The following is a 57,671-nucleotide window of genomic DNA, read 5'->3' as shown; positions in this document are numbered from 1 at the left end:
AGACTCCCATATTTGCATATTTTTCCATTCGCTTTTCAACCAATTCTTCTGGTGATAAGTTTTTTAATTCTTCAAAAGATGCTAATATTTTATCCCGTACTGTTTTAAAGGTTGTTTCTCGATCACTATGTGCACCACCAAGTGGTTCTTTAACGATTTCATCAACCACCTTAAGTTTAACACTATCTTTGGCTGTAAGCTTTAATGCTTCTGCAGCTTGTTCTTTCTGATCCCAGCTTCTCCATAAAATAGAAGAGCAATTTTCTGGAGAAATTACAGAGTACCATGCGTTTTCGAGCATCAATACTTTATTTCCCACTCCTATTCCTAATGCTCCTCCACTGGCTCCTTCTCCTATAATCACTACAATAACTGGTACTTTAAGACGAGTCATTTCTAGTATATTACGAGCAATTGCTTCTCCTTGGCCACGTTCTTCTGCTTCTAATCCAGGATAAGCACCAGGAGTATCAATAAAAGTAACCACCGGAATATTAAATTTTTCTGCACTTTTCATTAAGCGTAGTGCTTTACGATACCCTTCTGGGTTTGCCATTCCAAAATTACGGTATTGTCGGGTCTTGGTATTGTATCCTTTTTGTTGACCAACAAACATAAAACTCTGGTCTCCAATTTTTCCTAAACCACCAATCATGGCCTTATCATCCTTTACATTTCGATCACCATGTAGTTCTAAAAAGGATTCACCACAGATGGCATCTATATAATCTAATGTATATGGCCTAGAAGGGTGCCTTGACAGCTGAACTCGTTGCCATGGCGTAAGGTTTTTATATATTTCTTTTTTAGTTTCTTTTAGCTTTTTTTCAATTTGCTTACACGTATCAGTAACATCAACTTCGCTCTCTTCACCGATAGCGCAAGCCTTCTCAAATTGTTCTTCGAGTTCCTTAATGGGGAGTTCAAATTCTAAATATTCCATATCAAGAATATATTTTATATTAACTAGGGTTAGCCGACAAATATAAAAACTTTACTTCGTAATGTTATGCAAAGTTCCCTCTCTTTTTCTTTTTTTAGCATTTTTAAATATTCCATTTAAAACAACTGTACCCAGAATAATCGCCGCACCGTAGTAGAATTGGGGATTCATCTTTTCTGCTTCTCCAAAAATTAAAAACGCTAATAGTATCCCATATACAGGTTCTAAGTTCGTTGTTAACATTACTGTATACGGAGTTAAATATTTCATTACCTGTACAGAACCTATAAAAGCATAAGCTGTACACACCGACGCTAATAACAACATAAACATCCAATCCGAGGTTGATAATTGAAAAAACGAAACTGTAAATCCTTCGGTTGTTGTACCAAATATTGTTATTGCTAATAAATATATAGTTACAACCCCCACACCACTTAATAATTCATAAAAAGAAATTACCGACGGGTTGTATTGCTGTGCTACTTTTCCATTTATTAAAGAAAAAACCGAAGATAAAAAAGCAGAACACAATGCATAAACAATGCCTATAAAGTAATCTCCTTCAACTTTAAAAATAATATACAATCCTGTAATGACTAAAAGTCCGAAAAGAATTTCATACCATATTACCTTTCTTTTATAAAAAATAGGTTCTAAAATTGAAGTAAAGAAAGCTCCTGTAGACAACATCGATAGGGTTATAGATATATTAGAAACTTTGATTGCTGCAAAAAAAGTAATCCAGTGTAATGCTATGACAATTCCTGCTAAAAAAAGTGTGAAAAATAATTTTCTAGAAACCGCTAATGGTAATTTTTTGAAATAAATGTATACATAAATAAACATCGAAGCCAAAAGCATTCTATACCAAACTAGTGGTAGTGCTTCGATAGATATCAATTCTCCAAGAATAGCTGTAAACCCCCATATAAATACTATAAAATGTAAATGAAGGTAATTAAAAAGTTTAGCGTTTGGCATTATATAAAAGATAAATGGCTAAGATTCCAAAAGATATATTAGGAAACCATACAGCAACAATTGGTGGAAAATCAGATTGATTGGCCAATGTACCTAATACTTTATCAAAAAAGATAAAAACAAATGCTAATGAAATACCAACAGCCAGATTAACTCCCATCCCTCCTCTTCTTTTCATAGAAGAAACGGCTACACCAATAATGGTAAGAATAAATGCAGATACTGGTATACTCCACCTTTTATAAGCTACAACTTTATATCTATTGATATCAGATGACCCTCTTTTACTTTCTTTTTCGATAAACTTACTTAATTCTGTATAATTAAGAGTTTCTGCCACATACGTAACCGGGGTAAATTCATCAATATTAAAAGGTAAGACAGTATCCTTAGTTTTAGCTTTTTCGATAATATCCTTATTTTCTAATACAGTTCGTTTTACATAATCTCTCAATTCATAAATACTGTCTTTAAATACAATTCTCCTTGCAGATATTTTTGTCTTTAATCTATTACCGTCAAAATATTCTATTGTAAAATTAGTAGCAGATTTCTCTAAAGGTTTAAAGTTATTGGCATATAAAAACATACTATCATTAAGTTGTCGATATACGTTTTTAGTTTCCTGTACTTTTTTACCTTTTTTAAGGTAAGAATATTTAAATTCATTAAACCCTTGGCTAGCTTTCGGAGCCAAAAATAACCCCATAGCTAATGCGCCGAAACAAATAATAATCGCGCCTATCATATAGGGTCTAAGAAATCTCCAGAATGAAACTCCGGAGCTTAAAAAAGCTATAATTTCTGTTTTATTAGCAAGCTTAGAAGTAAACCAAATTACAGATAAGAATACAAAGAGAGGAAATAGTAAATTGGCAAAATAAACGGTAAAGTCAAGGTAATATCCTACAACAGCATCAAGAGGAACCTGATGTTCTAGCATATTATCAATTTTTTCTGAAAGATCTACTATTATTCCTATAGGTATAAAAAGCAGAATCATTGTAAAAAATGTCCCCAGATATCTTTTAAGTATGTACCAGTCTAGTATTTTCAATCTATAATCTTTTATCCATTTGTTTAACCATCATGTTTTTCCAGGAATTAAAATCACCGGCTAAGATATGTTTTCTCGCTTCGCGAACCAACCACAAATAAAAACCTAAATTATGTATTGTTGCTATTTGTTTTCCTAATAATTCATTTACCGAAAAAAGATGTCTTAAATACGCCTTAGAATACTCGGTATCTACAAAAGTGATAGCCATTTCATCTATTGGTGAAAAATCATCTTCCCATTTCTTATTTTTTATATTAATAGTTCCATGTGCTGTAAACAACATCCCATTACGTGCATTACGTGTAGGCATTACACAATCAAACATATCTACACCAAGGGCAATATTTTCTAAAATATTAATAGGTGTTCCAACCCCCATTAAATATCTTGGTTTATCTTCTGGCAAAATATCTGTTACTACTTCTGTCATTGCATACATTTCTTCTGCCGGTTCTCCTACAGATAATCCTCCAATTGCATTACCAACAGCTCCAGCATTTGCAATATATTCTGCCGATTGTTTTCTAAGATCCTTATATGTACTTCCTTGCACTATTGGGAAAAAAGCCTGATCATATCCATATTTAACAGGAATTTTTTCTAAATGTTGCATACAACGGTCTAACCACCTATGAGTCATATGCATACTTCTTTTCGCATATCGATAATCACAAGGATAAGGTGTACACTCATCAAATGCCATTATGATATCGGCACCAATAGTTCGTTGGATCTCCATCACATTCTCTGGAGTAAACACATGATATGATCCATCGATATGAGATTTAAACTTTACGCCTTCCTCTTTTATTTTACGATTAGCAGATAAAGAATATACTTGGTAACCTCCACTATCGGTAAGGATATTTCGGTCCCAGTTCATAAATTTATGTAACCCCCCAGCTTTTTCTAAAATAGGAGTTTGAGGTCTTAGATATAAATGGTAGGTATTTCCTAAAATAATATCGGGATTAATATCATTTTTCAATTCTCTTTGGTGTACTCCTTTTACGGTAGCAACTGTTCCTACCGGCATAAAAATCGGAGTTTCTATACTACCGTGATCTGTACTTATTTTTCCTGCTCTCGCTTTACTTAGAGAGTCTTTGGACAAAAGGTCAAATTGCATAATTCCTGTTTGGTGGAGCGCAAAGATAACTAACTAAAATCACATTGATCAATTTAGGTTTTCTAAAACTTTTTGTTATTAACATCAGTTTCTTAATTAAAAGCAGTCTATACATTTTGTCACCGTATACAAAACCTGTACTTTTGAAGCTTTATTATCAAGAAATCAGCAATATAATGCCAAAAACAAAACAATTAGAGGATTTTGCAACACAAGTACGTAGAGATATTTTACGACAAGTACACAAAGTAAATTCTGGTCATCCAGGAGGATCTTTGGGCTGTACAGAATTTTTTGTTGCCCTGTTTCAAGAAGTTTTAGATCGAAAAGATGATTTTGATATGGATGGTATCGATGAAGATATCTTTTTCTTATCTAATGGTCATATTTCGCCAGTCTATTATAGTGTATTAGCGCGAAGTGGGTATTTCCCTGTAGAAGAGTTAAACACGTTTAGGCTAATTAACAGTAGATTACAAGGACATCCAACAACTCATGAAGGGCTTCCTGGTATTCGTATTGCTTCTGGATCATTGGGACAAGGGATGTCTGTAGCCTTGGGTGCTGCACAAGCAAAAAAATTAAATAATGATTCTCACCTGGTATACAGTCTTCATGGTGATGGAGAGCTTCAGGAAGGACAAATTTGGGAAGCAGCTATGTATGCTTCCGGAAAAAAAGTAGATAATCTTATTGCTACCATAGATTATAATGGTAAACAAATAGATGGTGCTACCGATGATGTTCTTCCACTAGGAGATCTAAAAGCAAAATTTGAAGCTTTTGGCTGGGATGTTATGGAAATTAAGGAAGGTAACAATATTTCTGCAGTTATTGAAGGCTTAAAAGAAGCCAAAAGCAGAACTGGTAAAGGAAAACCTGTTTGTATACTAATGCATACTGTAATGGGTAATGGAGTCGATTTTATGATGCATACTCATGCATGGCATGGTAAAGCTCCTAACGATGAACAACTAGAAATTGGATTAGCACAAAATCCTGAAACTCTGGGAGATTATTAAAGATCATAAAATGAAAATAGTTAAACTAGCATTCTTTGTATTCTTTGTATTAACATCTGTTTCTTCCTTTAGTCAAAAAATAGTAATCGATTATTTTGTTGATTATGAAATTGAAACTAAAAATAAGAAAGATACTATCACTATAGGATTTAGTAAAAATGGTGATTATTTGTACACCGACTCTGATGCTTTGGTAAAAAGTTTTCAAAGATCAGTATTTAAAAGACGAAATACCGATATTAAAAATTCTGAAATGCATATTGTTTTTGATATCAAAAAACAGTTTGTCTATTTTCTAATGACTTTTGATAAAAATGAGTTCTTTATGAAAATGAATGTTAATGATTTTATCCCTTCTCCAAAAAATAAATCTCCATTTGATGGTATAACACAATTTATTTTTGAAAAAACGGAAGATAACATTCAAATTGAAAATAAAGATTACAACATTCACCAATTATATCCTGATAGTGAACCGGAAGAAAAAATTAAAATTGCTTATTCTAAAGAGATGAAATTTAACAATTCTATACTTTTGAATTCAATTTACAAAATGATGTCGGGTTCTAATACATCAGAAGATATTAAAATACCAAAAATGAATGGGGTTATATTATATCTTGCCAGTAAAAATAAAACTTTAATCAAGGCAGTAAAAACAGATAGTAATCCCAAAACTTTAGATATTAACTTTAGTTATAAAATAACAGAATGAAAAAATATATAGACACAGGAAAAAAAGATACTCGTTCTGGTTTTGGAGCCGGTTTAGAAGAATTAGGTAAAACTAATGAAAATGTAGTGGCATTATGTGCTGATTTGATCGGTTCTTTAAAAATGGATGCTTTTATTGCGAATCATCCAGAGCGTTTTTTCCAGATTGGTATTGCTGAAGCAAATATGATGGGAATTGCTGCAGGATTAACTATCGGCGGTAAAATTCCTTTTACAGGAACGTTTGCGAATTTCTCTACAGGACGTGTTTATGATCAAATTCGTCAATCTATAGCCTATAGTGATAAAAATGTGAAAATTTGTGCTTCGCATGCTGGTTTAACACTAGGAGAAGATGGAGCAACTCACCAAATTCTGGAAGATATTGGTCTTATGAAAATGCTACCAGGAATGACAGTAATCAATACATGTGATTACAATCAGACTAAAGCTGCCACCATAGCAATAGCAGATTACCAAGGTCCTGTTTATTTAAGATTTGGAAGACCAAAAGTTGCCAATTTCACACCAGAAGATCAAAACTTCGAAATCGGAAAAGCAGTATTATTACAAGAAGGAACCGATGTTACTATAGTTGCTACTGGCCATTTGGTATGGGAAGCTTTACAAGCAGCAGAGTCTTTACACGAACAAGGAATAAGTGCAGAAGTTATTAATATACATACTATAAAACCACTTGATGATGAAGCAATTCTAAATTCGGTAAAGAAAACCGGATGTATTGTTACTGCAGAAGAGCATAACTTTTTAGGAGGTTTAGGAGAAAGCGTTTCAAGAGTTTTAGCGCAGCACAATCCTGTCCCTCAAGAATTTATTGCTACAAATGATACTTTTGGAGAAAGCGGAACACCAGATCAGTTAATGGAAAAATATGGCTTAAACGCAGAAGCTATAAATAAAGCCGTGTTAAAAGTCGTAAAAAGAAAATAATAGTATTTTTAAAATATTAAGAAAACCTTCTGATTTATTTCAGAAGGTTTTTTGTTTCTACAAAAAATAAAAGATAAAGATATTCGTTCTTTATAGACTAGCCTTTATACCAAAATCACTCAAATTATTTATTAATCTTTAAATCTGGATTACATAATAGATAATCTATTACAGTTTGAAGTAGCTTCAAACCTTGATGATGTTACACTATATTTTTTGGTGTAGACGTAGTGAGCGCCTTGCAAAAACTAAAAAAACATTAGGTTGTATTGCTTTTTGAACCTTCGTAATAAAACTCTATTAGATAATCCTGGTTGAAGCAAAAATTATTTTATAATGAAAAATGTGTTTATTTTTTTTATGCTACTTACTTCTTGCGCCATACTTGCCCAGGAAAAAAGAGTAACTTTTGGAGTAAAAGGAGGGCTTAATTATGGAGATAATGGTAAAATTGAAATTACTGATGTTACAAGAACAACAGCAGATGATCGGGTTGGGTATCACCTAGGGGTGTTTTTAAGAGGAAAACTAACCGATAACATTTATCTCAAACCAGAATTACAATACACAGTAAACAATAGTTCCTACAAACTTGTAAATACAGAGCTCGATTACACGATAAAAAAGTTAGATTTACCCATTCTTTTAGGGGTTTCTGTTCTGGGACCAATACATGTTTTTGGAGGTCCGGCATTACAGTATATTGTCGAAACAGACCTGGAGGATGTACGACTTGGTGATGTTAAAAACGAGTTTACCGTTGGGTTACAATTTGGGGCAGGCGTACAATTTGGTAGATTTAATGCAGATATACGTTATGAGCGCGGACTTAGTAAAAATACAGCAAAATCAATAGACGAAAGTATACGAGTAGATTCTAGACCAAATCAACTCATTATAGGTCTTTCTCTAGACTTATAGGTTTAAAATTTGTTATAAAAAAACTCCGATTTTTCAATCGGAGTTTTTTTTTATTCGTTTTTTAAATCCCTATCATCGGCATCCAGATGATTTTTTATGCCATCACCATCATCATCATAAAATGTAATTTCATCCGGAGTAATAATTCCATCATTATTAGCATCATTAACCGTTATTTCATCTTTGGTTAGTGTACCATCTCTATCATCATCATTATCTACATAATCTGGAGCAGAATCTTTATCTGTATCATCATCTACATCCCTTAATAACAAACGATCCCCATCTATATCTTCTAAATAAGACGGCAAACCATCTCTATCATGATCAGCTTGATTTACCTTATACAATTGAATATTAAAAATTAAAGGAGAATATGCAGGGATACTTGGACGAGCTTCATTAAAATAAGCTAAACCAGAAGGCATAAACACAACCAAATTTCCTTGACCTGTATGCGTAACTGTACCATCACTATTCTCAACAAAGCTTGAGGCTCCTTTAAAATCTACCAATGATTCTCTAAAACCCTCTACAACAGATACCAAATCAAACCACACAGGATTTACAGCACTATCAAATATTTTATTAGAACTCTTTGGCTTATACAGCAATTCTCCCTGATACGTCACTAGAGTAGAATCTGCAAAAGTAGGTTGATGTGCACCCCCGCCTTGATTCAAATTTAGGATATACAACGTATATTCAACATCACTCCTTGTAATCTTTTTAGTTGTTAAAAGAGGAGAATCCAAAATTGATTGTTCTCCTATATTAGCATCAGCTATTGTATCTAACTTTGCAATCTGGTATTCTGCAGTGGCATCATTATTTACAAACACGTCTTCTAGAGTATAAAAATGTGTTCTTAAATAGTCCTGAAGCGCTGCATCATCGGTTATTTGTTGTTCTCCTCTATCTCTTGGAGGAACGGCAGTTGCACCACCATCATCATCATCTTTTTTACAAGCATATAAAACCACCAAAGCTAGCACAATGGCACAGCTATATTTTATTACATTCATGTATTTACTTTTTTGAAGGCGCAAGATACGATTTTCTTGTACTTTTGTTTCACAATTATTTAATATAAAAACGCATTTTAATTATTTTTTATGCGAGTTGACAAATATTTATGGTGTATTCGATACTTTAAAACTCGAAGTATTGCTACAAAAGCGTGTAAAGATGGTAAAATTCGTGTTAACGGAGATATCATCAAACCTTCTAGAGATATCTATCCTATGGATAAAATCACTGTTCGTAAAAATCAAATTAATTATGAACTTGTGGTACTCGATACACCCGATAGTCGAATTGGAGCTAAACTCGTCGACATCTATCGTAAAGACACCACTCCAAAGGAAGCGTTGCAAAAATTAGATCTTTTAAGATATTCTAAAGATTATTACCGAAAAAAAGGTACCGGAAGACCTACTAAAAAAGATCGAAGAGATATCGATAATTGGTATTCTGATGGTGAAGTAAATGATAGCGAAGAATGATCCCAGATAAAGAATATTGGAAATATCGCTATCAAAATAAACAAACGGGATGGGATATTGGTTTTGCGTCTCCTCCTATCATCAATTATTTTGATCAGTTAACCGATCGTGATCTTAAAATCCTTATTCCTGGTTGTGGTAATGCCTACGAAGCAGAATACTTATTTAATCAAGGGTTTAAAAACATTTATATATTAGATCTTGTTGAAGATGTATTACAAAGTTTTAAACGACGATTACCCGAGTTTCCTTCAGAAAAATTAATATGTGACGATTTTTTCGGTTATCAGAACAAATTTGATTTGATTATAGAACAAACTTTTTTTTGTGCATTACCGCCTAAACGACGCCAAGATTATATTAATAAGGCTTCAAGCCTTCTTTCTAAAAAAGGAAAACTTGTAGGGCTCCTATTTGATAAAGAATTTGAACATGATGGACCTCCTTTCGGAGGGAATAAAAAAGAGTATGAGCTCCTGTTTTCTCAATCTTTTACTATAAAAACATTAGAAAACTGTTATAATTCTATAGAACCACGCATAGGTAACGAACTCTTTTTTATATTTGAAAACCCATTATAAATTTTTATAAAACTCTATTTATAATTAAGAAAATCATTAGTAATAGTTTATTTATACCATTATAAATAGCAATCAACAATTCTGAAGTATGCAAACCGACAACAATATAATTCTTACTCACGAACAAATACAACACAAAATAAAACGTATTGCTTATCAGATTTATGAAACTAATGTTGATGAAAAAGAGATTGTAATTGCTGGGATAGCAGAAAACGGATATATATTTGCCCAACGGTTAAAAGTTATATTAGAAAGCATCTCTAATCTAAAAGTGACATTATGTGAGGTTACTATGAATAAAAAGTCCCCTCACAATACCGTTAAAACTTCAATAGAAGCGGCTGAGTATCAAAACAAGCCTATAATTCTTGCAGATGATGTACTTAATTCGGGCACTGCTCTTATTTATGGTGTAAAACACTTTCTTGATGTTCCTCTTACCAGGTTTAAAACTGCGGTTTTGGTTAATCGAAATCATAAGAAATACCCAATTAAGGCTGATTTTAAAGGAATTTCTTTATCTACCTCTTTACATGAACATATCATTGTTAAGTTTGGGGATGAGGATCTCGCTATTCTAAAATAAAAAGGTTTTAATTTCTTTACTTATTTGATCCTCACTTTTTTGATCAGTGATTACTTTGTAATCAGCTTGATTATAGTAAAACGATCGCTCAAACAAATGTTTACGAACAAAATCTTTAAGTTCGTTTGATGTAGTAATATGAGAAATCAATGGTCGTTTATCTTTTTCTACAAATAACCTTTTTGTTAATTCATCTAATGAAGTTTGTAGATATATACTTTTTGCATTTTCATTATTCGTTATAGTTTCCAGATTACCCGCAAAACAAGGTGTACCTCCTCCTAGAGAAATAATGGTGTTTTTATAAGTCTCTAACACCTCTTTAAGGTATAAAGATTCTTTTTTTCTAAAATATATTTCGCCCTGATCGTCAAAAATCTTTCTAATTGATTTTTTTTCTTGATTTTCTATAAAATCATCCAAATCCAGATAATTCAATTTCATTTTAGCAGCCAAATCCCTGCCTACCAGGGATTTTCCGCTTCCCATGTACCCCATTAAAACTATATTCATACTATAAAAATTAAATAGATATTGCTCAAAAAAAACATCATTTTAAATAAAACGCAAATTTATATGAATTTCTTCTTGAAAAATAAATTAATGATAGTATATTTGCACCCGCATTCAAGGAAAAAAAGAATGTATGACCGGGTAGCTCAGTTGGTAGAGCATCTCCCTTTTAAGGAGAGGGTCCTGGGTTCGAGCCCCAGCCCGGTCACAGTAAATAAATAGTAAATTATTATTTATTCAGTTCTTAAAAATATTTGATAATAAAATTATCAATGACCTGGTAGCTCAGTTGGTAGAGCATCTCCCTTTTAAGGAGAGGGTCCTGGGTTCGAGCCCCAGCCCGGTCACTAAAAAGTATCGTAATCTTTACGATACTTTTTTAGTTTTATGTTATATTGTAGTATGCATACTGCCCAGGTGCTGGAACTGGTAGACAGGCATGGTTGAGGGCCATGTGTCCATTAGGGCGTGCGGGTTCGACTCCCGCTCTGGGCACAATTAATTGTATAATGTGTGTTTGTAAAGATGATACACACACAATATTATTCATTTCTTAGAAAATTACATTCTTCAAAATTACCAATACCCTTTTTTCAATTGATCAAAACACCCAATCGCAAGAAAATCTTTCTTTTTGGTTTACATACTTCAATAAAAAATTACGTATTTCCACGTATTTGGAAAAACAACAACTCTAACTACCTTTGATTCATAAGGTTATAATTTAAACTCATAACTATAACCAATTAGATATTCAACACTAAAAAAAATATTATGAATCCTTTTAAAACCAAAATCAGATTTAACATCAGAGTAGTTCTTAATTTTTTATCAAGCCTTCCCGGAGCTTGTAGTCATGCTATTCACAGATAAAGATGTTACACTTATAAAAAATAGTTTTTCCATATTTCATTTGTACAACCCTTAAAACCTATCAACCATGAGAACTAACATAAAGATCAATGATTATTTTTTTGCAAAACTCTGTTTATTATTTAGTGCGGCCTCACTTATTGCAGTTATAATGATGATTTAAAAAACAAACAAGGGCAAATAGATTTTTACACAATACAAACTCAACTATACGCTAAAATCGATCCTTGTAAATAAGAATCTTCTGGTACATTCTAATTGTTATGTTTTTTCAGAAATACACCAATTGATTTCTGATAATTACGAATTTCTATCTTACCAATTAGTGTAACAAGTATTCTAAGTATCCTATAACTCCTAATTCTTTTCCTTATTACATGCAGTTCTCGCAGTTTTATTACTATAAAAATAGTAATAAAACTACATTTATAGTAATATTACTAAAATTATAGTTACATTTGCTATATGAGAGATTTAACAAAAGCAGAAGAGCAAATAATGCAATACCTCTGGAAACTGGAAAAAGCATTCCTAAAAGATATAGTTGATGCGTTTCCTGAACCTAAACCAGCCTACACAACGATATCAACAGTTATAAGAACTTTGGTTACAAAAAAATTTATAAACTATAATTCATATGGCAGAGTTCGTGAATATTTCCCTTTGGTGTCGAAAGAGGTATATTTTAAGAATCATTTTAAGCACGTAGTTGGTAACTTTTTTAGTGGCTCTATAAGCAAATTTGCACTTCATTTTGCTAATGATGAAGATTTAAACTTATCTGAACTAGAAAAAATGAAGACATTAATTGAAGAAAAAATAGACAAACTAAAAAAAGAAAATGAATAATTACTTAATATACCTACTAGAAGTAAGCTTCTGTTTTTCGATTTTATACATTGTGTTTTATTTGTTTTTACGGAAACTAACTTTTCATAAAGTTAATAGGATTATACTATTAATTTTAATACCTCTTTCATTAATTCTTCCAGTTTTGAATGAAGTAGAGCTACCTTTTAAAAAAGATCCTATTAATATTTCTGGATTTGATGAATTCATATCAATTGATCATCTCACGGTAACTAATCATAAAGACAAAATCATAGCCCCCGGAAGCAACATGAATATCATTGATTATATATTGATACTTTACTGTATTGGCTTTGTGATATGTACAATTCGATTGTTGGCTCCTATAATACGATTATATACAATAAAGAGAAAATCTAAAACCTATATCAAAGAGGGTTATCATTTTATCATTGCAGATGTACCCGCAATATTTTCTTTTTTTAATTGGATTTTTATTCCAGAGAGCAAAATAAATGATTACGAACAACCCATCATTGATCATGAAAAAGTTCATAGTAAATCTCTACATACTATAGATTTAATTCTCACTGAAATTTATATCGCTTTACACTGGTTTAATCCTTTTGTATATTTTTTCAAAAAATCAATTATAGCTGTCCACGAATTTCAAGCAGATCAGACTGTAATCAATACGCAAATTAAAAAATCATATTACCTAGAACTCTTATTTAAAAACATAACAGCAAAGCAATCTATCAAATTATATAGTTATTTCAATCAATCAATTATCAAAAAACGAATAGACATGATCACAAAAAACCATTCTACTAAAACAAACATTATACGATATACAGCACTAATTCCTGTTCTTCTTTTTCTTCTAATGGCTTTTACAAAACCTATACATGAGTCAGAAGATGAATTTGATTATACTATTGTACAATCCATAAATACTGAAATAGACACAAAAAAACCTCCTTCCATTTTTCCTGTAAAAAATGGTTCTACTAAAGACATCACAGCATCTTTTGGCAAAAGTTTTACACATCCTATTGATAAGAAAAAAATAGTTCACGGAGGTATTGACATTAGAGCAAAAGAAGGTGTTCCTGTTTTAGCAACAGCAGACGGTATAATTGCAAATGCTTCTTCAGAAGATGATTGGGGTAATTTAATAGTAATATCTCATGCAGATGGTTACGAAACCTGGTATGCGCACTTACAAGGTTTCAATATCAAAAATGGTGAAAAAGTTAAAAAAGGGCAGATTATTGGGTATGTAGGAAGTACCGGTAAATCAACAGGATTTCATCTTCATTATGAAGTACGATTAAACAAAGAAAGAGTAAACCCTATGGATTACTTTAAAAAATAAGGTACCATAATTAGATTGTTTAAAAGATAGACAGGGATACATGTACCCCTGTCTATTATTGTACTAAACTAATAATACAAACTCAACTATAGGCTAAAATTAATTCTTGCAAATAAGAACCTTCCGGAATATCCAAATTGTGATGTTCTTCGAGAGTACACAAACTGGTCCCCGGCAGTTCCTCCTGCTCTATTTTCATCGGGATATACATCTAACAAATTATTGGCTCCTATGGTGACATTAAGGTTTTCAAAAATCTTTGCAGAAACAGAAAGATCGGTTACGATTTTCCCTCCATAAATAGCATCATCACTAACCACAGTTCCTTCGACTCTTGGATCTCCGTTAAAATCATCTGGGTCGGTTACTTCTCCAAAGAATACGTTTCTTAATAACACATTATATCTTCCGATAGATAATGCATTGGTAAGGCTTACCTTTGTTCTGGGCTGTGCCAACGTTAAAAAAGCTTCTTCCTGCGCATCAAAGAAGTTTCCTCCCTGACCCGCATTAGCAATTCTAGCAGGGACTCTAATCTCCTCTACTTCGGTTTCGGCAAAGGTTGCTGACAGATCATTTTTCAGTGTTGCATTTTCGCCAAAATTAGCTTTGTGAGAAACCACAACATCTATACCTTGAGATTTGGTATCAATTGCATTCACAAAGAAACGTGCGCTGGTAGCTCCTGCATCTTCAAATATCTGGGTAAGCTCTGCATCTCCTCCATTTCCAAAACTACCACTATATACAATCCTATCATCTATATTAATTAGATAGGCATCTGCAGTAATTGTAAAATTCTGGATTTTTGCTGTAAGTCCAATACTATAACTATCTGAGGTCTCTTCTTTTAATTTTGCAATACCAATTAAAGTTGCTGCCCTACTATCATTGGTAAATGTACCTTGTTCAAAAGGTTGATTATCTACAAATACTGTACTGGTTCTACTAAAAAATTGCTGATGCAATGATGGCGCTCTAAATCCTGTACTATTGGCTCCTCGAACCGAAAAATTATCGGATATCTTGTATCGGGTGGCTAGCTTATAGTTAAACGTATCTCCAAAATCAGAGTAATTCTCATATCTTCCTGCTAAACTAACCAACCATTGCTTTGTAAAATCAACTTCGAGATCAATATAGCCTGCAATACTATTTCTATATTTATCGGTTTCGTTATTCGGGTCATATCCTCTAAACACTTGTGAACCGCCACCAAGTACAGCTCCCGTGAAATTATTTCGAACTAATTGATCATCGGGAGTAGTACTGGTTACGGGGTTTCCGTTAATATCATAGCTGGTATATGAAGCTTCTTCTCCTGCTGTAATCGAATAGTTTTCTACTTTGTATTCTGCTCCCATTGCGACATTAAATCCTTCAAAAATATCTTCATGAAACTTACTAATATCCAGATTAGTTGTATTCTGCATAAAACTTAATGCTCCTGCATCAAAGGTTCTGGGTGTTGCAACACCCAAAGTTCCATTACTAGAATTACCAACAGTAATATCAAAAGTATTAATCCCATATGTATTCGAAAAATCTACACTCCAATCCTTAATTTTACCTTTGATTCCCAGAGCGATAGATTTGTCAACAATATCTGTTCCTATATTAGGTAAAAATCCATTAGGAAATGCTGGTGTATTAGCCCTGCCATCTCCTTGTGCTGGTCTTCTGTAAAATCCAGATGCCAATCCTTGTCGGTAACTAATCCCACCAAAACTATAAATTTCGGTATCATCACTTAGCGGGATAGACATATTGGCGAAGAATTTCCCTTCTCTTAATTTAGCTGTACCTACTTTAAATCTAAAATCTGAACGTGTTAATCCACGAGCTGCTAATTCTGCCTCATCGACATCGATATCCAATAATCCTCTGAAGGTATCTACATCTGCAGGATTATTTACATCTAAAGCAGCAATCTGATCCTTAACACTCTGATCCAGGTATGAGATTCCTTGAGCAGCGGTTTGATAATCTGCCAACGTCATTTCTGCAACATTTCCTCCTCCTGCTGCAAAAACACGTTCTGCACCATGAAATCCTTTAAAAATATCTCCTTGATAATCGCGATTACGTAATGCCGGTTCTCTGGTAGAAAGTGATCCTGTAAAATTGATGAATCCTCCGTTTTCTCCTAAAGCCAATCCGTAATTTGCTTCCAGTTTTACTTTCTCTCCATCACTACCTCCATCAAACTGATTAGAGTTTTCACTAAAATTAGCTCCAGTGGTAAGAGTTACATCTAATTTTCCGGTTGCTTTTTTCAGTACAATATTAATTACGCCGGCAATCGCATCAGAACCATATTGAGCTGCGGCTCCATCTCGTAAGACTTCGATTCTTTGAATAGCAGCAGTAGGTATCGCATTCATATCTGTACCTACACTACCTGCTCCTACTGTACCATTTACATTAACCAATGAAGTATTATGCCTTCTTTTTCCGTTAATCAATACCAAAACCTGATCAGGTCCTAAACCACGTAAAGAAGCCGGATCAATATGATCTGTCCCATCAGAGACAGTTTGGGTCTGCGAAGTAAATGAAGGAGCTGCATAATTTAAAATTTCATTAATTGAAGTCTGTGGTCCTTGAGTAGCCATTTGAGTAATATCGATAACATCGATTGGTACAGCAGTCTCTGTAGCAGTACGACTAGGATTTCTGGATCCTACAAGAATTACATCATCTAATTGTGCAGCAGCATCTTTTAATACGATCTCTATAAAATCTTTAGCTGTTACATCTACTTCTGTAGTTTCAAAACCAATATAAGAAACAATCAAAGTATTGTTTTCTCCTGATACATTAATTGCAAAATTACCGTCAAAATCTGTTTGGGCTCCAACTGTAGTTCCTTTTACCAATACATTTGCTCCTGGTAATGGATTGCCATTAGAATCTTTGACATTTCCCTTAATTTCGCGTTGTAGTTTTATCTGCTCATTGAGTAGATGAGTTTTTTTCAGTATTACTTGTTTTCCGATAATAGAATATGAGATATCTGTATTGTCAAACAAAAGTTCCAGAACTTTATCCAGAGTTTCTTTATTAACTTGGATTGTAGCCCTTTGATTTAAATTTACCTCATCATTAATGTAAAAAAACTTATATGATGTTTGACTTTTAATTTCTTCGAGGACCTCTAATAATGGTGTTTCCTCGAAATCAAGTTCTATTTTGCCTTGTGAAAAGCCAGAAGTTGCCATCATCTGAAAGATGGAAAAACTAAACAGAACCAGTGTGAGTTTCATTTTTAATACAATTGATTGGCACGCTAGGTGTGAAAATAGCGCACGATTACCCATTTTTTTCATATTTTTGAAAAGTTTGATTGTTAAGTACTCAGTTAAATAATAATCGAATCAGTAAGGGAAGTGTAGCAGCACTTCCTTTTTTTTACGGATTGATTGTAATATTCTTACCTTTTATTTCATATGTAAATTTTAAAGTTTCTGAAAATGTTTTCAGGATTTCTTCGATATTTTCTACATCAAATTCTCCTGTAAAACGTGTATTGTTTAATTTGTTGTTATGGCTTGTTATCGAGACATCATAGCTGCGCTCTATCCTTTTAAATGCGTCTATAAAAGATTCGTTTTGCAGTATAATCTTTTTATCCATCCAGGAAGTATATAATGATGTATTCACCTTTTGTTTATGCATAACTTTTTTATCCTTACTAAAAATTGCCTGATCATTAGGTACTAGCTGTAATGAGTTTGTATTCTCATTTTGATCATTAACAACCACAGCACCTTCTACCAAAGTTGTTTTTACCGTAGCATCTTCGGTATAAGACGATACATTAAACTGGGTTCCTAAAACTTCTACATCTATAGTTTCTGTTTTTACGATAAACGGTTGTGCTTTATTTTTGGTAACATCAAAAAAAGCTTCTCCTTTTAGATATACTATTCTGTTTTCTTTTGTAGACGTAAAATGTTGTGGAAATTTTAGACTACTAGCCGCATTTAACCATACTTTGGTTCCGTCGGATAATGTGAGTTGAAACAATTTTCCTTTGGGGATAGAGATTTCAATATACCTGGTTTCGGTTACCTCGCTCTCTGGCTGGACAATAAATTGATCCTGATTTTTTTTACCAATCAAATTACCACTTGCATTTATTATATCTGCTTTATCATTAAAATCAGTATACGTGACTGTACCATCTGCCTGAACAATTTTAATTTTATCTACAGGTAAAGAATTAGCTTCGACAACATCGAGGCTTGTTGTAACGGTAGAAACATTCTGGGTAGTATAATAATACCCTCCAAGAAGTACTCCTCCCAAAACTGCTGCGTATTTTACTATCCTAGACCATGATTTTGGTTTAATTACCTTCGTTTCTTTTTTATCAATAGCATGTAAGAAACGATCATACGCAAAATTAGGATCTGCTGGTAGCTCTTCGTTTGTCGCATACCAATTCTTTATTTCTTGCTTAAAAAGGATTTCATGCTCAGGGTCTTGGGCCAGCCATTGTTGCAATGCTTCTCTATCTGATGGCGAAATATCTCCTTCCAGGTATTTTTTAATTACTGTTAAATAATTATCCATTCTTCATTTTTTCTATTTAAAAGATGCAGAAAAACCATAAATCCCCTACTTTATTTTATTTTTTTTAATTTAGTCCGTGATTTTTATAATGAAAAAAGATAGTCAAAACATAGAAAAATTACTGATTCAGGGGCTTACAGACGGAAATCAAGACAGCTACAAAATAATATTTAATCAATATTATTCCTGGTTGTATAATTACGTTTATAAACTTTCTAATAATTCGTCATTATCCGAGGATCTAGTACAAAATGTTTTGCTTAGACTTTGGGAAAAAAAATCAACCATACGAATAACCACATCCTTAAAGAATTACCTTTTCAGAGCTTGTCATAATGAATTTCTAATGCATTTACGGCAACAAAAAAAAGAATACGATGCTTTAGATTCTCTAAGATGGGAAGCCATATTTGAGATGTATAGCAGTGAAGAAGAAAACCAATTAGACTCTGATTGGTTAAAACTCGAAAAAGCTATCGAACAGCTTCCTAAAAAATGCAGAGAAGTATTTAAACTAAGTCGTTTAGAACAAAAAAAGCACAAGGAAATAGCTGATATTTTAGGTATCTCTACTAAAACTGTCGAAATTCATATTAGCAAGGCTTTACGCTTCTTAAAAACTAATGTTTCTATTTTCTTCTTCTAAACCTTCTATTGTAGAATATACAGTGAAGTAGTATCTCTAAGGTTTACTATACATTATAGTACTGCAAACTATCTTAATACAACACTGTTAACTTCTGGTTATTATTAACAAATTGCTAAAAACTGTTCATTTTTTAACACAAAAAGATACTATTTTAACAATTTTTGAAAAAAAAAGTATTTTCTTTTTCTTAGTTTTGTTTAACAATTTTATAAAAAAAGTGAACAATATTAAACAAACATTCAGTATTAAAGATTTAGAGAATCTTTGTGGTGTAAAAGCACACACTATAAGAATATGGGAAAAAAGATACAATTTACTTTCTCCAGATCGTACTAATACCAACATAAGGACATACAATTTAAAAAACCTTCAAAAGCTGCTTAATGTTACTTATTTGGTAAACAGTGGGTACAAGATATCCAGGATTTCTAAATTAGATACAGAAGAAATTAATGAATATGTAAGGAGTATTGTATCTGACAATAGCGTTAAAAATCAGGCTATAAACTCCTTTAAAATTGCAATGTTAAATTATGATCTCGAGTTATTTTTAGAGACATATTCTCAACTAGAAAGCAAAAGAAATTTTAAAGAAATTTTTGTTGATATTTTTATTCCTTTATTAAAAGAAATAGGATTATTATGGCAGACAGATACCATTAGTCCTGCACATGAGCATTTTGTTTCTAATTTAATAAAGCAAAAGCTATTACTAAATATTGAAAAGCTTCAATATTCTAAACCTACCAAAACTGATAGGGCTTTTATTTTGTTTCTTCCAGAAAATGAAATACATGAATTAGGCTTATTATATATTAATTACGAAATACTATTGCATGGGTATAAGGCTATTTATCTGGGTCCGAGCATTCCTTTAGATAGTTTACCAAATATGCTTTCTTTTCATGATGATGTTGTGTTTATATCCTATTTTACTATTAGACCAGAAAAAGACAATATCAGAAAATACCTTGAAGATTTTAATACAATTGTATGCGCCAATAGAGTCAATGAGCTATGGATGTTAGGCAAACAAATCATACATATTTCTAACCATACGGGACACAACCATCGTTATTTTGAATCGATTAGCTCATTAATTTCTGAGCTTTAATTTTATAATTATTTCAGTTATGTCTAAAAAGATAGTAATCATCGGTTCTGGGTTTTCATCGCTTTCTGCATCGTGCTATCTGGCTAAATTAGGATATGATGTAACTATTTTTGAAAAAAATGCAACAATTGGTGGTAGAGCCGGGCAATTAAAAAAAGAAGGGTTTACATTCGATACTGGCCCCTCCTGGTATTGGATGCCTGATGTATTTGAACGTTTTTTTAGAGATTTTGATAAGTCTGCCTCTGATTATTATACACTAGATAAATTACATCCTGCCTATAAAGTTTTTTTTAAAAACAATGAAAGCATTGCGATTGGTGATTCCTTAGAAAAAATATACGAAACCTTTGAAGCTGAAGAAAAAGGAAGTTCGATTAAACTACAAAAATTCATCAAAACTGCGCAGAATAATTATGAGATTGCAATTAAAGATTTGGTGTATCGACCAGGAGTTTCTTTATTAGAACTTGTTACAAAAGAAACAATTTTAAGAGTAGGTCAATTTTTTAGTACCATTTCTAAAGAGATTCGTAAAGATTTTAAAAGTAAAAAGTTAATCCAAATTCTAGAGTTCCCTGTACTGTTCTTAGGTGCGAAACCCAGTGATACTCCAGCTTTTTATAGTTTTATGAACTATGCTGATTTTGGACTGGGAACCTGGCATCCCAGAGGTGGAATGTATAGTGTTATAGAAGGGATTGAAGAATTGGCCAGGTCACTAGGCGTAACCATTCATACCAATGCATCTGTCGAAAAAATAGTAATCAAAAACAGTTGCGCTAAAGGTATTATTGTAAATGCCGAAAAAATAGATGCCGATATTGTATTATGTGGAGCAGATTATCATCACGGAGAAACATTACTGCCACCAGAGTATCGACAATATTCTGAAAAATATTGGGAGCGCAAAACTTTTGCTCCTTCTTCTTTGCTCTTTTATGTGGGATTTGATAAAAAATTACAAAATATTAACCATCACAATTTATTTTTTGATACCGATTTTGAACAACATACCAAAGATATTTATGATACTCCTAAATGGACTGAAGATCCTTTGTTTTATGCCAATTTTACTTCTTTAACAGATCCAAAATCTGCTCCCGAAGGTAAAGAAAATGGATTTTTCCTTATCCCATTGGCTCCTGGAATAGAAGATACCAACGAATTAAGAGAACGGTATTTTGATAAAATCATAACTCGTTTTGAAGCACTTACAAATCAAAATGTTCGAAATAACATTATCTTTAAAGAGTCCTTTTGCATTAAAGACTTTATAAAAGAATATAATTCTTACAAAGGAAATGCATACGGGATGGCTAATACACTTTTGCAAACTGCTTTCCTTAGACCTAAGTTAAAAAGTAAAAAAGTACAAGATCTATTTTTTACTGGGCAACTTACTGTTCCTGGTCCGGGTGTACCCCCATCTTTGATTTCAGGAAAACTGGTTGCAGGATTAATTCAGAATCATTACCAGTATGATAAAAAGTTAAAACATAGTATACCAATATAACAAACTCAATTAAACCTTAAACTCTATTCTATGAAGTCTATTTTTGATACTGTATCGCAAAGTTGTAGCAAAATTGTTACGAATTCGTATAGTACATCATTTTCGCTTGCTTCAAAAATGTTATCAGGCTCTATACGGCAGGATATATACAATATTTATGGTTTTGTGAGATTTGCGGATGAAATTGTAGATACATTTCACGAGTATGATAAAGAGAAATTATTTAATGATTTTGAAGAAGAAATGTACAAGGCAATCAAAAATAGAATTAGCTTAAATCCTATTCTTAATTCTTTTCAAAAGACGGTTCATCGATATAACATTAATCCAGAGCTATATGAAGCATTCATGAAAAGTATGCGACTAGATTTACATAAAACCAAATATTTAACAGATCAAGAATACAAAGATTATATTTATGGATCGGCAGATGTGGTTGGGTTAATGTGTCTGAAAGTTTTTGTGAATGGAAATCCTGAAAAGTATGCTACTTTAAAAGAAAGTGCGATGCATTTGGGTTCTGCTTTTCAGAAGGTTAATTTTTTACGGGATCTAAAAGCAGATTTTGAAGATCTTAATAGAACCTATTTTCCGAATCTAAATTTAAACGAGCTCGATGAAGATTCTAAGCTTAAAATTATTAAAGAAATAGAAGAAGATTTTAATAAAGCGTTACAAGGTATTCTAAAGCTTCCTGTTGAAGCAAAATTTGGGGTATATACTGCATTCGTTTATTATAAAAAATTATTAAATAAGCTTAAAAAAACTCCTTCTTTAGAAATAAAAAGCACACGTATACGAGTGTCGAATTATCAAAAATTTGGATTATTAGCAAAATCCTATTTCGACTATCGATTAAACTTAATTTAGCCGTATTTTTGTATAAAACCTATGTTGTGAAAATTTTTATCCAAATATTAGTTTTTCTTGCTGCCTTCTCTATCATGGAGTTTATGGCATGGTTTACTCATAAATATGTAATGCATGGTTTTTTATGGTCACTACATAAGGATCATCATCATAAAGATCATGGCAGTTGGTGGGAACGCAATGATTTGTTCTTTGTATTCTATGCTATTGTTAGTATGTCTTGCATTTTATTTCACGATGCGCAGACATTTTGGGTAGGCAGAGCAATAGGCCTGGGTATTCTAGCCTATGGTATTGCTTATTTTGTAGTACATGACATTTTTATACATCAGCGTTTCAAACTATTCAGAAAAACGAGCAATTGGTATGCCAAAGGAGTAAGAAGAGCTCATAAAATGCATCATAAAAATATAAAAAAAGAAAAGGGAGAATGCTTTGGTATGTTAGTGGTTCCTTTTAAATATTTTAAAAAATAGATTCTATTCGGCTAATAGATTATCGATAGTTTCTCTTACTTTGGTACTGTTCCAGTCTGCTGCACCAACTTTATCAATAATGATGTTTCCTTTTTTATCTAACAAATATGTTGCAGGTATCGTTTTACTCACAAAAGGTTTTGGGTGTTCTGATAATGATCTATAGATAGGATAACTATAGTTTTTATTCTTCATAAATTTATTTAATTCTGGATCATCATCTGTAGTTACAAAGAGAAACACCACTTCATCTTTATAATCGTTATATAATTTTTGCAAAGAAGGCATTTCTGCGATACAAGGAGGGCACCATGTAGCCCAATAATTGATTAAAACGACTTTGTCTTTGGCTGTATTAAAATTAGTAGATTCTGTATTTACTCCATGTAATTTCCAATCATATGATGCTACTTGTGTTCTTTCTTCTACTTTTACTATCCCTGGACTAAAAGAGAAGATTCTGGTTAAAAATATTTGCATCATTCCTCTTGTATTAGGAATAAAAAATAAAATTAATATGATTGCAAAAATCACATTAGAGATGTTCTTTTTATTAAACTTCATCTATCTAAATCTTTTGTTTTTCAGAACTCATATCATGAATTCATTTGATTTTTTTTATCTATAGCCGTAGATATTTTGGTTAGTAACAAAATCCTGAGCCACCTTACAAAGTTATATAAATAAATGGCTCTACATCTAAGCTATGATACAGACTTCATTTTTTTAAAATACTGGCTTCTCTTAAAATTAATAAAGCGCAATCAAAGATTGCGCTTTAAAACTAACAAAAAATAACAATGAACTATTATCTTGTTACACTTCCCGAAGGAAATGAAGCACTATTAAGCTCAAAGGTATAACTAGTAGGTGCGGTATCTGTACCAGCTGTACCCACCAAAGGTTTCAACAAAAATGGTGCTGTTGAATTATCTGGAAATGGTTCTACAGAAATCACAACCGTTTTTCCTCTAACATCTAATGGAAATGTTACTCCGTCTGGAGCATTTCTAAAAAAGTCTTCTCCTGGTAATTGTGGGCCATTAGAAGCGGTCTCACTAAACCCGTTAAGGGCTCCTGCATTATCATCTGCAGTATTATTCATTGTAAATGTTCCTGTAGAAAGAGGTACTCCATCTGCTACTACCCAACCTTCATATTTCCATCCTGCATCAAGAACTGGTAAAGTTAAATTCGCTGCTGGTGGCATCCCTGGAGTACCAAACCATACTCCAAATTGATCATTCCCATTATTAGCAGTTCCTGAAGCCTCATCTGTTGGGGTTCTTAAGAAAAATCCTCCTGCCGAAGCTGAAAAATCTCCTTCTCCTACAGGCCCTAACCCTACTGTTGCTGTATTACCAGTTCCAAAATCGCCTTTTAATAGTTTTGTATCCGATGGTGCCGGGTTTGGATCAGGATTAGGCTCTATTGTTAATACAAAAGCCGCCGCTGCCTTAAGTGATTCTGTATTTACCATGAAAGAAGTGCTAGATAATTCTCCCGCACTATTTACAGAAAATGTTCCTGTAGAAACCGGAGCTTCATTAACGATAATCCATCCTTCATAAAGGTAATCGCTTCCTAGGTCTTCTAATCCACTAAGATTAAGAGTTAAATTCGATTCTGTAGGTACATTTCCAGAATCATCATCATTGTTACAGGAAGAAAAAACACATCCTATAATCAGAGTACCTATAATTGCTTTTTTAAACATCGCTTTTTTTTTATGATTATTAGATCATAAAATTAACGACATTGAAGTTTTTAAAATGTTAGCCACCTAACATTAGGCAACATTTTTTAATCGAATCTCTTTTCTATTAAAATCTATGACGTTAGATTCCTTTAATTCGTTAAGAATAATGTTTAAGGTTGGTCTCGATGTACCGATAAGATGAGCTATATCTTTTTGGGTATAAGGATGTTCTATTACCATATCTCCTGTATATGGGCAACAATGCCCGTAGTCTTCTTTAAGCTCATTTAAGAACTCTAACAATCTTGTTTTGGTATCTTTAAAAAGCAGTAACTGTAGTCTTCTTTCTAAGCGTTTAAAACGCATACCAATAAATTTATAGATTCTAAGACTAAAAGATTGATTCTCGCGCATGAGTCCATGCATGGTTTCTACACCAATAGGACAAATAGAAGTTGTATTATCGACAGATTGCGCAAACTCTGTTCTTTTATTTTCTCCAAGAATTGCTTTTTCTCCAAAAATTTCTCCCCGGGTAAGGATCGCTTTTATTACTTCGTATCCATCTTCTGCATAGTATCCAATTTTTACTTTTCCTTTTTCTATAAGATATACTTTGTTTGCAGAATCTTCTTCAAAATAAATATAGTCGTTCTTTCGGTAAGCATCAAAGTCGTGATCTTTCTTATACCTTTTAAACTTATGAGGGCATAATACCTTAAAGAGATCTGAATCCTCAAAAAACCAGATTGCACTCATGATGATTATGTTTTATGATGTTAGTTTATCTACTTATGTCGTAAAACACTAAAATCCCTTACATTATTGTATCAGAAACCCCTTAAAAGCTTAATTTTAAGGAGTTTTGCGAATTTTATGATAATAAACTTGATTTATTGAGTAATTCTTTTACGAATAGTAGACAAATTATCTTCTATCAGTAACTCTCCATCTTTAAAAACAGTTTTTAACAATCCTTGATTTTCTTCTTGTTCAGAAACTTGATCTTTGTACCCTATTTTTCCTTGTTCCTCATATAGTTGAATACGTCCTTTTGCAGATTTTTTAGTACCATCATCTGTTATTGGGTCTTTAAATATTTCTCTTCCTTCGCCCTGCACTTCGACATAAGTAGCTTTCATTGCAAATCCAAAAGTGTCTCGGGTATTATATTGATATGTAAAACTTCCTATTCCCAGAACTACATTGGTAGAAGCAAAACCTTTAGCTTTTAATTTTTCACAAATCTGGGTTGCTCTTTCGATAGTAATACTATCTCCGTAGATAGCTCCAATCTTTGGACTCAACACTTTGTACCCCTGATCATTTATAGTTCCTCCAAATTCATCCCAAAGCAGTTCTATAACACCTTTTGCAACTATTGGATTCTTATGATCACAACCACAAATAATATCTACAGGATCGCCAGAATCTGGTCGGATAACAAGTTTGCCTTCTCTTTCGAGAATTTCATTTTTCAGCTTAGGTAAATATTCTGTTAGCACTTTCCAAAGATCCCAGGTATCAGATACTACAGATAATATTCCTGTAGGATATGTTTCTAGTAACCTTCTAAAAGTTCCTATTTCATCACCTTTACTTCCTGCACACATCACACTATGTTCTGTAGCATTTACGCTACCGATAACTAATTCTTTGGTAACATCTGCGTTATAATATGTTTCAAAAGCTTTTGCCACAGGTAATGTATCACTTCCAGAAAATGATAATGCATGTCCCATACCACTAAGAATTGAAGATTCTGTACCCGACATTCCTCGCATCGAGAAATCATGACCTTGCCAGGTAATAAACGCTATATTATCACGATCTGTTTCTAATGCAAAAGAGGATAAAATGCTTTGATATTGTTTTGCAATGGTTGCAGAAGTACAAGGTTGCCAGATAATATTAGACAATAAGGTTTCTAGATAATTGGTAAGCCAGAAAAATTCTGGTTTGGTATTCATTACTGTAAACATTGGTACTCGAATAGGAACTTCTGTCCCTTCTGGTAAAGCTTTGATTTCAATAGGAAGATATCTTAAATCGTGTAACTCTTCGATGTGTGTAATATCATAATCTGTACCTAGATAATGATCTACATATTTTTTATATTCTGCAACCACTTCTTCTTTGGGGAGATTAAAAAAGTGTTCATTAAATTGTTTGATTAAATATTCTTTAATAAAATACTGCAATCCAAAAAATACCACATTATCAATTCCTGCTATTCTACTTTTTCTAGGTGTCCAGTTCGAATACACAAAAGTAGTTCCGTTTGGATATTGCTCTTTATGCCCTAATTTATAACCGTCTGTTAATAGTAATGGATTCATCTTTATTTTATTTTGCGTTATTTATACGCAAATATAGATCATTTTTAATTATCACCAAAGTTATTTGTGTTTTTTCTATTTTACTTGTTTAAAAAGTCTGCTAATTTGCATGGTATAGCCAGTACAAAAATCTAGAATATTAAAACTAATAACTACACTGTTTCTAGTGAAATATAGACTACTAGTTTCTTCCTTGTTCATTAGGATATAAGGAAGGAAGCGGATCGCTCTGCCAATATTCTTTGGTATCGATATCCATAATGGTTAGCTTTCCTTTGAAACCTGCTCCTGTATCCATATTCCAAAGGTTATAAGCTTTTATGGGTGTATCTTTGCCGTATTCAATAGTAGGAGTATGCCCTATATAAATCTCAGAATAATGACTAAATCGTTTTGGTGGATCGTCTTTTAAAACCATTTTCCCAACTTTATCTGCTAGTAATGCTGATTCCCATAACGTTCGGTCCCAATAATAATTAGAATCATACTCCTCTTTTCCTACTCCATGCATAGATGTGAATCCTGCATGTACAAAAAGTCTACCCTCTTCATCCAGGTAATAATCCTTCAGTGTATTAAAAAACTCCTTATGTGCTTCTTTGGTAAGTAAACCCGATTGAACATAACTACTGATTGTTTCTTTTCCTCCATGTGCCAACCATACGGGGTTGGTTGCTCCTTTTTCTAGCCATAACCCGCACCACAGGTCATGATTTCCTCGTATAAAAACACATGTATTGGATACAGAAAGATGTATAAGTTCTTGTATTACCTTAGCCGATTCGCTCCATCCATCTACATAATCTCCTAAAAAAATGAGTGTATCTTCTGAAGTTACATTTGCTCGCTTTAAAACTTGAAGTAAAGCCTTGTATCCACCATGTATATCACCGATTACTAAAGTCCTGTTCATCTTACGGTTTTTCTCAATTTTTACTATATCTTTTTATAGTAATCTATACATTATATCTGTTCTTAAAACATATTTTGTTCCAGACAATATTGGTTTTCCCTCATGACGCAACGGATGGTGAAATACCAAAGCATCACCAAGTTTTGGATTAACAGTAATCCCTTCTTCAAAATAAGTCTCCCCTCCTTCGAAATCATCGTTAAGATATATCAAAAATGAGAAGAAACTGCATTCATTTTCACTTCGTTGATAACTACCATCTCTATGCATTTTAAAACGTTGCCCTTCTTCATATTTATATATCCTAAACATTTCATTAAGGCCAATCGCTCTGTAATTTCCAAAAGTTTCAACTGCAAAAGGTTCTATTTCTGACCATATCTTTTCCTCAAGTATTTCATCCTTAAACAAAATACGTTGGTTATTTCGAATACCCTTTACCATTACCTGCTTGCCATCAATATTAACTTTAGCCTCTTCAAATGAAACCTGTTCTCCTTTTTCAATAAATTGATCACACATTTCTTTAGAGAGAAAATTTTCAATAAGAAATATTTCTGGGTGTAACTCTTTCCTTTTCATTTAGATGATTCTTTATAATTGACTAAGACCTCACAGGTTTTGAAAACCTGTGAGGTCTGGATACATTATGATTTAAACTCAATATATTCTGGAGCCACTATATCGGTTAGCCATACTTTATTATCCGATTGATAGAACTCAATGCCCTTGGCATACATTTCGCCTGATCTTACCGTTAGAATAACAGGTTTCCCTCTTCTGGATCCTACTTTTATAGCTGTTTCTCTTTCTTCACTAAGATGTACATGATGCCTGTTCATTTTTAGCAATCCTTTTTCTCTAATGGCACTCATAAATTTGGCTACAGTACCATGATACAAGAATTCTGGCGGTTGCTTGGGTTGATATTCTAAATCTACCTGTATTGAGTGGCCTTGATTGGCTCTAATCCTGGTATGGTCTTCATTAAAAGCAAAGCGTTGTTTATCACAGGATGCTACAACTTCTTCTAATACATCCATATCTAATTCTGGTCGGTGTCTTTTTACTTTCTGCAGTAATTCCTGTACATCTGTCCAACCATTTTCATCGAGTTGCACCCCTACTTTATCAGGGTTATGCCTTAGAATAAGGCTTAAAAATTTACTTATATGTTTATTGTTTGTTTTCATTTTTTTAATAATTCATTATACAGCTCAAAATTTTCCTGATCAAAACAAACAAAGATTATTTCTTCAATCTGATCTTGATTAAAATTTTTAACTGTTTCGACGGCTATTCTTGCCGCAATATTTTTAGGGAATTTATAAATCCCTGTACTTATATTTGGGAAAGCTATCCTTTTTACACCATTCTCTTTTGCTAATTTTAATGAATTGATATAGCAGTTTCTCAATAGTTCTTCCTTTTCTTTTCCTCCATTGTTCCAAACTGGCCCGACGGTATGAATAACATAGGTAGCAGGAAGATTCCCTGCTGTTGTAATTACAGCTTCTCCTGTATTACATTTACCTTGCTTTGCTCTAATCTCTCTACAAGCATCCAGGATAGCTTCCCCACCTTTGCGATGAATTGCTCCATCCACCCCACCTCCTCCTAAAAGAGAAGAATTTGCTGCGTTAACAATCGCATCTGCTTTAATAGTAGTGATATCAGATTGGATTACTGTTAGTTTCATTTCAGCTTTAAATATGCATTCAGTTTTTCATCCTTAAATATCAACGGTTTTTCTGCAGGAGTGACCAGGTTTTCTAAATCTTTATTTTTTACAAATTCATACTGCTCACTAACAAAATCAGAAACATCTTCAATCTCCAAAATATCATCTTTAGCATACCTTTTTATATACTCCTTTCTTAATCCAATCTGAATGGCTCGTCTTTCTAATTTTACTCCATATGGATCATGATCGGGATCCCATTGTAATCTCACGTTTGAATTTGTAACATCCTCCTGCCAGGCCTCATACGACTCATATAATTCTGGTTTGAATGAAGAATACACAGCATTTTTCACATAATTCTCAAAGGCTTCTTTTTTGATATGTACTGCTAATATGACTTCTTGTCCTTCTTTTGTTCCCCAACCATTTCTATACATCATCCATAAAAAATTAGGTTTGATCCATGTCATTCGATCTAAGCTAAAAGCTCCTCCAAAAAATTGATTTTTTACTGCAAAATTCCCTATTTCGGGTCTATAGGATTGATACACTATTATTTTCTCATTATCATATTGTGCCATAATATGATACCCGCTTTGGGGCCATTCTTTCTGTTGTTCTTTATATTTTCTAAGTTGTAATTTCATTATTTCTATAATTTATTCTCGATACATCTTGTCTTCTTCATTAAGTCATAACAAAACACTCGAATGGACGTATTACTACACTAAATTCTCATTAAATTGTCCTGTTAAATTTTCTATATCTTCAAACCTTGCCAGTCTGGTTTTCCATTTTGTTGGTATGGCATTATAGCCATAATATAAGCCTGCTAATCCTCCTGTAATTGCTGCTGTAGTATCTGTATCTCCACCTAGATTCACCGCTTTTAAAACGACTTCTTCATAAGAATCCGATTTTAGAAAACACCACAAAGCAGCTTCTAAAGAGTGTAGCACATATCCGCTACTTTCCACTTCTTTTTCTTCAAATTCTCTAATATCTGATTGTAATACTCTATTAAATAAACTTATCTCTGTAGGATTAAAATCCATCTCATGAGCAAAATCCAATATAGGCTGTTTGCAATTCTCATACGCTTCGAATTTGTCTTGTCCTTTTAGTAACAATAATCCATACTCTACATATATAAAACATGCAAATACAGATCTAAAATGTGCATGAGTTATAGAAGACACTTCTTTTATTTTTTTATATCTCTCTGTTATAGATCCTTCTTCTTTTAATATATAAACCATGGGTAAAGTTCTCATTAATGAGCCGTTTCCATTATCTTCTACAAACAAGTTTCCCGAATACTTTGCTGATTCTCCTTTTAAAATTCTATCTAATGAATGACTTGTAGTTCCTCCTACATCAAAAACTTCGTAATGTGCTCCCCAAAAACCTTCTTTATACCATTTAACAAAAGTTTGACCAATATCCTCTATATCATAACCTCTAAGCAGACTATCTATAAGACAAAAGGTTAATGAACTATCGTCTGACCAAGTACCAGGAGGTTGATTCCAACATAAATATCCTAAAAAATCCTTAACTGGATGTTCTTGTAAAAATGTTCTGGTCTTAAATTCGACAGGCACTCCTAATGCATCTCCAACTGCAACACCAAAAATTCCTCCTTTTATTTGTTCTTTTAAATTCTTCATTTTAATTTTTTCTTTACTTCATTAATCAATTCTTCTAAGCTGTTCACTTTTTGTACTCCATACTGTTCAGAGACAATATCTACATTTCCTTTTCTCCAAAATCCATCTGGGCAGCATACTACCAATTTATTACTTCGTGCATATAATCCTAATTCTAATAATGTTATAGGGGATTTTGTATGCGTATCAAAATACATAATAATCATATCTGCTTTTTCTAAAGCTTCTAACTCCCAAAGTACCTGTTCTTTAAATGTCGGATCAGTTATTTTCTGCTCCCATGTATGATCCCAACTTTCTCTTCTGGGATTTAAAATTGTAATATTTTCTTCTAATAGCTCTTCTACCACCTTATCCTGCCATTTTTGGGCAACACCTGATTCAATGCTTCCTGCCAGAAAAACACTTAGGTTTTTATTCAATTCCGGAATAATTGGTGGTACTATTAGATTCATATTCTATTATTTTTGGATGGTATTCATTACCTACAAAATAGATTTTGGTTTATTCTTAAATAACAGGAATTTGCACTACTTTTTCTTCATCTACATCCCTAAATGAATTTGTTGTAAAAATAGTATCAAATTGTTTTGTAAGTTCAGTAAATCCCTTGCTAAAAATCCCATGACTAATCACCAAACTCAATTTTCCAGCGTTTTTATCTTTTAAAGCTTTTGCCAGCCCTAGAAAAGTTCCTCCTCCATCACAAATATCATCGACAATCACACAATGTTTTCCTTTTAAATCATCTTCATACACCCTAAAACCTGATAAAGCTCCTGTTTTTACATCTCTTTTTTTAGAACATTCTACTACTTCTACTCCACCTAGAAACTCAGATACTTTATAGATTTTTTTTAATGCTCCTCCGTCAGGAGAAATTAGTACTACCTCTTCTTTAATGGTAGCTAAACATTGTTTAACAAATTCATAATTCTGAATCACATGTACCCGATCTAATAACGCAGGTGTCACTTCTGAATGTGGATCAAAGATTGTTACTTGATTATAGTGTTGCGCATTAATACTATCGGCATATACTTTAACGCTTAGTGATTCTCCTGCAACCATCACTCTATCTTGCCTAGCAGCAGGAAAATATGGAATAAGCACATTAATCTCCTTTACATTCATTCTACGTAACGCATCGGTAGCGATCAACAACAATCCTAAATCATTAAACGAATTGATTCGTTGCGTAATCGTGATACTGTTCCCTATATTTTTGTCTAAAATATTTATATGCGGTTCTCCTCCATTAAAAACAAATGATTTAAAATCAATAGATTTTTCAAAAGGTGTAAACGATGGATCCAAATGTAAATACTTCATAATTGTGTTATTTTTACGCAAATTTATAACAGAAATATGATACTGCAAAATATTTTGCGTAAAAACTACATTATTTTGATAAAATATATCTTTCTGAAGATCAATAGTATTGAAACTGTGATACTATTATTTGATATCGAAGAGAAAACCTTCTTCTTTAAGTTTGAAGTATTGTTTTTTATTAAATTTAAATAGGTTTGCGGGCCGGCCTCTTCCTTCTGAAATTTTTTCATCTAACTCTTCAAGGATTCCGAAACTCAGTATTTTTTTTCTAAAATTTCGACGATCAATTACCTTTTGAAGAATAGTCATATATAACTTTTCGAGATCAGAAAACAAAAACTTATCAGCAAGCAGATCGAATCCTACGGGTTCGTATGTGAGTTTATTCTGCAATCTCTTTTTTGCAGTTTCTAAAATTTGAATGTGATCAAATGCCAAATCCGGAAGTTCGGTTACATCAAACCAGGCAACATCTTTTGCATCGGTATCTGCTTTAATTGCATGATGTTCTGGTTTAACCAATGCAAAATAAGTAACACTTACTACCCTGTTTCTTGGGTCTCTCCCAGGATTACCAAAAGAATACAATTGTTCTAAATAATCTATAGTTACATTGGTTTCTTCTTTAAGTTCTCTAACAACAGCTTGTTCTAAACTTTCGTTTTCCAAAACCAAACCTCCTGGCAAAGCCCAGGAATCTTTAAAAGGATCTATATTTCTTTTTATCAACAAGACATTAAGTGTCTTATCTTTATATCCAAAGACTACAGCATCAACAGCAACTTTTATATTTTGGCGTACCATATACGCAAATTTACATATTTCTCTTTTGGAATAAAAAAACTTATCAATTTATATTTAAGAGATGTAGAATTTCAATACCAACTTATTTCCTCAAATTAGCATTATGATAACACCAGCTATACTAATTGAATACAAAAAAAGCAGTATTTTTATAGATAAGCTCATATCCTGAGAGCTATATAAAGTTCAGGATTATTACACAAAAAATTATGAAAAGCACGCTTTTAAACCTAGGAAAAAAATTATCCAGAACAGAACAAAAAAAAATTAATGGTGGTGGTAATCCATGTGATACATACAACGGTCCAATAGTTGTTACCTGTAGCCAATACGAACAGCTTCCTCCTCAACACAAATTTTGTGTTATGGTTAGTGTAGACTGTTTTCCTCGCTAATTCATTTCTAATCCAAACAAAAAAACTCCCAAAGATTATCTTTGGGAGTTTTTATATATTAATTGCTCTTTTACATTATTGTCTTAAGCATTTTGCTTTTTGATCAAGTTTAATGCAGAACCTTCTTTAAACCATTCTATCTGAGAATCATTATACGTATGATTTAACATCGCAGTATCTTTAGATCCATCTGCATGAACAATCTCTAATGTTAATTGTTTTCCTGAGGCAAATTGATCAAGATCTGTAAAGTTAAAAGTATCATCTTCTTGTATCAAATCATAATCACTTTCATTAGCGAATGTTAATCCAAGCATCCCTTGTTTTTTAAGATTGGTTTCGTGGATACGAGCAAACGATTTTACAATTACTGCACATACTCCAAGATGACGCGGCTCCATTGCAGCATGTTCTCTTGATGATCCTTCTCCGTAGTTATGATCCCCTACAACAATAGTAGGTACTCCTGCTGCTTTATATGCTCTTGCAGTATCTGGTACACCACCAAACTCTCCTGTTAATTGATTTTTAACAAAGTTTGTTTTTTTACCAAATGCATTTACAGCTCCAATCAAACAGTTATTAGAAATATTATCTAAATGACCTCTATAACGTAACCATGGTCCTGCCATAGAAATATGATCTGTAGTACATTTACCAAATGCTTTTATAAGCAATTTAGCTCCTTTAATTTCATTACCTATTGGTACAAATGGTGTTAACAATTGTAGTCTTTCTGAAGTTGGGCTTACTTTAACTTCTACATTACTACCATCTTCAACCGGAGCCAGATATCCATTATCTTTTACTTCAAACCCTTTTGGTGGTAACTCCCATCCTGTTGGCTCATCAAACATTACCTCTTCACCGTTTTCGTTAATTAACTTATCGGTTAACGGGTTAAAATCTAGTCGTCCCGAAACTGCAATCGCAGCAGTTAATTCTGGTGATGCAACAAAAGCATGTGTATTAGGATTACCATCTGCACGCTTAGCAAAGTTTCTATTAAAAGAGTGTACGATACTATTCTTCGGAGCGTTTTTCGGATCGTTATATCGTGCCCATTGTCCAATACAAGGTCCGCAAGCATTGGTAAATATTTTTGCATCTAGTTTTTCGAATATCCCAAGGATACCATCTCTATCTGCTGTATATCTTACTTGTTCAGAACCTGGGTTGATTCCTAATTCTGCTTTCATTTTTAAACCTTTGTCCAACGCTTGTTGTGCGATTGAAGAAGCACGAGACAAGTCTTCATAAGAAGAGTTTGTACAAGATCCTATTAGTCCCCATTCTACTTGAATTGGCCAATCATTTGCTTTGGCTTTTTCTGTCATTGTACTACCAACTGCTGTTGATAAATCCGGGGTAAAAGGTCCGTTTAACAATGGTCCTAATTCAGATAAATTAATTTCGATTACCTGATCAAAATATTGTTCTGGGTTTGCATATACCTCTGGATCTGCTGTTAAGTGTTCTTTTACTTCGTTTGCTGCATCTGCTACATCTGCTCTTTCTGTCGCTCTTAAGTAACGCTCCATAGATTCATCATAACCAAAGGTAGATGTTGTAGCGCCAATTTCTGCACCCATATTACAAATAGTCCCTTTTCCTGTACACGACATTGATGTCGCCCCTGGTCCAAAATATTCTACTATAGCACCAGTTCCTCCTTTTACAGTAAGAATTTCTGCTACTTTTAAAATTACGTCCTTAGGTGCTGTCCAGCCCGATAATTTACCTGTTAATTTTACACCAATTAACTTAGGAAATTTTAATTCCCAGGCCATACCTGCCATAACATCTACTGCATCTGCTCCACCTACACCAATTGCAACCATTCCTAAACCACCTGCATTTACCGTATGAGAATCTGTTCCGATCATCATTCCTCCAGGAAAAGCATAGTTTTCTAATACTACCTGGTGAATAATACCGGCTCCCGGTTTCCAGAATCCAATTCCATATTTATCAGATACCGATTCTAAGAAGTTAAACACCTCACTACTAATATCATTAGCATTTTTTAAATCTGTTGCTGCACCTTCTTTCGCCTGGATCAAGTGATCACAATGTACTGTTGTTGGTACTGCCACTTTATTTTTACCAGCTTGCATAAATTGCAATAACGCCATTTGAGCTGTTGCATCCTGACAAGCAATACGATCTGGTGCAAAATCAACATAATCTTTACCTCTTGTAAACGCTTTTTTCGTTTTTACGTCCCACAAGTGTGAATACAAAATTTTCTCTGCCAAGGTTAAAGGTTTACCCGTAACTTCGCGTGCTGCATTAACACGATCAGCTACCTGACTGTATACCTTTTTTATCATATTGATATCGAATGCCATCTCTAATTATTTTTTAGTATTGAAAAGTCCTGCGAAAATACGAATTTTAAAGGATTTTCTTAAATGAATACATTTAATCCCTTCTTTTTGCATTTTTAAAAAAATATGAGGCTTCATTTATTGAAATTCATAAATTAGAATTACGAAAATTACCATATCGCTAAAAATTAAGATAAGAAAATACTTCGCCATTTCTTCAATTCACGAAAACGTTATAGTTATTTCTCAAAAAATAATCTAAAAAAAGATAAAAACTGGTATAAAATAAAAAAGTGAAGTCATATGACTTCACTTTTTATAGATTCAAAACTTCTAATTTTAATACTATTCTTTTCTTTTTCTATGTCTTTCTTTTCTATGTTTTCTTTTTCTTAATTGCTCATACTGTTCTAATTGAGCTTCTGAGAGTGATGCCTTAAATTTTTCATTTTTATCTTTCATAATGGTTTTATGATTTTTATGCATCTCTTTTTGTGACTCGCTAAGCGTAAGCTTCAAGGCTTTTCTTTTTCCCTTTCTAGAAAGGTCTTCATTTTTTACAATTGCTAATTGTTCTTTGGTAAAACTGGCATGCATCGTCTTTCTTTGCTCTTTTCTAAGCTCTCTTTTATTTTCTAATTCCTTTTTCTGGCTTTCTGATAGGCTTTCATAAAATTCTTTTCTTAATGCCTTGCGATCCCTATGGTTATCCTCAGGTTGGGCTGATATCGCAATGGTACCCATAAATAGGGCCATGATACATATTATACTATTTTTCATCTGTTTCTTTTTCATTTTTTTAATATTAAACAATACTCTGTTGAACGTTCAATACTATGACCATTAAATATGAAAAAGGTTTAATAGTAATAAAGAAAAATGATTTTTGGCAATGCAGGTTTGATTATGCGCATCTATATTGAAGACTGACTATATCAGAAATCAACATTTTTTTGATAGTTTTTATCTAGTAACCGCTTAAAACAGGCTATGAATCACATCTTCTACGCTAATACCTTCTGCTTCTGCTTTGTAGTTTTTAATAATACGGTGACGAAGAATCCCCATGGCTACAGCTTGTACATCTTCTATATCCGGAGAATATTTTCCTTTGATAGCTGCATTGGCTTTGGCTGCCAGGATTAAATTTTGGGAAGCTCGTGGTCCTGCTCCCCAATCTATATAATTTTTCACTAATTCTGTTGCTGTTTCTTCATCTGGTCTTGTTTTACCAACCATGCTTACAGCATATTCAATTACATTATCTGCCACCGGAATACGGCGAATTAAATGTTGAAAATCAATAATCTCCTGAGCTGTAAATAATGAATTAACAGTAGTAGTGGTATCTCCTGTAGTACTTTTTACCACATCTACTTCTTCCTGAAAACTTGGATATTTAAGTTCTATAGCAAACATAAATCGATCTAGTTGTGCTTCTGGTAGTGGATATGTTCCTTCTTGCTCAATTGGGTTTTGGGTAGCAAGAACAAAATATGGCAAATCTAAGGTGTAATGGTGCCCGGCAACGGTTACAGATCTTTCTTGCATTGCTTCAAGGAGTGCTGCCTGGGTTTTTGGTGGAGTACGATTAATCTCATCTGCCAAAATAATATTAGAAAATATGGGTCCTTTAATAAATTTAAAGTGTCTAGTCTCATCCAATATTTCACTTCCTAATATATCACTAGGCATTAAATCAGGAGTAAACTGAATTCTTTTAAAATCTAATCCCAAAGCTTGTGAAATGGTATTTACCATAAGTGTTTTGGCTAGCCCTGGTACACCTATTAATAATGCATGACCACCAGAAAAAATAGAAATAAGTATCTGATCTATAACTTTCTCTTGCCCAATAATAACTTTGGATATTTCTTTTTTGAGTTCTGAATGTTTTTTTACTAGTTTTTCTATAGCCGCTACGTCGTCTGACATATTATTTTATTTTTTTAACCAGTTACCACTATACTCACAGTCTCTATACTCTCCGTTTATTTTAATATAAGTATCCATTATTTTTTCACTCTGCCACTTACGAATTGCATCAATTTGCTTTTTCCTTAATGCTAATTCCTGTATTTTAAGATAGTCATTCGCGTAATCCGCTATATGCTCATCGTATCGATTAAGTACTGTTATTAATTTATACTTTTTTCGACCTTGACGATCCTGATCGGGAATTACCAAAGAAACTTCATTCATTTTTAGTTTAGATACTTGATCGTACAATATAGGGTCAATTTTGGTAAGTTCAAAACGAGTATCTCCTGTTGTTGGATTAAGTAGTTGTCCTCCATCTTCACGAGTTTCTTTTTCGTCACTAAATTTTCTTGCTGCCTCTTTAAATTTGATAGAACCCGAAACAATACTTGTTCGTATAGAATCTATTAATCTTTTGGCTTCATCAACTGTTTTTCTGGTTACTTCGGGAGTAAGTAGTATATGTCTTACATCGATTTCTTCTCCTCGTATTTTATCTACTTTTACAATATGCCATCCAAAATCTGTTTTAAACGGTTCACTTACTTCTCCTTCTTGCAAACTAAAAGCAACATCTTTAAATTCTTTGGCAAAGTTTGTCTTGCGATCAAGCGTGTATTTCCCACCAGTAGATTTAGAACCCGGATCCTGAGAATACAATACTGCTTTGGTAGCAAAACTACTACCGTTCTCTACAATATCTTCTCTAAACTGATTTAATCTATCGATTACTTTTTGCTCTTCTTCTTCGGGTATTTCTGGTTCTATTACAATCTGAGCTAATTCAAGTTCTGTACCAAAAAGTGGTCTTTCATCTTCTGGAATGTCATCAAAAAATTCTCTGATTTCTTCTGGAGTAATTTCGATATCTTCGATAATCTTGGTTCTCATCTGCTCTGACAACCTATTTGACTTATTGATTTCAAAAAGTTCTTTTCTAAAATCTACCAGATTATCTTTTTTATAAAACTTTAATACTTTCTCTACAGTACCTAGCTCATTTGTCATATATGCCAATTGTTGGTCAACCATCGAGTTAACTTCTGCATCTCTAACCACTATACTATCCTGGATTGCATGATGGGAATACAATTTGGCTTCAAACAAACTACCGGCAAGTTCGCAACGGCTTACATCAGAAGCTGAAACACCTTCACTAATCAATTGTCGATAGGCAATATCTACATCACTATCCAAAATTACATTTTCTCCAATCACTGCTGCTACGCCGTCTATTTTAGTCCTTTGAAATGGGACTTTTACAGTTTCTACTACTGCATTTATGGTATCATTTACCATAGGACTATTCTGTCCATTAATGGTATCCTGTGTTACTATGGAATCTTGCGCTACTTCTTCAATAATCTCTTGTGCATAAAATTGTGTATTCATACTAAAAGTAAGTATAGCACAAAGTACTGTAGTTTTAATCATAAACTTCAAATTGTTTGTTCTCAACTGCATCTCTTGTAATGTCTTTTTCTATTTTTTTAATTAGCTCCAACTTTCTCTTATTTAATATAATCTGCCTTATTGTAGGCTTAATATATTCTATTGGTGCTATTTCATTACGCTTTAATACATCTTTTATTTTCACCATATATACTCCTGTAGAATCTCTAAGTTGCATATATTTTCCACTTTTTAAGAGTTTTGCTCTATCTTGTTTTTTGAGAATTGGAATTTTACTTAACACCTGATCTAACTTGATCCAAGCAGAATCATTTAAAGAATATGTTAGGTATTCTATTTTTTTTCCTCTCAACTCTTCTACATCCTCTTCATTAAAACGATTGAATTGTTGCTTCGTTGCAACAATATTAGCGTAATCAGGTGGCAAATGTAAGTAACGTAATTTTACTAACTCCTCATTAAGATTAAAATTTTTCAAATTTTGATCATAATATGACTGAAGATCTTGCTCTGTGATCTCCATATTAATGGATTTATTGATCACTGCATTCTTGTAAGCGTTGATATATAAGGTGCTTTGATAGTTTTCTACCAAATCATTAAATTCTTCGAGCTCTTCCTGGGTAAGATTTAATTTAGCCTTGTCGATAAATAATTGACGGGTAGCCCATGTATTAATATAATTATTAACAATATTGGTGCTATCGCCTGCAGACATATCCTTTGGTACTAGTTTTTTAATATCATCTTTATATAGGTAGTTATCATTTACTCTGGCAATAGCTTCTTTTTTGATTTGATTCTTAAATTTTTGACAAGAAACTACTATAAGCAATAGCAGTATTAATTTATAATATTTCATCTGTTTATATATAATATTCTTTAGACGATCAGGCCTATGCTGATATAGATACATATAAAATGTTCATTATACCTTATGCCACATTCCTACCTTTTTAATTATTCGTAAAGAAATTAATAACAACACTTAAAGAGCAGCTGCAATTTAACCACTCTCTAATTAAAGGTTTATTAATTTTTTAAATCGATAATTCTTTTTTAGCTTTTTTCAAAGTTTTCTCATTAACTTTTACCGGGTATTTTACTCGTAAATGATCTAACCATTTATTTTCTATACTTTCCTGAAAATCATTAATCACCTCGCCCTTAGTTTCTTCAAAAGTTTTAATTCTTGAAGGTAAGATTTCTTTGACCATAATCAAAGTCTTAAAATTCTCTTCTTCAAGAAATACAATTTCCCCTTTTTCTGCAGAAAAATTCTTAGGTAATATTGCATCTCCTTTAGCCAATTCTTCTTCAGAAAAAAGTACTAAAGCTATATCTCCTTTATTAACTTCATTTTTTATTTCTTTAATCGACTTTTTCTTCTTCAGTAACTTTTCGACCTTACTAATTGCCTCTTGTTTTGATGAAGAAGCCTTAAGAACCTTGTAAGCCTCATTTTGTGTATACTTATCTTTTTGAGTCTCGTAATATTTTTTAAGTCCGATAGAATCTGTCTTAGAGACATTCCATATTTTAGACTCCATAAGATCAAAAAGCAAAAGTCCATCACGATACTCTCCTATTACATTTGCAAAATCCTTATTATCCTCTTCAAGATGCTCTTCATAATATCGAAGTAAGGTTTTTGATTCGAATTGAGTATACATTTCTTCAACAAAGGCAGAAATATCTAAATATCTTTCTATTCTGATTTGATTACTCTTCAAAAACTCAGCAAAATCTTCATATAAGTACTTCTCTTTTTTAAGAGTAAAAAGTTCTTTTTTCAGATTTTTGTCTTCAGGTACATTCCATTCTTCTTTAGAAAACGTAGCGGGAAGTATTTCTTTAAAATATGCAACTGCCTTTTCATTCTTGGTAATTGCATATTTTTTCTTTAATGAATTAAGAAACGAAGTAGTCACTAGTTTTGATCTGCTATCTCTTTTTACTTTTTTGGTAAGTTCATTTTTTTGTTCTTCAAAACTCTTGAGTGGGTGTTTTTCTATAAGCTGAATGATATGCCAGCCATACTTAGTTTGTATTGGTGTAGAGATTTCTCCTTTTTTTCCTAGAGCAAAAGCTGTTTTTTCGAATTTCTCAGAGTTTAATGCCCCTTGTCCGAAACGTCTAATTTTACCTCCTTCTATTGCTGTACTGGGGTCATCACTATATTGTTTTGCCAAAGAAGCAAAAGAAACTCCTTGCTGAAGCTGCTGATTGATTTCTTTTATTCTTTTTTCTGCTTCTTCTGAGGTTCTATTATTATTAATAGCTACCATAATATGAGCAACGGTAACTTCTCCTAGTTTTTTCTCTCTACCATTAACTTTTACAACATGGTAACCAAATTGTGTTCTAAATGGCTCTGAGACTTCACCTACTTTAGTTTCATACGCTGCTTCTTCAAACGGATACACCATTCTAAATGCAGAAAACCAACCTAAGTTTCCGTTATTTTTAGCAACAGAAGGGTCTTGGCTATAGGCCTTGGCTACAACATCAAAAGATTCTCCATTTACAACCTTATTTCTTGCTTCTATAATTTTTTGATATGCAGCAATCGTATCTTTTGCCGAGGCATTGGGTTTTACCATAATCAAAATATGACTGGCATTTATTTGCTCAAGAGAACGATCATACGCTTGCCGTATTAATGCATCAGAAGTTCTGGTATCGGTAAGATATCCTTTTGCCAGTTGTTTTCTATACCCCTCTAACTCTTCTAAATAAGCTTGCTTTTTATCTAATCCAAGGTGCTTTGCTTCTTTTAATTTTAATTTATAATTAATAAACAAATTAAGATACTCGTCTATATTCTTTTGTGATTTGTCTTTTACTAAATCTATATTCTTAAGATATACTCTCTTAAATTCTGATATATACACAGGAGATTCGTCAATAGTAAACAGCACATCACTTGATTGTTGTGCATTTGCGAGTGTAAATAAAATACTTCCTAAAAAAAATAATAGCCCCTTTTTATACATAATTTCTATATGATGAAGTCCGAAATCGAACAAAAATAATAATATTAAAATGTTTTACAAGTTCCTTGTTCTAACGAAGTAAGTACCTCCTATAGTATTAACTTTTAAAATTTTTATGATCTACGTATATTGTGGCCACAATACAAAACTAACTAACAACAATCCGGTCATGGAATATACACTCAACATCGAAATAAAACTACCTAGAAATCAAGTAGTTGAAAAGTTTAACAACGAAGAAAACATGAAACATTGGCAAAAAGGTTTTGTGAGTATGGAACACATAAGTGGTACAAAAGGAAAAACCGGAGCAATTTCAAAACTTATCTACAAAATGGGGAAACGAGAAATTGAAATGATTGAAACTATTACTTTGCTTGATCTTCCTGAGTCGTTTCACCTTACTTTTGATGCAAAAAACGTGTATAACATTCAGGAAAATTATTTTGAAGAACTCTCTAACGGAAACACGAAATGGATCTCTAAAAACGAATTTAAATTTAGTGGCTTCATGAAACTTATGGGATTTCTTATGCCAGGTGCCTTCAAAAAACAATCATATGAATACATGGAAGATTTTAAAGCTTTTGCAGAAGAAGGAAAAAGCGTGTTAGATAATTAATTCATAAAAGCATTTTTGACGTCTATAAAATTGAAAACTATTTTGGAACGAAAAATAAAATTAATTTGGGATTTTAGAGGCCCTGCAGCAAGTAAAACAGCACAACACCACGAAATTCATCTTAAAGAATATATTACTTTAGAAAAATTATCTCTTAACATCACTGGATATCATGAGTTAAATGATCTACATAGTTTGGCTTATATGATTGTTACTGATTCTGAAATGAAGACAGTACGTGATGCTTTAAAACCACACCGTGGTCAACTCTATGAAGGATAGATTTTTAAAAAAAATAATTCGTGGCACGTATATTGTCTAAGACCTTATATATTTGCAAAAATTAGAAAATAAAAAAAACAAAAAAGTAAAATGAAAAAAATAATATTATCAATCTTAGTATTGATCGTTAGTTTTCAATTAAATGCTCAATCCAAAACTGGAACTATAGATTCTGAGTATATTCTTTCTCAAATGCCAGAACTTACTAAGGTACAGGAAGATTTAAAAGCTTATAATGCAAAAATGGAAGCTGATTTAAAAGTAAAAGTAGATGCATATCAGGGCAAAGTGAAGGAATACCAAGATAAGGTAGCTTCTTTTACTGAGCCTATTAAAAAAACAAAGCAAGAAGAAATCATTGCTTTAGAAAATGATATTGCAAAATTTCGTCAGAATGGTAGCAAATTAATACAAATAGAACAAAATAGACTACTACAGCCATTATATGAAAAAATCGGAAAAGCACTGGAAGAAGTTGCTAAAGCCGAAAAATATACCCAGATATTTACTATTACCACAAGTGGCTTGGCATATGTTGATTCTGCATATGACATAACAAAAACAGTAATGACTAAATTAGGAATCACCATAAAAGAAGCTCCTAAAAAATAAAAACACAATAATACATTATAAAAAAACGCATCGAATGATGCGTTTTTTTATAATGTATTATTCGTAATTTCTTTTAGTTTATCCTCTACTTGCATCAAGTATATCTCATTATATACTTCTTTATAAGGGTCTGAAGCTTTGTATCCTTGTTCAATTAGTTTTTTTGATTGTTCTATTGCTAATATCGCCTCTTTTTTATTACCCATTTCTAAAAAGGTTAGTCCTTTGTAGTAATATCCCATAGAAGATTTGTCAAATAACTTAATCGCCATATCAAAATCTGAAATAGCTATTTTATACTTTTTTTGATGCATATAACTTATCCCACGATATACATAAACAGATGCTTTTACATAATCTCCTTCTTCTTTTATTACGTTTGTAAATTCATGTATAGCCTCTTCATGTCTTTCTAACGCCTGTAATACCTCTCCTTTTAATGAATTAACATTCTCTCCCCAGGCATAATCCGTCTTATTCGGAGTATAGTCATCATATTGATTAAGGTATAGTAAGGCTCGATCATAATCTTTATACAAATCTGTCATTAACCAAGATGTATAATATAGCGTCTCTTTTGGATCAATCTCCATTGCTTTTTCAAGTAACGGAATAGCAATATGATAATCTCCAATTTTACTATTTGCAATTGATTTTTCGATGTAATAATCAGCTGTATCAGGGTTTAGAGCAATTAACGTATCAAGATATGCCTGTTCATTTACAGCTCCTTGAAAAAACCATTTCTTTTCATACTCCAAACGTTTGGTTTCTTCAGATTTCTGTTTTTCTGTCCATTCTGAATAGTCTACAACTTTTTCCTCTCGACAAGAATATAGCAAACCGATAAGACAAACATTAAGGATATATACGAATAATCTTTCCATTTTTAATTCTAAAACTTAAATAAATATAGGTATCTATAGCTTTATCACTTTTTGGTTTTCTACCAGGTATCCAATCTTGTAAGTTTTTTGTAATTTCAAAAATCTGATTAGCCACTTCTGCTGAAAACTCCTTATGTTGATAATTAGTATCAAATGCCTGTGTTTCATACATCCCCGCCTTTCCTTCGCAATTAACTACGAATCGAACCTGAAATATCCCTGACTCTGTACTACCATCGGGCACCTTATAGTTTTCTTTAAAAATCTTTCTTATATGATAAAGCCTTCCATTATAAGATGTTCCTTGATAATAATATCTATCTCCAGGAAAATTCTTGTTAATATATTGATTACAAAGCTGAAATGAAACTGGTTTTATCTCGGTTTCTGATCTTCGAACGGATGTATATTGTATTTTTTTAAACCCTCCATCCCTAAAACCAAAGGTATAGATATTATTTTCGTCATATGAAAGTACCTGTTCCCAAAATTGATAATTCTGATCACATGCTAATTGATTTCCTTTTTTGATAAGGAATAAAGCATTCTGAAAAGTAATGAATTCATAACAATAGGTATGATACTCATTACTATTTGTATTTATAAATTGTAGTCGTTTTTCTTCTTTACTAAATCTAAAAACCCCAGATTCATTATTTATTTGCCAATCCTTTGATAACAAAAAATCTTCAAACTCCTGAACATTAATAGTTTTTGTTTCAATCAAACGATGCGCTTCAATTTTATCAAGAAAGCTTAACTGATCATTTTTTATATAAAATTTACGAATAGGATAAGAAGTCGTGTCTAATGTAATAGAGTCCTTAGAAAATTGTATGCCATTTTTAAAGGATTTAGTGCCTTTCAGGTTTTTGAAGTAAAGCGTATCTTTTTTGAATTCTAACACATAATTGCTAGGTATGTAAAAACCTTTATCATGTTTAAATGCTCCTCCTATCCAAGTCCCTTGAACTAAGTTTTCATCTATAAATGAAGTTTCTTTTTGTTTACAAGAATGTAGACCAATAACAAATATTCCTACAAGGAGATATATTATTTGATCTAAGTATTTCATATTTGCTATTATCTTCTACTATAATTAGGTGCTTCTTTGGTAATAGTTACATCATGCGGGTGGCTTTCATTAATACCACTAGCAGTAATCTTCACAAAACGACCATTTTCCTGTAATGTAGAAATATCTTTTGCTCCACAATATCCCATACCGGCGCGCAATCCTCCTATAAATTGGTGTATACTTTCTACAAGATCTCCTTTATAAGCTACTCTACCTACTATACCTTCTGGAACCAGTTTTTTGATATCATCTTCAACATCTTGAAAGTATCTATCTTTAGAACCTTTTTTCATCGCTTCTACAGATCCCATGCCTCTATAGGTTTTAAATTTTCTTCCTTCATAGATCACTGTTTCTCCCGGAGATTCTTTAGTTCCTGCCAGAAGTGAACCTAACATTACTGTATCTGCCCCTGCTGCTATAGCTTTTGGGATATCACCAGTGTATCTAATACCTCCATCTGCAATCACAGGAACTCCAGATCCTTTTATTGCACTGGCAACTTCTAATACTGCCGAAAACTGAGGAAACCCTACACCTGCTACTACCCTTGTAGTACATATAGATCCCGGGCCAATTCCTACTTTTACAGCATCAGCACCTGCCTCAACCAGATATTTTGCAGCTTCACCAGTTGCGATATTTCCTACAACTACTTCTAATTCTGGAAATTTTGCTTTTACTTCTTTTAATACTGCAACCACACCTTTGGTATGCCCATGTGCCGTATCGATAACCACAGCATCTACTCCAGACTTCACCAAGGCTTCTGCTCTCTCTACAGCATCACCAGTAACTCCAATAGCAGCTGCAACCCTAAGGCGCCCAAGCTTATCTTTATTGGCCATAGGTTTTAATGTTAGTTTGGTGATATCTCTAAAAGTAATTAGGCCTACTAAGGTATTTTCTTTATCTATTACTGGTAGTTTTTCGATCTTATTATCCTGTAAAATTACTTCGGCTTGCTGTAATGATGTTCCTTCTCCTACCGTAACCAGATTTTTACTAGTCATTACTTCGGATATAGGTCGTTGATCATTTTTTTCAAAACGAAGATCTCTATTGGTAACAATACCAATCAACTTATGATGATCATCTACAATTGGAATCCCGCCAATGCTATGCTCTCGCATATTGTTTTTAGCATCAATTACTTTAGCATCTAGAGGTAATGTTACCGGGTCGATAATCATACCGCTTTCTGCACGTTTTACCTTACGCACTTTAATTGCCTGTTCTTCGATAGTCATGTTTTTATGCAACACTCCTATCCCACCTTCTTGAGCCATAGCAATAGCCATACGACTTTCTGTAACAGTATCCATTGCTGCAGAAACGATAGGAACATTAAGTATAATATTTTTTGTAAACTTAGTCCTGATACTTACTTCTCTTGGTAGGACTTCAGAAAATGCGGGAACTAGAAGAACATCGTCATAGGTTAAACCTTCTCCAACGATTTTGGATTCATGTGCTGTCATTGCAATTAAAATTTAATTGCGTGCAAATATACGCCTTTTTTAAGGAATATTAAACCTATACCTTTTTATTTTGATAATCAAATCATTCGTGCTATCGGTTTATTTTGACAAGTAGCATATAAAACTATCGATGAAATGTTAAAATATCTGTATTTTCTCAAGAATTGTTAATTATTTATTAACAAAATAAGTTTTATTAACATTATTTTAATATTTATACAGTATATTTAGTTTGTCAGGTTTTTTTGGTATTAAGTTTATCAAAACGATCTACAGCCCCAAAAAAATTATTGTATGAGAACTATGCTAACCCTGGTATTGATATTTTTATATATCAATATTGCCAATGCTCAATTTACTGATGCGCCACTTACCAATTCAACATTCACGAATTCTAGTCAGATAGAATTTAAACCAGAAAAAACTTTATTTAGTAAAAGAATTATACCTGTAGCGTTGATTGCTACTGGCATTCTTTTATCTACGAGTAGTTTTGAGAAATCATTTCAAAAAGACCTTAGAAATATGGTTGGTGATGATTTTTATTTTGGTATGGATGATTACACTCGATATGCTCCCGTTGTAGAAATGTATGCTGCAGACATTTTAGGAGCAAAGTCAAAAAGCCATTGGTTTGATCAAACCAAAAATCTGGTTCTTTCATCTATCATAAGTAATGGTGCTTCTTCCTTATTGAAAAGAGAGGTTCATAAGTACAGACCGGGAGGTTCTACCAATGCTAATTCTTTTCCATCGGGGCATACTACTACAGCATTTACAACAGCTACGGTATTGTATGAAGAATTTAAAGACACTAATCCTCTTTTGGCGTATAGCGGCTACTTTTTTGCTATTACTACAGGAAGTTTAAGAATGCTTAATAATATGCATTATCTCTCTGATGTTTTGGTCGGAGCTGGTATAGGGATATTATCTGTAAAGCTGGTATATCATTTTAATCATCTTATCTCCTGGAATCCATTCAAAAAATTAGACGGAATAGCTTTCGCCCCACAATTCAGTGAAAAATCTGTTGGGTTTTACCTTTCTAGAACTTTCTAAGATAATAGAAGTTTTTATAAAATTTATACAAATTTCAAAAAATCAATTTCTATATTGTTTTAACAAGACAGAACAGTATACAAAATGTATCATTCGTATGTGTTTTAACCATACTACCATATTATACAATTACGGATGATCCATCCTACAAGGGGCAATATCCCCTACTCAAAATCCGTGTTTTCCCTCTACTTTGATAACACTTAATACACTACTTTTGAATAAACAAAAACAGTCTAACTCATATTTCAAAATTTATAAAAATGATTGTTTCACACAAAGTAGAAAGTTATAGTCTTCAAATTGTTAGTAATTATGCCGGTGGTGGCGGTTACCAAATGGGGTTTGTATACCTTTATGGTCAAAGTCAGGAATACATAGGGCATTTAGCTATTATTAAAGACGAAAAGACATTGCCAGAAAACAAACAACATAGCAATGGAGCTATCATACTCTATTTTCATGAAACAGAATTACAATCTATTCTTGAAACCCTTAGAAGCGAAAGTCCTGTATCAATTAAACTTAATACGAGTTCTAAATGGGGATCAATCGAAACAGGCAAAGAAACAGTAGGAAATGGGGAGCTTGCTGCATAGTACCCAAAAGATCTGAAAAACAACAAAATACCATTACTCTCGGTTAACACATGGGCCAGCCAGAAATGAGAGTTCTAAAAAAATATAAATTGTGAAGAATGTAATTGGTTCACAATCTGGTGACAGTGGAAGTGTTGTTAAATTAAATGGAATCTACTATTTTTCAGGTCTTTTGGATACTTTATTTTCTAGAAATAGATAGGTTTTTTTCTTAAAAAAAGTGTCGTATACAAACTAATCTATTGATCTCTGTATAGATTTAGAAATACAACTTCTTAATCAATTGGTTATATTTACAAAAATGATTTTTGTTTATAATGATAACACATCAAAGTGAATTATTTTAACACTCTGTTGTTTAACACATTATATAACAAATAATCAATATTCTAAATGTAAACTACATTAAGGGTACTGATATAATAAACCAAACCTTACACTCTGTAGAATGAAAACACAAACTACAAAACATCGCATAATTACAATTATGTTAACTATAATTCTATGCGGATGGTTCTTACATTATAATTTAGAAACTTCTAACCTAAGAGAAGAACATGAAGCCTTTTTGAACGACACTTATCAAAAAGCATATGTAACACCAGGAGAATTAAATAGTAAAAAACCTGATAGGCCAGATTTTGCTGCACTTCACGAATATCTTACTACTCTAGATCCGGCAACAAAAAATGTACCTAAAGAGCGTTTATTAAAATCATTTCAATTTACCAAAGCACAAGCACTTAAGAGTAAATTACTACAAAAAAGCAGTAGTGATCAAATACAATGGGAAAATATCCCTGCTAACATATCGGGTAGAATTCGAAAAATAATCTTTGATCCTTCAGACGCAACACATAAGAAAATATGGGGCGGATCGGTTACTGGTGGATTATGGTATAATAATGATATTACAAATCCAGCTTCCTCCTGGGAAAATGCATCTGGTTTTTTTGAAAATCTGGCTGTAGGCGCCATTGCTTTTGATCCTGATAACAGTAATACGATGTATGTAGGAACGGGAGAATCTTATACAGCTGTAAATATTTATCGGGAATCCTCTGGTCGTGGTACAGGTATATGGAAATCTGTTGATCATGGTGAAACCTGGCAGCTTTTACCATCAAGTACTGATTTTGCTTATGTAAACGATATTCTGGTTAGAAATGAAGCTGGTACAAGTGTACTCTATGCTGCAGTTGCTTCGGGAACCTATAAAGGAGCTCCGCATGGATCTAATAGTACCAATGGATTATATCGATCAATAGACGGTGGTACTAACTGGGTACAAGTGCTTCCAAATATAATAGGAGATACTACACCATATGCTCCTTCAGATATACAAGAAGTTGATGGAGGAAAACTTCTTGTGGGTACGATGCGAAATGTTGATGAAAACGGAGCAGGTACAATACTTAGTTCTTTAAACGGAACCGATTGGACTATTGATGATTCTTTTGCAACAAGCAGATTTGATCCTTCAAGTGACCTTTATCCAGGTAGAGTAAAATTTGCAGTTGCTCCTTCTAACCCAAAGAGAGTTTATGCTATTATAAGCGGAGGGTTCAAATTTCCTTCCGGGTTTATTAGAGACTCTAGTAATTTTTGTATCCTTTTACAATCTTCTGATGCTGGTAACACATGGTCAGAATTTGCAGGTCCAAGTAGAGATCTGGGCTGGGGAGGCTGGGGTTCTCTTACCTGGCATGCCATGGCTATAGGAGTAGATGCTGTTGATGAGAACACTATTATTATAGGTGGTCTCAATAGTTTTAAATTAACAGGAACCGATACTGCTGATACTTCAGATGCTAGTGCATTACGCTGGCAATCGATTTCTTACTGGGTAGCAAATCGTCATAAATTCCCAAAATATGTTCATGCAGATCAACATACTATTCTGTATAGACCAGGCTCTTCTGATGAAGTTCTTATTTCTACCGATGGAGGCGTATTTTATTCAAATAATATGACTACTTCTAATGTAGCCGAATTTGATAACTTTTTAAATATATTTCCTTCCTTTTTTGACGTAAATAAAGGCTTAAATACTATTCAATACTATACCATTGGTATTCACCCGGGAAAAGGAATTGATGCTTATTATGGAGGTACACAAGATAATGGTACGCTACGATATGACGGTAATCCTATTGATGTTACCGATATGGTAAGTGGTGGAGATGGTGTATTTGCGTTTGTTGATAAAAACGAACCTCATATCAGGATCACTACGGTATATCATAATCAATATTTTATTTCCAGGGATGCTGGCGAAAATTTTACTTACTTTGGTCTATTAAGTGGTACTTTTATTAATGCAACAGATTACAATTCTCAAACCAATACAATTTTTGCAAACGCAATGGGACTTGGTGGTGCAATTACCTCAACAGATAATCAACATGTTGATGAGTTATTAAGAATTGAGATAAAAAGTGATACTATACTTTCAAAATTCACACCACTAAACACAGGGTCGACTGTTCCCTATTCTAGTATAAAGGTATCACCATATGATAAGACAAGAACTTCGACATTGTTTATTGGTACTCAATCTGGTAAATTATTTAAAGTAACAAATGCACAGAGTGATACACCTACTGCTACAGAGATCGGTAGTAATTCATTCCCTCCTGCTACTATATCCAGTATTGATATTGGTGAAACAGAAGATGAGATTTTAATTACTTTTTCTAACTACGGTATTAGTTCGGTTTGGTATAGTGATAATGGAGGAAGCTCATGGTCAGAAAAAGAAGGTAATCTACCTGATATGCCAGTACGATGGGGACTATTTAATCCTTTTAATCGATCACAAGTCTTGTTGGCTACAGAAATCGGAGTATGGGCTACAGATGATATAAAATCAAGTGAAGCAGAATGGTTTCCTAAAAATGAAACCCTTGCCAATGTAAGAACAGATATGATCGCGATACGAGAATCAGATGCGAAAATTGTAGCAGCTACTCATGGTCGAGGGATGTTTGAAGCTACTTTAGATGTAAAAGATAATCCAACCGACCCTCCTATTGTAGAGAAAGAGGTCTTTTCTATTTACCCTAATCCAGCCAAAAGTACATTTACAATTAGCTCGACATTAAAAAGTGTTGTTGCATATGAAGGAGAAATTTTTACAGTAGATGGCAGGCTGGTAGAAAGATTTTCCTATACTTCTGGTGAGGAATTCGATGTTAATATTAGTGGCTATAAATCTGGTATTTATCTTGTAAATCTAGAAGGAAATGATGGCTCACAAATTATCACTAAAATGGTGAAACAGTAAACTGGGTTATTTTTTTTTGTTTCTTAAAGCGATTTCCATAGTCCACCAGTATTTTTTATAACTCATGGGCCAAAGTTGTTTAAGAACATCAAACTGGCCATAATATATCCATTCCCATGAGAAAAAGGTGCGAAATAGCATTCTTGAAGAAATACGTTTTCGTATTTGACGTACTTCGTCTTTATCAATTCCGTTTTCTTTAAGTAATTGTATTACATTTTCTTTCTGTGTTTCACTAAATTCTGTATCCAAAAACTCATCGCATAGTAATGACCAATTATCAACCGGAGTAGTTAAACTAATATTCGATTTTTCTTTAATCTCAATACATTGTTTCTTATCCAGACCTTGTAGAAAAATGATTTCGTTAGTATTAATTTTTGCAGTTACTGGTCTTGTATTGATTCTTATTTCATTGATGACCGAGAACGGTAGTTTCTTTTTATCTTTTAGATATCCATACTTAAAATAATATCCTTTGGGAAAATAAATATGATCTTCGGCCACAATGCAATTTGTACTTTCAATTCTGTTTTTATTTTTCTGTATTGACATAATTACTTCTTATTGATGCTTTTGTATAAAGAACTCTTCTTAAGTAATACTTTTACTTACAAAATTTATATTTTCTACCCCAATTTTGTCATTTTTTTCAATGTAGCTAACTATACTGAAAAAAAATCAACTTCATCATGACACAAAAGCCAAACTTTTCGGCCTAAAACCACTTCAGGATGAGTTCAAAACAAAAAACGGAGTAGGTATCTAAACTTACTCCGTTTTCAAAAATGGTTTACGTTTAGTTATATAAAATGCAATTATAACTAAGCAACAAATATAGTTTTTTATCAGGAAATCCTATAAAAAATACGATTTTAAGGAATAAGTAGGATGTGTAATTAGCTTTTATTAAATAGGCTTTAAGCATATTACACAAGTATATATTTCTATATTTCATCGAGCAAGAAGTGTTGTTGAGAGAAAATAATAGTCAAATACTCATAATTTAACGATATTACAATCCATTTTACCCTGTTTGAGGTATATTTAATAGCATCTACATTATTATGACAACTTCTGTATTTTTTAAAAATAGAACCTTAAAACATATTGTTTTTTGGATTCTTTATTTATTGATTTGGATAGTAATGGATGTAATGTATGGTGCTTCTTTGACAAAAGCTTCTTATAAGTACCTGGGTTGTTTACTAGAAATCCCATTTTATTATATACATATGTATTATTTATGGCCTAAGTATATTAGTACCAAACGTTATGTATATTATTTTCTGGCTTTCATTCCTCTTCTTATTATAAACTCATTACTTGTAAAACTTTTTCAATATTACTTTATCTATCCGGTTTTACTAGAAATACCAAAACTTCCTTCTGATTTTTTTTCTTTTCCTAGAATACTGGATTTTGCGAGAGCAATATTATTATGGTTTGGTCCTCCTACTGCTATCAAGATTTTACAAGATCACTACGAAAATAAGATCAACTTAGAAAAAATAAAAAAAGAACAAAAAATCAGTGAACTGAATTTTCTGAGATCCCAGATGAATCCTCATTTTCTCTTTAATACGTTAAACAATCTGTACTCATTATCATTAAAAGGTTCAAAAAAAACTCCAGAAGCTCTATTACAACTATCAAACTTATTATCTTATACCTTATATGAAGGTAGTGAAGACAAAATTTCTTTAGAAAAGGAAATACATCACTTACATGATTATATTGAATTAGAGAAGTTACGTTTTGGAAATCGTTTAAACTTACAGATGGAAATCACTGGTAATTTTGGTGGTGTAATGATTACTCCTCTTATCCTAATTCCTATAGTCGAAAATGCTTTTAAACATTGTTCTTTAAATGAAAGAGGAGATGTGGATATACAAATAAAAATAGCGGTCAACAATGGCGAATTACACATTAGCACTATTAATCCGGTAGGAAATTCTGTAAAAGAAGGTAACAAAAACGGAATCGGCGTTCAAAATTTATCTAAAAGATTACAGATTATTTATCCTCAAAAACATACCTTTAGGTTAGAAGAACGTGCACATAAATTTTATGTCGACCTAAGTATACAACTAGATAATTGATGAGTATTATAAAATGTATTATTATAGATGATGAGCCATTAGCTCAAGATGTTATCTCTGATTACATCAGTAGGTTAGATTTTTTATCTGAAGTTGGAAAATTTGATGATGCTTTATCGGCTATCGAGTTTTTAAATTCTGAAACTATCGATCTCATTTTTTTAGATATACAAATGCCTATGCTCAACGGGATCAATTTTTTAAAAGCTGTCTCTTCTCCTCCCAAGGTTATTTTTACTACGGCACATCGGCATTATGCCGTAGATGGATTTGAGCTTAATGCTGTTGATTATCTAATAAAACCAATTCCTTTTTATCGATTTGTACAAGCCATTGAAAAAGTAAGAACACATACAGATCAACCTATAAAAATGCCCGAAACCCCTGCTGGTGCAGCTTTTTTTAAAGTAGATAATAAAAAAATTAAAGTATATTATACCGATATTCTTTTTATTGAAAGTTTAAAGGATTATATTAAAGTGGTCCTAAAAGACAGGTTTTTTGTCACTTATCAAACTCTTTCCGGAATGTTAGAACTATTACCCTCATCTCAGTTTGTACAAGTACACAAGTCTTTTATAGTAAACTTTCACTATATAAGTGTTATACAAGGAAATGTATTAGAGATAAATGATCATACCATCCCGATGGGAAGAAGTTATAGAGATAATGCTCTAGAGAAAATATATCAGACCGGAAAAAAAGTTTGGAAGTAAACCCTGTTATTTACTATAACATGAATATCACATCTTAGCTTTAAAGTTTTTTAAGTTTTTCTCATATAATCCTGTTTGTTTATCTTTTCTACGTTTTGCAATAGTTACAGCTGCTTCATAATGTTTTAATGCTAATTTATTTTGTCCATTTTGTGCTAAAACCTCGGCATAGCTATCTTGGGCATTGGGAGAATCAGGAAAAAGAATTGATCCTGCTCTTAAAATTGCCAGAGCAGCTTTTATATTTTTTTCCCGCAGGTAATTATATCCCATATCGTTAATCATAAAACTTTCCATATGACCTCTTTTCAATATCAATTGTAGAAGTTCGCAAACAGTTTCTTCATCTTGTTTTGTAAATTCATTTTTTTCTAAAATCTTTTCAAGTTGTTTAAAGGGTTTTTCTCTATACTTTGCAGCACTTGCTTTAGCTATTTCTTTAGCTTTTTCTAGTGCATCATTGGCAGTAGATTTAATATCTGGGATCACTCCAACACCTTCCCAATTTGTATTTGTTACAGGGTTGATCGAGCGAGCAATTGGAACAATAAGTCTATACCCTTGTGGTAATCTCATAAAATTTACAGGATGTGCACCACCACCAGTGTTCTCTCCTATAACTGTGGCTCTTTTTCTTGCTTGTAGATCATATGCAAAAGCTTCGGATGCAGAAAAAGTTCTACCGCTAGTTAATATAAATAAAGGAACCTCTAATCTTTGCATACCTTTAACAGGCACAGTATTATAGTTTTCCATAGTATCTGTTCTTCGTGTATACACGCCAGTTAGTGGTAGATTTGTGGGAAGAAAATAACTACTTAAATTAACTCCAACAGGACCATTACCACCGCCATTTCCTCTCAAATCGATAATTATTGCATCGGCAGTTGATAAATACTTCATTAGAGGATCTACTTTTATAGTGTCTTCAACTCTAAACCCTTTTAAATGAACATAACCTACATTTCCTTCAAAAAAATTAACTTCTCCAAACCCTCCTCTTCTAAAACGTTCTATATTTTGCAGATGCATGGGAATGAAACCTAAAGGATTACTCGGTCTACTATTTCGAGGTCTTGGAGGAGCAATATTTAGATGTTTATCATTTGTGATTTTTTGCATCTCTTTTGTCAACGCTTTTGCAAACTCTCCTGGTTTTTTAAAAGTATCAAAATACTTTTCTTTCATCAATTCGTCCAGACGTTGATTTACTTCTTTTGCTTTATCCAGAAAAACATAGTTCTCTGTCATAAGCTTCTGTACTCTTTTAATAACATCGGTATTTGATTGAGCTAATAGAAGTATTGGAGTTAAGGTAATTAGAACGAATATTAATATTTTACTTTTCATTATTTTAATCTGTATTATAATGTATCTGAAGTGTTATTTTTATTTATTTTGGTTTGGATATCGATCTACATTCTTATGTTGCCAAAGTAAATTTATGATTTGCCATTGGTCATTTGTTTTTACTAAATGTAAATATTCTACCCAATTGTCTGAAATCAATTTAACTGTAGCTATTCGATTATAGATATCTAATATCTTTATTTTATTACTTGGTTTGGGAGGAAATCTGGTTCCGGATTTGTTCCATGATTTTGCAAACTCTACCATCTGTTCATAGCTAGTTTCTCTAATCACTTCTTTTTGTTTTTCTCGATCAAACCCCATTGTTCTCTTAGCTAAATCTTTATGAAACACTTCTTTCATAAGATCAGGTTTTAATTCCTGTAGTGCTATTAAATACCCTAACGCTCTTTCTTTTATTTCTATAGTATCTTTTTTACTTGCTGGGCTAGCCATTCTTATATGAGTAACAGAAGGAAAGTCTCGTTCGTGCGTTAGTTCATTATTTTCGTCAAACATTGCTCCTTTTATGAGATATCCCTTATCGTCAAACTCTTGGTTGTTGGCTGCAAAATTCCACTGGTTTTTAGTTAATTTTCCTTTTGCATTGTGATAAGAATACCTAACATGATTTCCTTTTTCATCATAGGTGTCTTCATAAGAGGCCACTCCTATTGAGTTTTCTTGAATTTCTAATTTCTCATTAAGATTATAATTAGCTTTTGGAGATCCATCTTTTCTATATAAAATTCCTGTTATCCCAAATTCAAAATACGGTGAAATATTAACAGGGTTATTTTGTAGATCATACCGTTTTTCTATCACCATTTTTTTGTTTTTTGACCACCGATAATTCG

General features: G+C 32.7%; 56 protein-coding genes and 3 tRNA genes (2 of these 59 only partly in view). 26 read left to right on the top strand and 33 right to left on the bottom strand.

Annotation, left to right across the window (positions count from 1 at the left end):
* The 4 genes in view from Z053_RS0116555 to tgt are tightly spaced (at most 51 nt apart) and all read right to left on the bottom strand, a layout consistent with a single transcriptional unit that may run on beyond the window.
* Positions 1–943, bottom strand: partial view of an acetyl-CoA carboxylase carboxyltransferase subunit alpha gene (locus Z053_RS0116555; protein ID WP_025666105.1) — the 5' portion only. 11 nt of this gene lie to the left of the window's left edge; 943 of the gene's 954 nt are visible here — the first part of the coding sequence; the start codon lies at positions 941–943; its stop codon lies beyond the left edge, outside the window.
* Positions 944–994: 51 nt separating this feature from the next.
* Positions 995–1,927, bottom strand: coding sequence for a DMT family transporter (locus Z053_RS0116550; RefSeq protein ID WP_025666104.1), 933 nt, complete (start codon positions 1,925–1,927; stop codon positions 995–997).
* Complete coding sequence (locus Z053_RS0116545; RefSeq protein ID WP_025666103.1) at positions 1,914–2,984, bottom strand: LptF/LptG family permease; 1,071 nt, start codon at positions 2,982–2,984, stop codon at positions 1,914–1,916. Before Z053_RS0116545 ends, Z053_RS0116550 begins: the two co-directional genes overlap by 14 nt.
* A 1-nt stretch (position 2,985) precedes the next feature.
* Positions 2,986–4,116 (bottom strand): tRNA guanosine(34) transglycosylase Tgt, encoded by a 1,131-nt coding sequence (tgt, locus tag Z053_RS0116540; protein WP_025666102.1) that lies wholly within the window; start codon positions 4,114–4,116, stop codon positions 2,986–2,988.
* Between the two features lie 176 nt (positions 4,117–4,292).
* On the opposite strand from tgt, the gene Z053_RS0116535 reads away from it, so the two are divergent.
* The 4 genes from Z053_RS0116535 to Z053_RS0116520 all read left to right on the top strand — a co-directional run bounded on the left by Z053_RS0116535 (position 4,293) and on the right by Z053_RS0116520 (position 7,724).
* On the top strand, positions 4,293–5,138 hold the full coding sequence (locus tag Z053_RS0116535) for a transketolase (protein ID WP_025666101.1): 846 nt from the start codon (positions 4,293–4,295) through the stop codon (positions 5,136–5,138).
* 10 nt (positions 5,139–5,148) lie between these two features.
* Complete coding sequence (locus tag Z053_RS0116530) at positions 5,149–5,853, top strand: hypothetical protein (protein WP_025666100.1); 705 nt, start codon at positions 5,149–5,151, stop codon at positions 5,851–5,853.
* Complete coding sequence (locus Z053_RS0116525) at positions 5,850–6,803, top strand: transketolase family protein (protein WP_025666099.1); 954 nt, start codon at positions 5,850–5,852, stop codon at positions 6,801–6,803. Before Z053_RS0116530 ends, Z053_RS0116525 begins: the two co-directional genes overlap by 4 nt.
* 336 nt (positions 6,804–7,139) lie before the next feature.
* Entirely contained in the window at positions 7,140–7,724 is a 585-nt protein-coding gene (locus tag Z053_RS0116520; RefSeq protein WP_025666098.1) for a porin family protein, read from the top strand.
* Between the two features lie 50 nt (positions 7,725–7,774).
* Here the strand turns inward: Z053_RS0116520 and Z053_RS0116515 are convergent, their stop codons facing one another.
* Entirely contained in the window at positions 7,775–8,749 is a 975-nt protein-coding gene (locus Z053_RS0116515) for an FKBP-type peptidyl-prolyl cis-trans isomerase (RefSeq protein ID WP_025666097.1), read from the bottom strand.
* 90 nt (positions 8,750–8,839) lie between these two features.
* Between Z053_RS0116515 and Z053_RS0116510 the strand changes: the two genes are divergently transcribed.
* From Z053_RS0116510 to Z053_RS0116500, 3 genes are all read left to right on the top strand, one after another.
* Positions 8,840–9,229, top strand: a complete 390-nt coding sequence (locus Z053_RS0116510; protein ID WP_025666096.1) for an RNA-binding S4 domain-containing protein — start codon at positions 8,840–8,842, stop codon at positions 9,227–9,229.
* Entirely contained in the window at positions 9,226–9,810 is a 585-nt protein-coding gene (locus tag Z053_RS0116505; RefSeq protein ID WP_025666095.1) for a methyltransferase domain-containing protein, read from the top strand. Before Z053_RS0116510 ends, Z053_RS0116505 begins: the two co-directional genes overlap by 4 nt.
* 88 nt (positions 9,811–9,898) lie before the next feature.
* Complete coding sequence (locus Z053_RS0116500) at positions 9,899–10,399, top strand: phosphoribosyltransferase family protein (RefSeq protein ID WP_025666094.1); 501 nt, start codon at positions 9,899–9,901, stop codon at positions 10,397–10,399.
* Here Z053_RS0116500 and Z053_RS0116495 read toward each other — a convergent pair.
* On the bottom strand, positions 10,391–10,912 hold the full coding sequence (locus Z053_RS0116495; RefSeq protein ID WP_025666093.1) for a shikimate kinase: 522 nt from the start codon (positions 10,910–10,912) through the stop codon (positions 10,391–10,393). The two genes, Z053_RS0116500 and Z053_RS0116495, sit on opposite strands and share 9 nt — an antisense overlap.
* Positions 10,913–11,047: 135 nt before the next feature.
* On the opposite strand from Z053_RS0116495, the gene Z053_RS0116490 reads away from it, so the two are divergent.
* The 5 genes from Z053_RS0116490 (at position 11,048) to Z053_RS32160 (ending at position 13,973) form a co-directional block, all read left to right on the top strand.
* A tRNA-Lys gene (locus tag Z053_RS0116490) sits at positions 11,048–11,120 on the top strand.
* Positions 11,121–11,186: 66 nt separating this feature from the next.
* Positions 11,187–11,259, top strand: a tRNA-Lys gene (locus tag Z053_RS0116485).
* Positions 11,260–11,323: 64 nt separating this feature from the next.
* Positions 11,324–11,407 (top strand) — tRNA-Leu (locus Z053_RS0116480).
* 843 nt (positions 11,408–12,250) lie between these two features.
* Positions 12,251–12,634, top strand: a complete 384-nt coding sequence (locus Z053_RS0116475; RefSeq protein ID WP_025666092.1) for a BlaI/MecI/CopY family transcriptional regulator — start codon at positions 12,251–12,253, stop codon at positions 12,632–12,634.
* The gene (locus tag Z053_RS32160; protein ID WP_035096310.1) at positions 12,627–13,973 is read left to right on the top strand and encodes a peptidoglycan DD-metalloendopeptidase family protein; all 1,347 of its coding nucleotides are present in this window, start codon (positions 12,627–12,629) and stop codon (positions 13,971–13,973) included. The genes Z053_RS0116475 and Z053_RS32160 overlap by 8 nt, the downstream gene beginning before the upstream one ends.
* Positions 13,974–14,059: 86 nt before the next feature.
* On the opposite strand, the gene Z053_RS0116465 is transcribed toward Z053_RS32160, so the two are convergent.
* On the bottom strand, positions 14,060–17,239 hold the full coding sequence (locus tag Z053_RS0116465; protein ID WP_160170112.1) for a TonB-dependent receptor: 3,180 nt from the start codon (positions 17,237–17,239) through the stop codon (positions 14,060–14,062).
* Positions 17,240–17,384: 145 nt separating this feature from the next.
* Positions 17,385–18,551, bottom strand: a complete 1,167-nt coding sequence (locus Z053_RS30280) for a FecR domain-containing protein (protein ID WP_025666089.1) — start codon at positions 18,549–18,551, stop codon at positions 17,385–17,387.
* A gap of 88 nt (positions 18,552–18,639) precedes the next feature.
* On the opposite strand from Z053_RS30280, the gene Z053_RS0116455 reads away from it, so the two are divergent.
* The 5 genes from Z053_RS0116455 (at position 18,640) to Z053_RS0116435 (ending at position 23,176) form a co-directional block, all read left to right on the top strand.
* On the top strand, positions 18,640–19,197 hold the full coding sequence (locus Z053_RS0116455; protein ID WP_025666088.1) for an RNA polymerase sigma factor: 558 nt from the start codon (positions 18,640–18,642) through the stop codon (positions 19,195–19,197).
* Positions 19,198–19,417: 220 nt separating this feature from the next.
* On the top strand, positions 19,418–20,314 hold the full coding sequence (locus Z053_RS0116450) for a MerR family transcriptional regulator (RefSeq protein WP_025666087.1): 897 nt from the start codon (positions 19,418–19,420) through the stop codon (positions 20,312–20,314).
* Between the two features lie 19 nt (positions 20,315–20,333).
* Entirely contained in the window at positions 20,334–21,830 is a 1,497-nt protein-coding gene (locus Z053_RS0116445) for a phytoene desaturase family protein (RefSeq protein ID WP_025666086.1), read from the top strand.
* Between the two features lie 30 nt (positions 21,831–21,860).
* On the top strand, positions 21,861–22,700 hold the full coding sequence (locus Z053_RS0116440) for a phytoene/squalene synthase family protein (protein ID WP_025666085.1): 840 nt from the start codon (positions 21,861–21,863) through the stop codon (positions 22,698–22,700).
* A 26-nt stretch (positions 22,701–22,726) separates the two neighbouring features.
* A complete protein-coding gene (locus Z053_RS0116435; protein ID WP_025666084.1) occupies positions 22,727–23,176 on the top strand; it encodes a sterol desaturase family protein in 450 nt (149 codons plus the stop codon).
* 3 nt (positions 23,177–23,179) lie between these two features.
* Here Z053_RS0116435 and Z053_RS0116430 read toward each other — a convergent pair whose 3' ends face one another.
* From Z053_RS0116430 to Z053_RS0116370, 13 genes are all read right to left on the bottom strand, one after another.
* Positions 23,180–23,740 carry a TlpA family protein disulfide reductase gene (locus tag Z053_RS0116430; protein WP_025666083.1) on the bottom strand — a complete coding sequence of 187 codons (561 nt, stop codon included), beginning with the start codon at positions 23,738–23,740 and terminating at the stop codon, positions 23,180–23,182.
* 244 nt (positions 23,741–23,984) lie between these two features.
* Positions 23,985–24,893: an anti-sigma factor domain-containing protein gene (locus tag Z053_RS0116425; protein WP_025666082.1), complete on the bottom strand. Its 909-nt coding sequence runs from the start codon at positions 24,891–24,893 to the stop codon at positions 23,985–23,987.
* A gap of 72 nt (positions 24,894–24,965) precedes the next feature.
* On the bottom strand, positions 24,966–25,634 hold the full coding sequence (locus Z053_RS0116420; protein ID WP_024768743.1) for a Crp/Fnr family transcriptional regulator: 669 nt from the start codon (positions 25,632–25,634) through the stop codon (positions 24,966–24,968).
* A 134-nt stretch (positions 25,635–25,768) separates the two neighbouring features.
* The gene (locus Z053_RS0116415; RefSeq protein WP_025666081.1) at positions 25,769–27,214 is read right to left on the bottom strand and encodes a nicotinate phosphoribosyltransferase; all 1,446 of its coding nucleotides are present in this window, start codon (positions 27,212–27,214) and stop codon (positions 25,769–25,771) included.
* A 181-nt stretch (positions 27,215–27,395) separates the two neighbouring features.
* Positions 27,396–28,127: a metallophosphoesterase gene (locus tag Z053_RS0116410; protein ID WP_025666080.1), complete on the bottom strand. Its 732-nt coding sequence runs from the start codon at positions 28,125–28,127 to the stop codon at positions 27,396–27,398.
* A gap of 33 nt (positions 28,128–28,160) precedes the next feature.
* Positions 28,161–28,709 carry a prolyl hydroxylase family protein gene (locus tag Z053_RS0116405; protein WP_025666079.1) on the bottom strand — a complete coding sequence of 183 codons (549 nt, stop codon included), beginning with the start codon at positions 28,707–28,709 and terminating at the stop codon, positions 28,161–28,163.
* 65 nt (positions 28,710–28,774) lie between these two features.
* Positions 28,775–29,320, bottom strand: coding sequence for an RNA 2'-phosphotransferase (locus Z053_RS0116400; protein WP_025666078.1), 546 nt, complete (start codon positions 29,318–29,320; stop codon positions 28,775–28,777).
* Positions 29,317–29,826: an O-acetyl-ADP-ribose deacetylase gene (locus Z053_RS0116395; protein WP_025666077.1), complete on the bottom strand. Its 510-nt coding sequence runs from the start codon at positions 29,824–29,826 to the stop codon at positions 29,317–29,319. Before Z053_RS0116395 ends, Z053_RS0116400 begins: the two co-directional genes overlap by 4 nt.
* The gene (locus Z053_RS0116390; protein ID WP_025666076.1) at positions 29,823–30,458 is read right to left on the bottom strand and encodes a DUF4291 domain-containing protein; all 636 of its coding nucleotides are present in this window, start codon (positions 30,456–30,458) and stop codon (positions 29,823–29,825) included. Before Z053_RS0116390 ends, Z053_RS0116395 begins: the two co-directional genes overlap by 4 nt.
* A gap of 75 nt (positions 30,459–30,533) precedes the next feature.
* The gene (locus Z053_RS0116385) at positions 30,534–31,481 is read right to left on the bottom strand and encodes an ADP-ribosylglycohydrolase family protein (protein WP_025666075.1); all 948 of its coding nucleotides are present in this window, start codon (positions 31,479–31,481) and stop codon (positions 30,534–30,536) included.
* Positions 31,478–31,936, bottom strand: a complete 459-nt coding sequence (locus Z053_RS0116380) for a nucleoside 2-deoxyribosyltransferase domain-containing protein (RefSeq protein ID WP_025666074.1) — start codon at positions 31,934–31,936, stop codon at positions 31,478–31,480. The genes Z053_RS0116385 and Z053_RS0116380 overlap by 4 nt, the downstream gene beginning before the upstream one ends.
* Before the next feature lie 55 nt (positions 31,937–31,991).
* Positions 31,992–32,813, bottom strand: coding sequence for a ribose-phosphate diphosphokinase (gene prs / locus Z053_RS0116375; protein WP_025666073.1), 822 nt, complete (start codon positions 32,811–32,813; stop codon positions 31,992–31,994).
* 126 nt (positions 32,814–32,939) lie between these two features.
* Positions 32,940–33,620 (bottom strand): NUDIX hydrolase, encoded by a 681-nt coding sequence (locus Z053_RS0116370; protein ID WP_025666072.1) that lies wholly within the window; start codon positions 33,618–33,620, stop codon positions 32,940–32,942.
* Positions 33,621–33,829: 209 nt separating this feature from the next.
* Between Z053_RS0116370 and Z053_RS28775 the strand changes: the two genes are divergently transcribed.
* Positions 33,830–34,015, top strand: a complete 186-nt coding sequence (locus tag Z053_RS28775; protein ID WP_035096308.1) for a hypothetical protein — start codon at positions 33,830–33,832, stop codon at positions 34,013–34,015.
* Positions 34,016–34,098: 83 nt separating this feature from the next.
* On the opposite strand, the gene Z053_RS0116365 is transcribed toward Z053_RS28775, so the two are convergent.
* The 6 genes from Z053_RS0116365 to Z053_RS0116340 form a co-directional block, all read right to left on the bottom strand.
* On the bottom strand, positions 34,099–36,366 hold the full coding sequence (locus tag Z053_RS0116365) for an aconitate hydratase (protein WP_025666071.1): 2,268 nt from the start codon (positions 36,364–36,366) through the stop codon (positions 34,099–34,101).
* Positions 36,367–36,690: 324 nt separating this feature from the next.
* Positions 36,691–37,140, bottom strand: a complete 450-nt coding sequence (locus Z053_RS0116360; RefSeq protein ID WP_025666070.1) for a hypothetical protein — start codon at positions 37,138–37,140, stop codon at positions 36,691–36,693.
* A gap of 183 nt (positions 37,141–37,323) precedes the next feature.
* A complete protein-coding gene (locus tag Z053_RS0116355) occupies positions 37,324–38,280 on the bottom strand; it encodes an AAA family ATPase (protein WP_025666069.1) in 957 nt (318 codons plus the stop codon).
* A 6-nt stretch (positions 38,281–38,286) separates the two neighbouring features.
* A complete protein-coding gene (locus Z053_RS0116350; protein WP_241459839.1) occupies positions 38,287–39,759 on the bottom strand; it encodes a peptidylprolyl isomerase in 1,473 nt (490 codons plus the stop codon).
* Entirely contained in the window at positions 39,752–40,600 is an 849-nt protein-coding gene (locus Z053_RS0116345; protein WP_025666067.1) for a hypothetical protein, read from the bottom strand. Before Z053_RS0116345 ends, Z053_RS0116350 begins: the two co-directional genes overlap by 8 nt.
* Positions 40,601–40,778: 178 nt before the next feature.
* The gene (locus Z053_RS0116340; RefSeq protein ID WP_051476078.1) at positions 40,779–42,767 is read right to left on the bottom strand and encodes a peptidylprolyl isomerase; all 1,989 of its coding nucleotides are present in this window, start codon (positions 42,765–42,767) and stop codon (positions 40,779–40,781) included.
* A gap of 136 nt (positions 42,768–42,903) precedes the next feature.
* On the opposite strand from Z053_RS0116340, the gene Z053_RS0116335 reads away from it, so the two are divergent.
* The 3 genes from Z053_RS0116335 to Z053_RS0116325 all read left to right on the top strand — a co-directional run bounded on the left by Z053_RS0116335 (position 42,904) and on the right by Z053_RS0116325 (position 44,250).
* On the top strand, positions 42,904–43,356 hold the full coding sequence (locus Z053_RS0116335) for an SRPBCC family protein (protein ID WP_025666065.1): 453 nt from the start codon (positions 42,904–42,906) through the stop codon (positions 43,354–43,356).
* A gap of 42 nt (positions 43,357–43,398) precedes the next feature.
* Positions 43,399–43,638 (top strand): hypothetical protein, encoded by a 240-nt coding sequence (locus Z053_RS0116330; RefSeq protein WP_025666064.1) that lies wholly within the window; start codon positions 43,399–43,401, stop codon positions 43,636–43,638.
* 90 nt (positions 43,639–43,728) lie between these two features.
* Positions 43,729–44,250 (top strand): OmpH family outer membrane protein, encoded by a 522-nt coding sequence (locus Z053_RS0116325; protein WP_025666063.1) that lies wholly within the window; start codon positions 43,729–43,731, stop codon positions 44,248–44,250.
* A gap of 47 nt (positions 44,251–44,297) precedes the next feature.
* Here the strand turns inward: Z053_RS0116325 and Z053_RS0116320 are convergent, their stop codons facing one another.
* From Z053_RS0116320 to guaB, 3 genes are read right to left on the bottom strand one after another with little or no spacing between them, the layout of a single operon-like run.
* Positions 44,298–45,137, bottom strand: coding sequence for a tetratricopeptide repeat protein (locus tag Z053_RS0116320; RefSeq protein WP_025666062.1), 840 nt, complete (start codon positions 45,135–45,137; stop codon positions 44,298–44,300).
* Positions 45,109–46,212, bottom strand: coding sequence for a hypothetical protein (locus Z053_RS30275; protein ID WP_025666061.1), 1,104 nt, complete (start codon positions 46,210–46,212; stop codon positions 45,109–45,111). Before Z053_RS30275 ends, Z053_RS0116320 begins: the two co-directional genes overlap by 29 nt.
* Before the next feature lie 8 nt (positions 46,213–46,220).
* Positions 46,221–47,696 (bottom strand): IMP dehydrogenase, encoded by a 1,476-nt coding sequence (guaB, locus tag Z053_RS0116310; RefSeq protein ID WP_025666060.1) that lies wholly within the window; start codon positions 47,694–47,696, stop codon positions 46,221–46,223.
* Between the two features lie 294 nt (positions 47,697–47,990).
* On the opposite strand from guaB, the gene Z053_RS0116305 reads away from it, so the two are divergent.
* From Z053_RS0116305 to Z053_RS0116295, 3 genes are all read left to right on the top strand, one after another.
* The gene (locus tag Z053_RS0116305; protein WP_025666059.1) at positions 47,991–48,758 is read left to right on the top strand and encodes a phosphatase PAP2 family protein; all 768 of its coding nucleotides are present in this window, start codon (positions 47,991–47,993) and stop codon (positions 48,756–48,758) included.
* 263 nt (positions 48,759–49,021) lie between these two features.
* Positions 49,022–49,357 (top strand): hypothetical protein, encoded by a 336-nt coding sequence (locus tag Z053_RS0116300; protein ID WP_025666058.1) that lies wholly within the window; start codon positions 49,022–49,024, stop codon positions 49,355–49,357.
* Positions 49,358–49,805: 448 nt separating this feature from the next.
* Positions 49,806–52,643: a T9SS type A sorting domain-containing protein gene (locus Z053_RS0116295; RefSeq protein WP_025666057.1), complete on the top strand. Its 2,838-nt coding sequence runs from the start codon at positions 49,806–49,808 to the stop codon at positions 52,641–52,643.
* 6 nt (positions 52,644–52,649) lie between these two features.
* Here Z053_RS0116295 and Z053_RS0116290 read toward each other — a convergent pair whose 3' ends face one another.
* Positions 52,650–53,198: a hypothetical protein gene (locus Z053_RS0116290; RefSeq protein ID WP_025666056.1), complete on the bottom strand. Its 549-nt coding sequence runs from the start codon at positions 53,196–53,198 to the stop codon at positions 52,650–52,652.
* Between the two features lie 512 nt (positions 53,199–53,710).
* Between Z053_RS0116290 and Z053_RS0116285 the strand changes: the two genes are divergently transcribed.
* Both Z053_RS0116285 and Z053_RS0116280 read left to right on the top strand, forming a co-directional pair.
* Entirely contained in the window at positions 53,711–54,748 is a 1,038-nt protein-coding gene (locus tag Z053_RS0116285; RefSeq protein ID WP_025666055.1) for a sensor histidine kinase, read from the top strand.
* Positions 54,748–55,464, top strand: coding sequence for a LytR/AlgR family response regulator transcription factor (locus tag Z053_RS0116280; protein WP_025666054.1), 717 nt, complete (start codon positions 54,748–54,750; stop codon positions 55,462–55,464). Before Z053_RS0116285 ends, Z053_RS0116280 begins: the two co-directional genes overlap by 1 nt.
* Before the next feature lie 27 nt (positions 55,465–55,491).
* Here Z053_RS0116280 and Z053_RS30270 read toward each other — a convergent pair whose 3' ends face one another.
* A complete protein-coding gene (locus tag Z053_RS30270) occupies positions 55,492–56,814 on the bottom strand; it encodes a S41 family peptidase (protein WP_025666053.1) in 1,323 nt (440 codons plus the stop codon).
* A gap of 39 nt (positions 56,815–56,853) precedes the next feature.
* On the bottom strand, positions 56,854–57,671 hold the 3' portion of the coding sequence (locus Z053_RS30265) for a nuclear transport factor 2 family protein (protein WP_025666052.1). The gene runs 484 nt beyond the window's last position; 818 of the gene's 1,302 nt are visible here — the last part of the coding sequence; the start codon falls outside the window, past its right edge; the stop codon is at positions 56,854–56,856.

Origin of the sequence: Aquimarina megaterium XH134 (genome assembly GCF_000520975.1) — a bacterium.
GTDB lineage: Bacteria > Bacteroidota > Bacteroidia > Flavobacteriales > Flavobacteriaceae > Aquimarina > Aquimarina megaterium.
This window is presented reverse-complemented; position numbering and strand designations above follow the sequence as displayed.

Bases quoted from the DNA above. Each gene is read 5' to 3' on its own strand.
- Z053_RS0116455 (WP_025666088.1), top strand. From the start codon at position 18,640: ATGAAAAAAGATAGTCAAAACATAGAAAAATTACTGATTCAGGGGCTT.
- Z053_RS0116525 (WP_025666099.1), top strand. From the start codon at position 5,850: ATGAAAAAATATATAGACACAGGAAAAAAAGATACTCGTTCTGGTTTT.
- Z053_RS0116320 (WP_025666062.1), bottom strand. From the start codon at position 45,137: ATGGAAAGATTATTCGTATATATCCTTAATGTTTGTCTTATCGGTTTG.
- Z053_RS0116300 (WP_025666058.1), top strand. From the start codon at position 49,022: ATGATTGTTTCACACAAAGTAGAAAGTTATAGTCTTCAAATTGTTAGT.
- Z053_RS0116370 (WP_025666072.1), bottom strand. From the start codon at position 33,620: ATGGTACGCCAAAATATAAAAGTTGCTGTTGATGCTGTAGTCTTTGGA.
- prs (WP_025666073.1), bottom strand. From the start codon at position 32,813: ATGAAGTATTTACATTTGGATCCATCGTTTACACCTTTTGAAAAATCT.
- Z053_RS0116495 (WP_025666093.1), bottom strand. From the start codon at position 10,912: ATGAATATAGTTTTAATGGGGTACATGGGAAGCGGAAAATCCCTGGTA.
- Z053_RS0116520 (WP_025666098.1), top strand. From the start codon at position 7,140: ATGAAAAATGTGTTTATTTTTTTTATGCTACTTACTTCTTGCGCCATA.
- Z053_RS28775 (WP_035096308.1), top strand. From the start codon at position 33,830: ATGAAAAGCACGCTTTTAAACCTAGGAAAAAAATTATCCAGAACAGAA.
- Z053_RS0116345 (WP_025666067.1), bottom strand. From the start codon at position 40,600: ATGAAATATTATAAATTAATACTGCTATTGCTTATAGTAGTTTCTTGT.
- Z053_RS0116380 (WP_025666074.1), bottom strand. From the start codon at position 31,936: ATGAATCTAATAGTACCACCAATTATTCCGGAATTGAATAAAAACCTA.
- Z053_RS0116335 (WP_025666065.1), top strand. From the start codon at position 42,904: ATGGAATATACACTCAACATCGAAATAAAACTACCTAGAAATCAAGTA.
- Z053_RS0116475 (WP_025666092.1), top strand. From the start codon at position 12,251: ATGAGAGATTTAACAAAAGCAGAAGAGCAAATAATGCAATACCTCTGG.
- Z053_RS0116430 (WP_025666083.1), bottom strand. From the start codon at position 23,740: ATGAAGTTTAATAAAAAGAACATCTCTAATGTGATTTTTGCAATCATA.
- Z053_RS0116305 (WP_025666059.1), top strand. From the start codon at position 47,991: ATGAGAACTATGCTAACCCTGGTATTGATATTTTTATATATCAATATT.
- Z053_RS0116350 (WP_241459839.1), bottom strand. From the start codon at position 39,759: ATGATTAAAACTACAGTACTTTGTGCTATACTTACTTTTAGTATGAAT.
- Z053_RS0116385 (WP_025666075.1), bottom strand. From the start codon at position 31,481: ATGAAGAATTTAAAAGAACAAATAAAAGGAGGAATTTTTGGTGTTGCA.
- Z053_RS0116420 (WP_024768743.1), bottom strand. From the start codon at position 25,634: ATGAGTGCAATCTGGTTTTTTGAGGATTCAGATCTCTTTAAGGTATTA.
- Z053_RS0116515 (WP_025666097.1), bottom strand. From the start codon at position 8,749: ATGAATGTAATAAAATATAGCTGTGCCATTGTGCTAGCTTTGGTGGTT.
- Z053_RS0116290 (WP_025666056.1), bottom strand. From the start codon at position 53,198: ATGTCAATACAGAAAAATAAAAACAGAATTGAAAGTACAAATTGCATT.
- Z053_RS0116325 (WP_025666063.1), top strand. From the start codon at position 43,729: ATGAAAAAAATAATATTATCAATCTTAGTATTGATCGTTAGTTTTCAA.
- Z053_RS0116400 (WP_025666078.1), bottom strand. From the start codon at position 29,320: ATGAAAACAAACAATAAACATATAAGTAAATTTTTAAGCCTTATTCTA.
- Z053_RS0116365 (WP_025666071.1), bottom strand. From the start codon at position 36,366: ATGGCATTCGATATCAATATGATAAAAAAGGTATACAGTCAGGTAGCT.
- Z053_RS0116410 (WP_025666080.1), bottom strand. From the start codon at position 28,127: ATGAACAGGACTTTAGTAATCGGTGATATACATGGTGGATACAAGGCT.
- Z053_RS32160 (WP_035096310.1), top strand. From the start codon at position 12,627: ATGAATAATTACTTAATATACCTACTAGAAGTAAGCTTCTGTTTTTCG.
- Z053_RS0116405 (WP_025666079.1), bottom strand. From the start codon at position 28,709: ATGAAAAGGAAAGAGTTACACCCAGAAATATTTCTTATTGAAAATTTT.
- guaB (WP_025666060.1), bottom strand. From the start codon at position 47,696: ATGACAGCACATGAATCCAAAATCGTTGGAGAAGGTTTAACCTATGAC.
- Z053_RS0116390 (WP_025666076.1), bottom strand. From the start codon at position 30,458: ATGAAATTACAACTTAGAAAATATAAAGAACAACAGAAAGAATGGCCC.
- Z053_RS0116280 (WP_025666054.1), top strand. From the start codon at position 54,748: ATGAGTATTATAAAATGTATTATTATAGATGATGAGCCATTAGCTCAA.
- Z053_RS0116440 (WP_025666085.1), top strand. From the start codon at position 21,861: ATGAAGTCTATTTTTGATACTGTATCGCAAAGTTGTAGCAAAATTGTT.
- Z053_RS0116550 (WP_025666104.1), bottom strand. From the start codon at position 1,927: ATGCCAAACGCTAAACTTTTTAATTACCTTCATTTACATTTTATAGTA.
- Z053_RS0116530 (WP_025666100.1), top strand. From the start codon at position 5,149: ATGAAAATAGTTAAACTAGCATTCTTTGTATTCTTTGTATTAACATCT.
- Z053_RS30275 (WP_025666061.1), bottom strand. From the start codon at position 46,212: ATGAAATACTTAGATCAAATAATATATCTCCTTGTAGGAATATTTGTT.
- Z053_RS0116425 (WP_025666082.1), bottom strand. From the start codon at position 24,893: ATGTTTAAAAAAGCAATTATAGGTACTCTGATTATAGGATGTGTTTTT.
- Z053_RS0116510 (WP_025666096.1), top strand. From the start codon at position 8,840: ATGCGAGTTGACAAATATTTATGGTGTATTCGATACTTTAAAACTCGA.
- Z053_RS30270 (WP_025666053.1), bottom strand. From the start codon at position 56,814: ATGAAAAGTAAAATATTAATATTCGTTCTAATTACCTTAACTCCAATA.
- Z053_RS0116535 (WP_025666101.1), top strand. From the start codon at position 4,293: ATGCCAAAAACAAAACAATTAGAGGATTTTGCAACACAAGTACGTAGA.
- Z053_RS30280 (WP_025666089.1), bottom strand. From the start codon at position 18,551: ATGGATAATTATTTAACAGTAATTAAAAAATACCTGGAAGGAGATATT.
- Z053_RS0116395 (WP_025666077.1), bottom strand. From the start codon at position 29,826: ATGAAACTAACAGTAATCCAATCTGATATCACTACTATTAAAGCAGAT.
- Z053_RS0116505 (WP_025666095.1), top strand. From the start codon at position 9,226: ATGATCCCAGATAAAGAATATTGGAAATATCGCTATCAAAATAAACAA.
- Z053_RS0116445 (WP_025666086.1), top strand. From the start codon at position 20,334: ATGTCTAAAAAGATAGTAATCATCGGTTCTGGGTTTTCATCGCTTTCT.
- tgt (WP_025666102.1), bottom strand. From the start codon at position 4,116: ATGCAATTTGACCTTTTGTCCAAAGACTCTCTAAGTAAAGCGAGAGCA.
- Z053_RS0116500 (WP_025666094.1), top strand. From the start codon at position 9,899: ATGCAAACCGACAACAATATAATTCTTACTCACGAACAAATACAACAC.
- Z053_RS0116360 (WP_025666070.1), bottom strand. From the start codon at position 37,140: ATGAAAAAGAAACAGATGAAAAATAGTATAATATGTATCATGGCCCTA.
- Z053_RS0116285 (WP_025666055.1), top strand. From the start codon at position 53,711: ATGACAACTTCTGTATTTTTTAAAAATAGAACCTTAAAACATATTGTT.
- Z053_RS0116355 (WP_025666069.1), bottom strand. From the start codon at position 38,280: ATGTCAGACGACGTAGCGGCTATAGAAAAACTAGTAAAAAAACATTCA.
- Z053_RS0116415 (WP_025666081.1), bottom strand. From the start codon at position 27,214: ATGAATCCATTACTATTAACAGACGGTTATAAATTAGGGCATAAAGAG.
- Z053_RS0116465 (WP_160170112.1), bottom strand. From the start codon at position 17,239: ATGAAACTCACACTGGTTCTGTTTAGTTTTTCCATCTTTCAGATGATG.
- Z053_RS0116295 (WP_025666057.1), top strand. From the start codon at position 49,806: ATGAAAACACAAACTACAAAACATCGCATAATTACAATTATGTTAACT.